The sequence below is a fragment of the Rhodococcus sp. T9N genome, assembly GCF_024436645.1.
Lineage (GTDB): Bacteria > Actinomycetota > Actinomycetes > Mycobacteriales > Mycobacteriaceae > Rhodococcus_F > Rhodococcus_F qingshengii.
Window position 1 is genome coordinate 173015 of sequence record NZ_JAMSKS010000008.1, and the last position, 57671, is coordinate 230685.

Consider the following 57671-nt stretch of genomic DNA (forward strand, 5'->3'; position numbering starts at 1 on the left):
ACAGCCAGAAGACAACCAGCACCAGATAGATCACAGAGAGAAGCGCGTCCACACCCTCACTCTGCCTGACTTCTGCGGTGTGTCCAAAACAGACACACCGCAGCAATTCCGGAACCGGTCCGCATCGAGTCCGTCTTGTAACGGCCGGCGATGGGTCCGAATGCGACGTCCGCCGAGGCGGGCCGCCGTTCGAATGTGCTCACGTCACCCCTGCTCAGGGGCCGGACTGCGGTCGAGACCATCATTTCTGGCTGTAGAAACCCGTCTCGGCGATCCGACGGCGCTCCTCGGCGGAAACGTCGATGTCGGCCGGTGAGAGAAGAAACACTTTGGTGGCTACCTTGTCGAAAGAACCACGCAATGCGAATGCCAGGCCGGCCGCGAAATCGACCAGACGCTTCGCGTCGGCGTTGCTCATGTCGACCAGATCCATGATGACGGGAGTGCCGTCCCGGAACCGCTCACCGATCGTGCGGGCCTCTGCGTAGCTCTGCGGACGCAGTGTCGTGATCTTGGCGAGCGGGCCGCCGTCGTCGACAACCGGCGCACGTCGCGCTTCGGGTCGCTCTGCGCGCGCGTCGACCGCGAGGTTGCCACGGCTTGCCGGGCGCGGCGCCATCGCCGGGCGGCTGCTGCGGCTGGGAACGGTGTCGACGCGGGGCCGGGAATCGTAGCGATCGAACTCCGCGTCCTCTTCGTCACGACGACTGGGCGCGTAGCTCGCCTTCGAGAAGGCAGGTTCGACGAACTCGCGGTCGTCGCGCTCGGCATAGCCGTCGTGACTACGACGGGGTGCGCGGCGAGCCTGATCGGGCTCCTCCACGTATTCGTCCTCGTAGTCATCGAGGGGAACCATGCCGAAGTAAGCCTTGAACTTATGCAGGTTGCTCATTGATCGACCTTCCTTGGCGCGGCGGAATCAATCCGACTGCGACCGGTCGCAGCGGTGTGGACGGGTTGGGCGATCACCTGAGCGATCACCTCGAGATTACTGGTCGTGAGCCGAGCAGTGCGGTTCCGACACGCACGCAGGTTGATCCGTGGCGCACTGCAGCCTCCAGATCGCCGGTCATACCGGCCGAGAGTTCGGTTGCCCGGGGATGCGATTCGAGGATCAAAAGATGTGCCCTGCGGAGGATTTCGAACTGCTCGTCCGGATCTGATCCAAGCGGCGGGACGGCCATCAGTCCCGCGAATTCGAGACCTTCGGCTGATTCGATCCGCTCGGCGAGAGGCGTTAGCTCGCCCGTCGGAACTCCGCCACGCGCGGGGTCTCCGTCGAGACTTACCTGGATGAGCGCCCGGAGCGGCTTCGTGCGCTCACCGTCCGACAAAGCACTCAGCGCAGCCCGATCGAGTGCATCGGCCAGTCGCGCACTGTCCACCGAGTGAATTGCATAGGCCCACTTCGCTACCGACCGAGCTTTGTTGCGCTGCAACTGTCCGATCATGTGCCAGCGAACCGGATCATCGATCGCGCCCGTCTGTGCAGCGCCGTCGAAGTCCGCGACCTTCTCCACTGCTTCCTGCTCACGCGACTCACCGAATTCACGGCAACCCAGTTCGTACAGAATTCGAGCGTCGGACGCCGGAAAGAATTTGGTCACCGGCAGCAGTGCTACGTCGGAAACCTCGCGACCGGCGGCAAGGCAGGCGGCCGCCAATCGCGCCCTCACCGAGTCGAGTGCCGTCGATATTTCTGTCAGCCGCATTTCCGTCTCGCGCATTTCTGCCTAGACGGTTTCCTGCGCTGCGGGCGCTTCCATCCAGATCACTGCAGCTTGACGCCCGGTCAGAGATTCTCGGCGATGACTGAACAACGCGCGATCCTCGATCGTGCACCGCGGGTCCTCGGCGACACCGGACACACCCGCGGCGAGCAACTGCTTACGCAGTCCCGCACGCAGATCGAGCCCCGGCGTGCCCTTCTCGGTGCGAGTTGCACTGCCCGGCAAGTGCTTTTCCACGTCCGCTCGCATCGCAGCGGGAACCTCGTACTGGCGTCCGCTCGCAGCCGGACCGAGGAAGGCGCCGATACGCGAAACGTCCGCGCCCTGACGCACCATCTCCGCGAGGACGCGCGGGACGATACCGATGCGGGCACCGATCCGTCCGGCATGAACGGCCGCGATCACACCGGCCTCCTCGTCGGAGAGCAGAACGGGAACACAATCTGCACTGAGGGTGGCGAGCGCCAGGCCGGGAACAGTGGTGACCAGAGCATCCGTCACCGGAATCACCTCGTCGGTCGGTTCCGTCACGACAGTGACGTTGCGCGAATGGATTTGTTCCATCCACACGAGATGGTCAGGCTCGACGCCTATTTCGCGTGCCAGACGTCGGCGATTCGCATCGACGGCTGCCGGATCGTCTCCGACGTGATCGCCCAGATTGAACGACTCGTACGGTGACGCGGAAACACCACCGGCTCGGCTGGTCACGACGCGGCGAATGCGGGTGCGGGTGGTCGACTTCTCGGTACTCAAGATAAGTGTGCTCACAAACGTCGAAAGTTGTCGTCCGGCTCAGACGTGACCGGACATCCAGTCAAGAACAGGGTACCCAGAAATTCCGGGCACCCTGTTCTCGAAACTGTTTGTAGCCCTACGTCAGCGACGCATGAAGACCGGCACGTCGACGTCGTCGTCGCCCTCGTCTTCCTGGACCGGCGCATGGCGGGGGCCACCGATCGGAGGCAAGCTGCCCGAACCGGTGGTCTCGCGCGCTGCGGAAATCGGCTGCTCGCCAGCAGGTTCGGCGGCCACCGGTGACCGGCCGACCTCACCCGCGCGCCCGGCGCCGATAGCTCCACGTCCCTGCGCGGTCGACTCCACGGGACGACGAGCCGGAGCTCCTCCGTCGAATCCCGCAGCGATGACCGTCACACGAACCTCGTCACCGAGTGAATCGTCGATGACCGTTCCGAAGATGATGTTGGCGTCGATGTGGGCAGCTTCCTGCACCAGCGAAGCCGCCTCGTTGATCTCGAACAGACCCAGATCGCTACCGCCGGCGATCGACAGAAGCACGCCGCGGGCGCCTTCCATCGAAGCTTCGAGGAGCGGGGAATTGATCGCGGATTCCGCCGCCTTGATCGCGCGTCCCTCACCCCGCGAGGAACCGATTCCCATCAACGCACTACCGGCACCGGACATGACACCCTTGACGTCCGCGAAGTCGACGTTGATCAGACCCGGAGTGGTGATGAGGTCGGTGATGCCCTGGACGCCGTTGAGGAGAACCTCGTCCGCGCTGCGGAACGCGTCCATCAGGCTGACGGCCGCGTCACCCAGCTGGAGCAGGCGATCGTTGGGAATGACGATCAGCGTGTCGCAGGACTCGCGGAGCGCCTGGATTCCGGTATCCGCCTGTCCCCCACGACGCTTGCCCTCGAAAGAGAACGGTCGCGTCACGACACCGACGGTGAGTGCGCCCAGCTTCCGGGCGATGCTTGCCACGACAGGGGCACCACCGGTTCCGGTGCCACCACCCTCGCCTGCGGTCACGAACACCATGTCGGCGCCCTTGATGACCTCTTCGATCTCGTCCTTGTGATCTTCGGCTGCCTTGCGACCCACTTCCGGGTCGGCACCGGCGCCGAGGCCACGGGTCAATTCACGACCGACGTCGAGCTTGACGTCGGCGTCACTCATCAGAAGGGCTTGCGCGTCCGTGTTGACCGCGATGAACTCGACTCCCTTGAGTCCCTGTTCGATCATGCGGTTGACTGCGTTCACGCCGCCGCCGCCGATGCCGACGACCTTGATTACGGCGAGGTAGTTGTGCGGGGGCGTCATCGGCTCTCGCCTTCCGTGTCGTGTTTCACGCTGCTTGTCAGTGCTGCTGTCTTTGTTACTGCTGTTTTTGTAGCTTCATGCTTTTCGAGAACAACCCTAAACCTCAACCACAGGGTTAGAGTTATGTCAAGTATTCGATCTGAAACGAAACGCTATGCACCGTCGTCGCGTTCCGCCATTAGGCGCGCCGAGACACACCGAAGTATTTGCTGCGCACTGACGCACGGCTGCACCGTGCGCTATCGGACCGTCGGCAGATCAGGACTGGACACGTCGTACGTCTGCCCCGGTTGGGTCAACAGCGGAAGCGTCACAGCAGCCTTACGATCCGAGTGCTCGACACCGCCCCAGTTTACGACCCGACCGTCGAGCAGAGTCAGCGTGACACTCGAAATCGACCGAGCGGCAACCTCTCCCACCTGAAATCTCAGATCCGGCGGCAACACCGACAACACCTCGAGCGCGGCAAGCGTCGGCTCGTCGTTCCACCCGGGCGTCGGTGTCACCAGACGCGGAACCCCGGGCGGCGGGACGCCCATCTCGAAGTCGACGCCCTTCTCGTCCAGCAGGTGTGCACCCTCAGGTGAGTCGACGAAGACGACCGGTACCCGTTCGGTGACGGTGACGCGGATAGTCGACGGATACATCCGCTGCACACGAGCCGAGGCCACCTTCGGAATCGTCGCCACACGTGCGGCGGCGGCGCCGGTGTCTACCCGCATCAACGGCTGACCGGTCGGTACGGCCAGGAGCGAAAGGATCTGTTCCTCACTGACGGTCGTCGCACCGAGAACTTCGGTGCCCCGGACCGAGAGCACCGGAGACAACCAAGCCGTCAACGCAATTCCCACCACCAGCACGATTGCCAGCGGTGCCACGATCAGCGGTCGCTTGAACCACTTACGAGTCGGTGTGGGTTCGGGAGCCGGCTCCGTCGACCGCGTCGAGTATCGCGATTCGGTGCGAGTACTGCGCCGACGCGTACTGGTGGCTTGTCTGGCTCGAGGATCTCGACGCCCGCGCCGACTTCGTGCGTCGGGTGTCATCGCGGCGCGGGATGCGGCGCCGAACGCAAAGCATCGAGGATCTGTTTGCCGAGCATGGTCACGTCACCGGCACCCATCGTGATGACGATGTCGCCGGGGTGAGCCAACGCCGCCACCTGCTTCGGCGCCTGTGACAGATCCGGTTGATAGTGAACAGGTTTCGTGACCGACTGAGCGACCAGCGCACCACTGACGCCCGGCATCGGCTCTTCGCGAGCGCCGTAGACATCGAGAACGACAACCTCGTCGGCCAAGTCCAGCGCCTGCGCGAACTCCTCGGCAAACGCGGCGGTGCGTGAATAGAGATGAGGTTGGAAGACCACGATCACGCGTCCGGCTGCCGAATTGGTCGACGACGAATCGTCCTCCGGTCGAACCAGATCCGCCGCCGCGCCGAGAACCGCACGAACTTCGGTCGGATGGTGGGCGTAGTCGTCGAACACCCGGACACCACGCTCGCGGCCGGTGAACTGGAACCGGCGGTGTACGCCACCGAATCCGGCGAGCCCCTCGACGATCTCCTCCGTCTCGGCGCCGGCGTCACGGGCAGCCAGTAGAGCCGCAAGTGCGTTGAGCGCCATGTGACGACCCGGCACTGCCATCCGCACGGTTCGCGCGGCGCTCTCGCCCGCCAGGTGGAACTGCAGGACTCCCCCGACGTCGTGCGCATGGAAGCCCAGTAGTCGGACTCCGACCTCGACACCGTCGACAGGCTCGAAGGCGGTGCCCGCCTCCACTTCCTGCGCGTCTGCCGATCCGTAACCGAGTACCCGGATGTCCGAACGGCCCGAGGCCACGATTCGCTTCGCGAGATCCGCCGATCCCGGGTCGTCGAGGCAAGCAATCAAGAGCCCACCCGGACGCAACTTGTCGACAAAATCGTCGAACACCTTCACATACGCTTCGACACTCCCGAAATAGTCGAGGTGATCGGCCTCGATGTTGGTCACGACGATCACGTTGGGGTCGTACTGCAGCAGCGACCCGTCACTCTCGTCCGCCTCCGCGACAAAGACGTCACCGCTGCCGTGATGGGCATTCGTTCCCGCTTCGTTGAGTTCGCCGCCAACGGCGAACGAAGGGTCGAAACCACAGTGCTGCAGGGCGACCACGAGCATCGACGTTGTCGACGTCTTGCCGTGTGTACCCGAAACCAGGAACGTGCGATTGCCCTGCATCAGTGATGCAAGGACAGCCGGACGAAGAATCACCGGGATTCCGCGGCGAGCGGCCTCGACGAGTTCCGGGTTGTCCTTCGGGATAGCCGCGTGCGTCGTGACGACGACGGTCGGACCACCCGGCAGCAGGTCGAGAGCATCGGCGTCGTGGCCGATCCGGACCTGCGCCCCGCGTGCACGGAGCGCCAGGACTCCTCGGCTCTCCTTGGCGTCCGAACCCGAGACGAGGCCCCCGCGGGAAAGCAGAATTCGAGCGATGCCGGACATACCGGCACCGCCGATTCCGACCATGTGTACTCGCTCGAGGTGGGCGGGCAGCGCGGTCATCGGTTTCCCCTTGCGTTTTCCTGGACGGCGTTTTCCTTTGCCGCGATGTCGAGCACGATCCGTGCGATCTCGGTTGCCGCGGTGCGGTGCCCGACGTTGGCAGCGCCACTGCTCATCTTGTCGAGGCGCGCGCTGTCGCTCAGCATCGGGACGACGGTACCGGCGACGAACGTCGGCGTGAGCTCGTTGTCGGAGACGATGATCGCACCGCCCGCTGCGACAACGGGTTTCGCGTTGAGTTCCTGCTCACCATTGCCGTGCGGCAACGGAACGTAGACGGCCGGTAGCCCGACCGCCGAGACCTCGGCGACCGTCATCGCGCCCGAACGACAGATCGTCGCGTCGGCTGCGGCATACGCGAGATCCATCCGCGAAAGATAAGGAACAGCCACATACGGCGCCGTCTCCGAGTACTGCGTGACCTCGAGGGAGTTCTTGGGTCCGTGTGCGTGAAGGACCGAGATCCCGGCCTTCGCCAGTTCTTCCGCTGCTCCGGACACCGCGTCGTTGAGCGACTTCGCGCCTTGCGATCCGCCGAAGACGAGCAGAACGGGACCGTCCTGAGGTAGTCCGAAGTACTCGCGAGCTTGCGAGCGGAGTCCCGCTCGATCGAAATTGGCGATCGACGCGCGAACCGGGATGCCGACGATCTCGGCGTCCTGATCGCCGCGGTTCTTCACTCCGGAACCCGGAACAGCGGCAAGCACCCGCGTCGCCAGGCGAGCACCGATCTTGTTCGCGATACCGGCACTGGCGTTCGCCTCGTGGATGACGATCGGAATCTTGCGGCGGCGCCGAAGAACACCGCCACGTGCGGCAAGATACGCCGGAAGCGCGACGTAACCACCGAAACCGACGATCACGTCGGCGTCGACGGAATCGAGTACCTCACGGGTCTTGCGCACCGAGGCGAGGATGCGTGTCGGCAGTTTGACGAGATCCATCGTGGGCTTACGAGGAAGCGGAACCGGGGGAATGAGCTCGAGCGTGTACCCGCGAGCCGGCACCAAGGTGGTTTCGAGACCACGCGCCGTCCCGAGCGCAGTGATTCTGGTGTCGGGCGCAGCGGCCTTGACCGCGTCCGCGACAGCAAGTGCGGGTTCGATGTGACCAGCCGTGCCTCCCCCTGCCACCACTACCGACAGAGCCGATTTGTTGCCGCTCACCTACGAATTCCTCGCTCTCGAACTTCTCGTGGATCTTGTGCCCTACGTGTCGGCGCCTGCCGACGCTGACCATTCTGCCCTCCCGCGGTGCGCTTCCGTGACCCAGCGGCCGCACCTCGGTTGGAATCCGAGGAAGGGCGAGCACCTTGATCTGCCCGCTTGCGTCGATCGCCCGTCTCGATCGCGCGCCGGCCGTCGCGTCCGCGTGCCGGTTCGATCTGCCGTGCGGGCTTCGGTCGACGGATCGGCCGGCCCCCTGACGGCGGGTGGTACAGCACGGGCTTCGGCAGTCTGAGCAACTTCGAGATCTTGCCGTCCTGCCCGGAGTTCAGAGCGGCAACTGCTTCGGGCTCGTGGCGCGCTGCATTGGCGATGACACCGAACATGAACAATGTGATCGCCAAGGACGAACCGCCGGCGGAGACCAAGGGCAACTGGAGTCCGGTCACCGGCAGCAGTCCGATGACGTAACCGATGTTGATCATTGCCTGGCCGACGATCCAGGTAGTTGCAGTGGCCGACAGGAGCCGCCAGAACGGATCGATGCTGCGGGCTGCGATCCGCAATCCCGTGTAGACGAATACAGCGAACAAACCGATCACCACTGCGCAGCCGACAAATCCCAACTCTTCGCCGATGATCGCGAAGATGAAGTCGTTGTGCGCGTTGGGTAGGTAGTTCCACTTGGCGACGCTCTGACCGAGTCCGCGTCCGAAAAGGCCCCCGTCGGCGAGCGAATACAAAGCCTGCTTGGCCTGATAGTTGTTGCCCTGCAGGTCGTCGCTCTTGTTGAAGAAGGCTTGAACTCGATCGGAACGATAACCGGCCGTCATCGCCAGCACGCCCGCCACGACGACGCCCGTCACCGCGATCGAGCCGAAGAGCTTCAGTGGCAGCCCACCGAACCACAGCAGGGCCCCGACGATGATTCCCAATGCGATGGTCGTACTGAGGTTCGGTTGCGCGACGACCAGCGCGAAGACCAGCATTGCTGCGGGCACGAGCGGAATCAGGATCGACTTCACGGATCGGTCGTCCGGCCGCCGCGAAGCCAACAGATGGGCGCCCCAGATCGCCAACGCGACCTTCATGATTTCCGAGGGCTGCACCGAGAACCCGCCGACGTTGAACCAGCGACGCGCGCCCTGCGCTTCTGTGCCGATTCCCGGAATCAGGACGAGTACCAGCATGATCAGCACGACGACGAACAGCGGAAACGAATACTGCCGGAGCACTCTCGCCGGGATCCGCAGCGCGACGTAGAAGAGCACAGCTCCGAGAATCGCGAAGATCAACTGCTGGGTGAACAACGAATACGCCGAGCCACCGGACACGTACTGCTCGACGCTCGACGCCGACAGAACCATCACGAGCCCCAAGACAGTCAACATCGTGGCAATCGTCACCACCAGGTGGAACGACGCCAACGGCCGCGCCAACCAGGCACCGATTCGGGTCTTGGGACCCTTGGTCATAGCAAGTTCCCGGCTTGGCCAGGCGAATCGGTGAACGGATCGGGTAATGCGGCTACGGCGGCGGCGAAGCTGTCACCACGATGTCCGTAGCTGGCGAACATGTCCAAGGACGCGGCGGCCGGGGCGAGTACAACTGCATCACCAGGGGACGCCAACTCGGCAGCTTCGACTACCACTGCGGCCATGACGGCATCCGCGTCGGCACCCGACGGCAGCCGGATGGTGAGAGTCGAGTTGCTGCTGTTTTCGCTCACAACTGCATCGTCCCCCGACATCACGTGCACCACGGGAACATCGGGCGCGTGTCGCGCGAGCGCGTCCTCGATCACACCAGCGTCACGCCCGAGAAGGACAGCGCCGGAGAGTCGAGGGCCGACTTCGCTCACCAATTGGTCGACGCTGGCTCCCTTGAGCAGACCGCCTGCAACCCAGACGACGCGATCGTGCGCGAGTATCGACGGTCTGGCTGCGTGCGGATTGGTGGCCTTGGAGTCGTCGATGTACACAACGGACCCGACACGGCCGACCAGCGCCCCTCGGTGTGGGCCGACCTTGTGTGCGGCCAGACCGCGTTCGACGACGTCTGCCTCGAATCCGAGTGCCCGCGCCAAGGCGGCGGCGGCCAGCGCGTCCATGACGCCTGCCGGGCCGGCGGGATCTATCGACGCTGCTTCGGCCAAGCGGACGTGATCGCCGAATGCGTTGTCCACGAGGTGTCCCGCTTCGACACCCAGTTCTCCTTCGCCCGGTTCACCCAATCTGAACCCGGTGACAATGTCTGCAGTTGCGCGAGTTCCCAGTTCGGAAGCGATCGCGTCATCGAGGCCGACCACCGCGACCTTTCCGCTCAGCGCCCGCGACTTGGCCTCGGCGTACGCGCTCATTCCGCCGTGCCAGTCGAGGTGATCCTCGGCGACGTTGAGGACCACGCCGGCATCCGGACGCACCGAAGGCGCCCAGTGCAATTGGAAGGACGACAGTTCGACAGCGAGGTACTCCACGCGCGGCGACGTCTCGGCGAGTGCGTCGAGTATCGGCAGCCCGATGTTTCCGCAGGCTCGGCCGACAACTCCGGCGGCGTCGAGAATCGAGGCCAGCATCGACGTCGTCGTGGTCTTTCCGTTCGTCCCCGTCACGACGAGCCATTTACGGGGTGTGCCGAAGTGCCCGCTGTGGTCGACGCGCCAGGAGAACTCGACGTCTCCCCAGATGGGAATCCCGTGACCGGCGGCGGCTGCAAGGATCGGTGCATCCGGCCGAAAGCCCGGACTGGTGACTACGAGCCCGTACTCGGTGATCGAATCCGGGGCATCCTCGATCGAGGTGGTGGTCACCATGTCCGCGCCGAGCTCCGCGCAGCGCTCCGCGAAGTCCAAGGTCGAATCGGCAACCGTCACGACAGCACCGAGGGCGACGAGAGGTTCGATGGTCGCTTGACCGGACACCCGCCCACCGGCGACCAGCACTCGCGTACCGCGGAGCCAGGACAGGTCGTTCTCGGAATCCGCTGAGCTGGTCATGGTTTTCAGCCTCCGAGCGCTGCGAGGTATTCGCTGTAGAAGAGTGCCAATCCGATAGCCGACGCAATAGCCGCCAGCAACCAGAATCTGATGATGACTGTGGTTTCAGCCCACCCGGCGAGTTCGAAGTGGTGATGGAACGGCGCCATTCGGAACACCCGCCGTCGGCTGGACCGGAACACCGCTACCTGGATCACCACCGACGCGGCCTCCGCGACGAACAGTGCACCGATGACAACCATCAACAGTTCCGTGCTGGTGGTGATCGACAATCCGGCGAGCATGCCGCCGAGGGCAAGTGAACCGGTGTCGCCCATGAAGATCTTGGCGGGTGCGGCATTCCACCAGAGGAATCCGATGCACGCGCCGGCGCCGGCCGCGCAGAGCACCGCGAGGTCGAGTGGGTCTCGGACGTCGTAGCAACCCTTGCCGGGATTCGTCTCGCACGAGTAGCGGAACTGCCAGAACGTGATGATGACGTAGGCGCCGAGAACGAAACTCATCGCACCGGCGGCCAATCCGTCGAGGCCGTCGGTCAGGTTGACGGCATTGGACCAGGCGCTGACCAGTAGGTAGCAGAAGGCGATGAAGACCACGGACCCGAGTGAGACGGTGGCGATGTCGCGCACGTACGACAGATGAACACTGCCCGGAGTCAGCCCGTCGTCACCGCGGAACTGAAGGGCCAGGATTCCGAAGGCAATGGCAGCGACGAACTGGCCGACCAGCTTCGCTGTCTTGTTCAGTCCCAGATTGCGCTGCTTGCGGATCTTGATGAAGTCGTCGAGGAAACCGACTCCACCGAGCGCGGTGGTCAGACCGAGAACGAGTAGGCCGGACGCCGATGGCCCCTCCGCGTTGTCCATGCCGAGACCGATGAGGTGTGAGCCGAGATAGCCGGCCCAGATTCCGGTCAGGATCGCGACGCCGCCCATCGTGGGAGTGCCGCGCTTGGCCTGGTGACTGGCTGGACCTTCGGTTCGGATCTCCTGCCCGAAACCTTGTTTCGAGAACGCCTTGATCAGGATCGGCGTGAGCATGATGGAGACCGCCAGCGCGATGCCTGCGGCGAGAAGAATCTGGATCACTGCGAATCCCCGCCGTTCTCGCCATCGGTGTTCGCGTCACCGGTGTTCTCGCTGTCGGTGTTGGGCGTTGCAGCCAGTATCGCTTCGGCGACCGTCCACAGTTCAACCGACTTGGACGCCTTCACCAGGACGAGATCGCCCGGTTCGAGTTCCGCTTCGAGAATGGCGATTGCCGCAGCTGCGTCGGGCACGACGACGGACTCGTCACCCCACGACCCCTCCATCACCGCACCTTGATGCATCGCACGCGAGGTGCGGCCCGTTCCGACGACGATCAACTTGCTGACATCGAGTCTGACGGCCAGGCGACCGATCGCGTCGTGCTCGACAACTGATTCCGGTCCGAGCTCACCCATCTCTCCGAGCACAGCCCAGCTACGGCGACCGAAGTGCCGATCCGATCGCGCCATGGACACCAACGCTTTGAGGGCGGCGCGCATGGAATCGGGATTGGCGTTGTAACTGTCGTTGACGACGGTGACGCCGTCGGCGCGCTCGGTGACTTCCATCCGCCTCGCGGACGCTGCCTTCGTGCCCTCGAGGACACGTGCGATGTCTGCAACCGCGAGGCCGTTCTCGAGTGCGACGGCCGCCGCGGCCAGGGCGTTGCTCACGTGGTGTTCGCCGTGAACGGCCAGGCGAATACGTGCAGAACCCTGTGAACAGTTCAGTGTGAAGGAAGCCCTGGCCTGGTCGTCGACAACCACGTCGGTCGCCCGAACGTCGCAGTCTTCCGACTGGCCGACGAATACGATCCGGGCCTTGGTTCGACTCGCCATTGCGGCGACCATGCGGTCGTCGGCGTTGAGGACCGCAACTCCACCGTCGGCTGCCGACGGGAGTGCTTCCACCAGTTCACCTTTGGCGACCGCGATCGCTTCACGCGAACCGAACTCACCGAGATGGGCAGTGCCCACATTGAGAACTACGCCGATCTTCGGCGGCGCGATCTTCGTCAGTTCGCCGACATGACCGACCCCACGGGCCGACATCTCGAGAACGAGGAAGCGGGTCTTCTCGTCGGCGCGGAGCACTGTCCACGGCAGACCCAATTCGTTGTTGAACGACCCGGGGGGCGCAACCACCTCGCCGCACTCGCGCAGCAGCGCTGCTATCAGATCCTTGGTCGAGGTCTTGCCGGCAGAACCAGTGACACCGACCAGCGTCAGTCCACCATCGGCCGGTGTGCCATCAGTTGCCAGTTCGTCGACGACTGCTCGGGCCAGAAGGCCGAGGGCATGCAGGACCGCGGCTCCGGACCCGTCGGTGTCGTGTTCGAGCAGCATCACTGCACTGGGACCGTCGTTCGGCACCGATGGAACGACAATTGCCGGAACTCCGACCGGCCGCGCCGCGAGCACCGCCACAGCGCCCGCTGCCACCGCCGCTTCCGCGTGATCATGACCGTCGACACGCGCTCCGGGTAGGGCGAGGAAGAGCCCACCTGGAGCTACTTTGCGCGAATCGAATTCGACGGTTCCAGTCACCTGCGTCGACGAATCGTCGACGTCGTGCAGGGTTCCTCCGACGATCTCGGCGATCCGAGAGAGCGTCATCGGGATCATTGCTTGCCTCCATGTGCTGTGTTGATCGCGAATCGGCCGATCATTTCGCCCAACACCTCGCGGTCGTCAAACGGGTGTTTGACCCCGTCGATTTCTTGACCTACTTCGTGGCCTTTGCCTGCCACCAGGACGACATCTCCTGGCTGTGCCCACCGGACTGCTTGCTCGATCGCGGCGGCCCGGTCCCCCACTTCGCGAACCTCGCCGCGTTCGGATTCGGGCACGTCCATGGCGCCTTGCATCACCGAAGCGCGAATCTTCGCCGGATCCTCGGTGCGTGGGTTGTCGTCGGTGACGATCAGCAGGTCTGCGCCTCGCGCACCCGCTTCACCCATGAGTGCCCGTTTGCCGGCGTCGCGGTCACCGCCCGCACCGACCACCACGGCCACTCGGCCGGGAACCTGGTTGCGCAGCGTGGCGATCACGGCTTCGAGCGCTGCCGGCTTGTGGGCGTAGTCGACCACGGCGAGAAAGCTCTGCCCCCGGTCGATCCGCTGAACTCGCCCCGGGACGTCCACGGTCCCGAGCGCTCGAACAGCCGCGTCCGGGTCGAGTCCCGCAGCAAAACTGACGGTCAACGCCAGCGCAGCGTTGGCCACGTTGTATCGCCCGGGGAGACGAAGTGAGACTGGCCACGACTGTCCGTCCGGCCCGACCAACTCGAAGGTCTGCGAGCCGTCCTCGGCAACCTCGACTGCGCCGACCGTCCACTCGGCCTCGGCCGTCGAGGTCGAGACCGTGGTCACCGCGTCGCTCTCGTCGGTCGCGGCCAACTCGGCCATCCGTCGACCCCACACGTCGTCGACGCAGACGACGGCATGCTCGGCTCGCACCGTCGACTCGGGATCGAACAACCGCGCCTTGGCCTGGAAGTACTCCTCGAAGTCGCGATGGAAATCCAGGTGGTCCTGCGAAAGATTGGTGAACGCGCCGATGTCGAAGCGGATGCCGTCGACGCGTCCGAGAGCAAGAGCGTGACTGGAGACCTCCATGACGACGGTATCGATCCCCTGCTCTGCCATCACGGCGAACAGAGCATGCAGTTGCGGAGCTTCCGGCGTGGTCAGAGCGCTGGGCACCCGGCGGCCGTCGATTCGAGTCTCGATGGTCCCGACCAGGCCGGGCTTGCGGCCGGCTCCGGCAATCGCAGCTTCGAGCAAGTACGACGTCGTGGTCTTGCCCGATGTACCGGTAATGCCGACGACCTGCATCTTCTCCGAGGGCCGGCCGTAGATTTCCGCGGAGATCTCACCGAGCACATCCCGCGGGTTCGGATGAACGAGAACTGGGACGGACCGGTCAGGCGCCTTGTCCGCGGCCTCGATCAGTTCGAGGCCGGCCTCGTCGGTCAAGATCGCGGTCGCACCACGCCCCAGAGCGTCGACGGCGAACTGAGCGCCATGGGTCCGTGCACCGGGCAGAGCGGCGAAGAGGTCATCGGTCACGATTCCCTGCGCACGCAGGTCGACGCCCTTGACGACGACCTCCGAGGACTGTGATCCCGGTTGCCCCACCCATTCGAGGCGAGCCCCGGACAGTTCGGAGAGCGCCGTGATCGCGGTAGCAACCGGTTGTGTCGGACGCGTCCCGGGAGCGCCGTCCGAGTTCGACGATTGCAAACGATTCGGCACTGTCACTCGACTCCTGGCAATTGTCGTTGTTCTATCGCGGTCGTTGTCTATGGCGGTCGTTGTCTATGGCGGTCGTTGTCTATGGCGGTCGCAACGCAAGCAAAGTTCGGCGCACTGCGATGAATGAGGTTACTGCGACGTTTGAGATTACCGTGTCCGGGATTCACCCGAAGACCGTGTCGAAACCGACACACCGCAATCAGTCCGCCTGCAACACCAACTTGCGACCGGGGTCCGGCGACATCGGGACACTGTCACGCTGGAGCATCCACGACGCGATGTTGTGGAACAACGGTGCCGCCGACTGACCGCCGCCGCCGTCCACGCCGCGAACCGGTGCGTCGAGCATGATTCCGATCACGAATCGAGGATTGTCCGCAGGCGCGATTCCCGCGAAGGTGATCCAGTAGTTGGAGTTGGAGTAGCACTTGCACGCGGGATCCACCTGCTGCGCGGTCCCGGTCTTTCCACTGACCTGGTATCCCTCGACGCCCGCGGCAACACCGGTTCCTCGTTGGTTGCCGGTGTCTTCCTGAGTGACCGACCGGAACATGTCCCGAACAGTCGCCGCTGTCTGGGCGCTGACCACCTCGACGCCCTCGGGCTGCGGCGTCTCGGTCCGCGTGCCGGAAGAGTCGACAGTCGACTTCACGATCCGCGGAGGAATTCGCACGCCGTCGTTGGCAATGGCCTGGTACATCCCGGTCATCTGCAAGGTTGTCATCGAGAGACCCTGCCCGATCGGCAGGTTCGCGAAGGTTCCGCCGGACCACTGGTCGCGACTCGGAACGCTGCCCGCGCTCTCGCCGGGAAGTCCGACGTCGGTGCGTTGTCCGAGGCCGAACCTGTTCAGCATGTCTGCGTAGCGATCCTCGCCCACTCGCTGAGCGAGCATCAAGGTGCCGACGTTCGAGGACTTTCCGAATACACCGGTAGAGGTGTACGGGGCCACACCGTGATCCCACGCGTCCTTGACTGTGGCACCGGACATCGTGATGCTGCCCGGGACCTGCAGAACTTCGTCCGGAGTTGTCTTACCGTCCTCGATGGCCGCTGCTGCGGTGACGATCTTGTTCACCGATCCGGGCTCGAACGGCGTACTGACCGACGGATTGCCCATTTCGGCTGTCGGCGCGTTCTTGTCGATGCCGATTGCGGGGTTGAAGGTGCTGTCGTTGGACATGGCCAACACCTGTCCCGTCTTGGAGTCCATGACCACAACCGAAGCGTTCTTCGCGCCCGACTTGTCCTTGGCGATCTGGACCTGCTGCTGAACGTAGAACTGGAGGTCCGAATCGATGGTCAGCTCGACACCCGAACCGTTGACTGCCGGTTGCTTGTCACGCCAGCTACCGGGGATCACAGCGCCGTCGGAACCGCGGTCATACGTTTCGGATCCATCGGTTCCGGCGAGCGTGGAGTCCATCGAATCTTCGAGACCGAGCAAACCGTGCCCGTCCCAGCCGGTCGCGCCGACGAGATTCGCGGCCAGAGAGCCACCGGGGTACTCGCGGATGTCCTGACGCTCGAGGCCGACCTCCCGGAACTTGTCCGAGATCTCGGCAGCAACCGCCGGATCCACGCTGCGCGCGAGGTACGTGAAAGTCTCGTTGCTGTTCATCTTCTGAAGCAGATCTTTTTCCGGAACGGTATCGCCGAGCTTGGCGTGGATTCCGGCGGCGATCTCGGCGAGGCGATCGCTCACTTCCGGCGCCTGCTTGTCACCCTCGGCGCCCTGCTCGATGCTCTTGGCGCGCGCTTCCTCGAGTTCCTTGCGTACCCGCACCGGCTGGAAAGTCAGCGCCTTGGCTTCCATGGTGAAGGCGAGGGGGTTTCCGTTGCGATCGGTTATCGAGCCACGTACAGCCGGATCGACCTGGGTCGTGGTTCGTTGATTGGCAGATTCCGCAGCCAGACTCGGCGCGTCGATTCCCTGAATCCACAAGAGCTGCAATGCCGCAACGGCGAGCGCACCACACATGGTGATACGACCGACTCGCTGACGAAACGGAAATGAGGCGGTGGCCGAGCGGCGCGGACGCCGACCGGGGTTGTTACGGGAGTTCTGACTCACCGACGTTCCTCAGGCGGAGCAGGCACCGCCGTCGTGGTGGCGGGTGCTGTCGTCGTGGGGATCACAGGAACCAATTGTTCACTCTGCGCGAGGTTTCGCGTGTTATTCGGAACGCTCGGCGTGGCTCCGGGAGCAACCGGCGTTGTGGTGCGCGGGGGTGTCGCAGTCGGTGCGGGCACCGATGTGGGCGCATCGAGCGGCGGCATAGCTCCGGCAGTCGCGGGAGTCGGCGTTCCGACGACCTCGACCGAACCGTCCGGATGAACTACCAGTCGTGCTGGGTCCTTGGCGGGGACCATGCCGAGAGCGCTTGCCTGATTTGCCAACTCCGGAGCCGAGTTACGCGACTGGAAGTCACGTTCGAGCGCTGCTTTCTGCTCGACCAAAGACTGGTTGTATGCACGTGCATCACTGAGTTGGTACGAATCCTCGGCAGCGCGAGTGGTCAGCAGCAGAGTCACCGCGAGACCGATGGACAGAAGTCCGATGACGGAGGCCACGAACGGCACTCTCCCCTTGAGCATCGCCCGAGGAGAGATAGACGGGCCGGCAGCAGCGACAGTTCCGGTCCGGCCTGCCGCCCGTGCGGTGCGCTTGTCGTATGCACGTTGCGCTGCACCGGATTTGCCCTGACGACTCATGCCCGCCTCCTGGAAATGCGTTCTGCGGCACGCAAACGCACCGGAGCTGATCGTGGGTTCTCTTCGATTTCCTGCTCTGACGCACGTTCTGCGCCACGGGTGAGAATGCGGAACTCCGGTCCCATACCCGGCAACTCGACCGGTAGTCCTTCAGGACTGGTGGACTTCGAGCGGGGAACCAACTCCGCCTTCACAACTCGATCCTCGAGCGACTGGTAGGACATGAACACCACTCGCCCACCGACTGCCAGTGCGTCGAGCCCGGCAGGAACGGCTGCACGAAGCGAATCCAACTCGGCATTGACTTCGATCCGCAGCGCTTGGAAGGTGCGCTTGGCCGGGTGTCCCCCCGTACGCCGCGTGGCTGCCGGGATTGTTCGGTACAGCAATTCGACCAGAGCTGCACTGGTGGTGAAGGGTTCACGCTCACGCTGCCGAAGGATCTCGGACGCAATCTTTCCCGCGAACCGTTCTTCGCCGTACGTGCTCAGAATGCGAGCAAGGTCGCCGTGACTGTAAGTGTTCAGGACCTCTGCCGCGGTCAGCCCGACCGTCTGATCCATCCGCATGTCGAGAGGAGCGTCGATCGAGTACGCAAAACCTCGGTCGGCTTCGTCCAACTGCATCGACGACACACCCAGATCGAAAAGGATCGCGTGAACCGACTCCGTCGACGGCAGACCTGCCTGTTCGAGCGCGTCCTCGATCCCGTCATACGTGGTGTGCACGAACGTCGTTCGGTCCGCGAATGGCGCCAGACGCTCGGAAGCGATCCGGAGTGCGTTGGTGTCGCGATCGAGACCGATGAGGTGAAGGCCCGGGTACTTGCCCAGGAAGAATTCGGAGTGGCCACCGAGCCCCAACGTCGCATCGATCATGTATGCGCCCGCTCCACCGTCACCGACGGCGGTGATGGCAGGGCCGAGAAGATCGTCGGCGCGGTGCAGAAGTACAGGGACGTGCGCGAAGCCATCGGCATCCGAGGGTTCGTTCACCTCGTGATCCACCATGATTGCTCCGGCTCCTACTTTCATGATTTCCGATGACTTTTCGAAAAGGTGCTGACTTTCCGAGAAGGCGATGACTGTTCGAGAAGGCGAATGCTTCGAGGTCCCTGCCCGAAGGAGAACCTGGCGCTGGGGAAGTGCGTCAGGGTCTTTCCGGGCAGAGGCCTCGCGGCATTCGCCGGGGGCTCTTCGCCTAGACGATCTCGCTGAGAGATTCGCCTGTTGCCTGCGAATAGTCCTCTTCGTTGTCTCCGAGATACCTCTCCCAGGCTGCTAGATCCCAGATCTCGAGGTAATCGACGGAGCCGGTCACTACGCATTCCTTGGACAGGTTTGCGTAACGCCGATGATCAGCCGAGAGGGTGATTCGCCCCTGGGCATCGGCGTGCTGTTCATCTGTGCCGGCGGCCAGAGCACGGACATACGCCCGAGCTGCCGGATCATTGCGTGGAGCTGCCGCTGCCTTTCGAGCAAGCTTGACGAACTCGTCCCGGGGGTAGATGGCGAGGCTGTGATCCTGACTCTTGGTGATCATCAATCCTCCTGCCAGTTCGTCTCGGAACTTTGCCGGCAACGTGAGCCGACCTTTGTCGTCGAGCTTCGGCGTGAAGGTACCGAGGAACACTCGACACCTCCTGCGAGCTTGCGCTGAAACCCTCCCTATCGAGCGGATCGTGCTTCAGCTCTCCGCCCGAACCCACAGTACCCCACTTTCCCCCACAAACAAGGAGCACATGGTCCCTATTCAGCATCATTTGCTGATAAATAGCAGGTCAGCGCAGGTGGGGAGACGTGGGGGAAATTTGTAACCGTGTCCCGGCCCACACCGCCGTCAGATCGACCCTTTACGCCACGATCTGTTGCTCCCCCACACAAAATCGCAGTACAAGCGCGGTTTTCGAATAGACATGAGCGGGACGAGGTCTGGTCGTGCGCTGCAGCTCGACCAGGGTGGAGGAAAGTGGAGGGCCGAGTGGAGCGAAGTGGAGGAAGCCCGCGGGCATGCCCTGAGGCAGCAGGAGTGGCGAGTGATTCGCTCGCACGTCACTGATTCACTCGATGGATTGCCGGCGCACACGTACAACACCCACAGCAACGGCGTGTGGCGGTCGGCAACCTTGGTCGCCGACCGCCACACGTGTGGTCGTCCGTGCCCTGAAGAGGGCGTCACGTCCGAACTGCATCACTCTCGAAGTACGCCCGTAGAAGGGCGGGAGAGCTAGTCCTGCTCGAACCTGCGTTTGAATCGATCTTCCATCCGCGACGAGAATCCGCCGCCGGACTTCCGGCCGCGTCCCCGCCCGGATCCGCCGGCACTACCCCTACCCGGCGGACCGGAGGGATGATTGCCACCTTCGGAAGCGGAGTCGGCGGCCGGCGCAGACTTACGTCCACCACCCCAGAGGAACAACACCCCTGCGCCGAACATGAACAAGAAACCGAACAGGCTGATGATCGGAAAACCGCCCGGCTTGAGCGGGAGTGCAACCCCCGCGATCAGCAGGACCAGACCCAGCACGAATAGAGCCGCTGCTTGGAACCGCCGTCTACTCGACGGCGCCCGCATATGGCCGCCCCTCACATTGGAGGCGAACTTGGGGTCTTCGGCATAGAGAGCGCTCTCGATCTGATCGAGCATGCGCTGCTCGTGCTCGGAGAGTGGCACGGTACCTCCCCCGGCACTGGAAGTTTGGCAACCACCCCACGGTGTGAGGCGGCGGGTAATCAAGTTGGACGATTACCTGTTTTCATAATACGAGCAGTTTAGGTCTCGGACCACCAACTCCGGGTACGAGTTCCGCCACAAGCGTACGTATTCGTGCCGAAGGGCCCCGATTCGGCTCCATTTGCCTGTGCGGACCAGGAAATTCCCCGGAAACAACTGCCGACACGGACCATTTGTTCACGACGCTCGCAAATGCTCGGACGCGTCCTGACCGATGAAATCTTCGACCGCCGTGAGAAAACGGCCGACCTCGGCGAAGAATGCGTCGGAATCGGAGTCCGTGATCACGATCGACACGCCGGTTTCCACGGCCGCACGCGTAGCGGACCACCCTGCGAAGAACTTCGACCACGCTCCGAACGCGGGCGCTGCGGCGTCCATCAGAACCCACGCGTTTCCGCTTCGCTTGCGCTTCGAGCCGGCACCGGCAGGAGCTGCGGCCAACACTGCCCCGGCACCACGTAGGGCCGCCAGGTAGGCACACCGGAACCGGTCGGCAGGATCGCCCGCCCCAATCGCTTCCTCTAAAAGCGCATCCGCCTTCCGGAGCAGCCCCCACGCCACACCGGACTTTCCCACTCGAGCAGTGCGGTGGCTGGCGTCCGTCGCGCCGAAGGACCGCCTCGCCGACATCGGCAATCGAGAAATTGCGGCATCCGACGGACTCGACAACTCGGCAGGAAGAGTTCGTTGGCACTTCACACGTTCAGGCTTCACACGCTCGGACATCGGGGCACCTCCTGCACCGTGAGGATCCAAGACCAGGTGGGCCGGAGATGCCCGCTTCCCTTCGGGCATCTCCGGATCACCCACATCGAACATCTGTTCGACCTATTCAATATAACTGCACCCACCGACACGCCGTCAAGAGAAGAGGTGAGACCGGTCGACCCGCAGATCGCCTGGACACCACATACGGTCGACCTCGATCGCGCAGAATTCGCGAGTCGACTCCACGAGGCACTGGCCGTGTACGTCACCGCGATGGACTATCCGCGAGGAACCGAGTTCCATCGCGCACCGATGTGGCAGGAGCACGCGAACCGGCCTGGCTGGAAGGCAGTCGGCGCTTTGGCGGTTCCTCAGCAACCGTCACACGAAAATCTGCCGCTGGTGGGGATCGCTTACGGGTATCGCGGGAGCCCGGACCAGTGGTGGCATCAACAGGTACTGCACGGGCTTCGGCGCTCGGGTCGTCCCCAGAGCGAGATCGACGCGATTCTGAGCGACTACTTCGAACTCACCGAACTCCACGTGCATCCGAGCGGACAAGGTCACCGGTTGGGCGAATCGCTCTTGCGTCACCTCCTCGTCGATCGACCCGAACGTAGTGTTCTGTTGTCGACACCCGAGGTGTACGACGAGGACAACCGAGCCTGGCGGCTGTACCGTCGCCTCGGCTTTCGTGACGTGCTCCGCAGATTTCGTTTTGCCGGCGACAACCGGCCGTTCGCAGTCCTCGGCCGTGGACTGCCGCTGTGAGCGCGCTTCTCGACGCCGTCGTCGTCGGCTCCGGACACAACGCGCTCGTATCGGCCGCCTACCTCGCACGCGAGGGTTGGTCGGTCGAGGTTCTGGAGAAGGACACGGTTCTCGGCGGCGCCGTCTCGACCGTCGAGCGATTTCCCGGATACAAGGTGGACCGGGGGTCGTCGGCACACCTCATGATCCGACACAGCGGCATCATCGAGGAACTCGGACTCGGCGCGCACGGACTGCGCTACATCGACTGTGACCCGTGGGCGTTCGCGCCGCCCGCCCCGGGCACCGACGGGCCGGGCATCGTGTTTCACCGCGACCTCGACGCAACCTGCTGGTCCATCGAACGAGCATGCGGGACAAAGGACGCCGACTCCTACCGGCGATTCGTCGCGGTCTGGTCGGAGCGCAGTCGACATGTCATGAAAGCGTTTTCCGCACCGCCCACCGGATCGAACCTGATCGGTGCGTTCGGAGGTCTCGCCACCGCACGCGGCAACAGCGAACTGTCTCGGCAGTTCCTCGCGCCTGGCGACGCACTGCTCGACGAGTATTTCGACAGTGAGGCACTCAAAGCAGCGCTTGCGTGGTTCGGCGCCCAGTCCGGGCCTGCGATGTCGGAACCGGGAACCGCTCCGATGGTCGGCTTCGCGGCCCTCATGCACGTCTTGCCGCCAGGGCGAGCAGTCGGTGGAAGCGGCGCACTGAGTGCTGCGCTGGCCTCCCGGATGGCTGTCGACGGCGCCACCGTCGCGCTCGGTGACGGCGTGACGTCTATCCGCCGAAACTCGAGTCACTGGACCGCCACAACCGAGAGCGGTCGAGAAGTTCACGCTCGCAAGGTAATCGCCGGGTGCCACATCCTGACCACGCTCGACCTCCTGGGCCGAGGGGGCTTCGACCGAACCACGCTCGATCACTGGCGGCGGAAAATCAGGGTCGGCCCCGGCATCGGCGCGGTACTTCGACTGGCGACATCCGCGCTTCCGTCGTACCGCGGCGACGCCACGACACGGGAAAGTACCTCGGGATTGCAATTACTCGTCTCCGATCGCGCACACTTGCGCACTGCACACGGCGCAGCACTGGCGGGGGAACTTCCTCCTCGCCCTGCGGTTCTCGGAATGAGTTTCAGCGGAATCGATCCCACGATCGCCCCGGCCGGTCGGCATCAGGTGACACTGTGGTCGCAGTGGCAACCGTATCGCCTCAGCGGACATCGCGATTGGGCATCGGTCGCCGAGGCGGAGGCCGACCGGATCGTCGGCGAGATGGAGGCTTTCGCACCCGGGTTCGCCGATTCCGTCCTCGACCGGTTCATTCAGACTCCCCGGGACATCGAGTCGGAATTGGGGATGATCGGCGGAAATGTCATGCACGTCGAGATGTCACTCGATCAGATGATGTTGTGGCGACCGCTTCCGGAACTGTCCGGCCATCGTGTTCCGGGAGCAGACGGGTTGTATCTGACCGGAGCATCGACTCATCCCGGTGGCGGTGTGTCCGGAGCCAGCGGTCGCAGTGCGGCTCGAATCGCACTGTCGGACAGCCGCCGGGGCGCGACTCGTCGTTGGATGCGTCGTTCGAGCAGGTCGTGAAGGTCACCCGCCGAACTTCACCCGCCGACACGCCCCCGCCTCGATGACTGGCTACGCCACGGCTGGCACGATGACCACTGTGCAACAGTCCACCGATCCCGCCGCCAAGCCGACCAGTCGGAAACGTTTCCTGACGGTTGCCGCGCTCGCCCTCATGCTTGTTCCCTTGCTGGCCGGGTGCATCCGCGTGCAGGTGTCGATGGGAGTGTCCGCGAACGATCGTGTGACCGGACAGGTGGTAGCTGCCGCTATTCCGGCGAACGAGGCGGACAAGGGTCCGCAGCTGACCCCACCTTCGTCGCTGGAGGACAAGATACGGGTTCAGGAGTACAAGAAGGACGGGTACGTCGGCAGCCAAGCGTTCTTCAGCGACTTGTCCTTCGGTGACGTCGCCCAACTGGGCTCCATGTACGCCGAGGGGTCCGGGTCGTTCCAGATCACCCTCAAGCGATCCGGGGACACCGTCACGCTCGACGGCAAGGCAGACCTGAAGACGGTTCCGACTCAGGGCGCCGACGTCCAGGTCAGCATCGCCTTCCCGGCACGGGTCGGCACGACCAACGGAACACGAGACGGCGATTCCCGGGTGTCGTGGACCTTGCCCGCCGGCGAGGTGTCCACGATGCGCGCCGAGGTCAACTACGCGGACCCAAGCACCCGAAGCTTCGCCGGGTGGGCAGGAATCATGGCCGGGCTGGCGCTCGGTGTCGCGATTGTCGTCGGTGCAATGGCCTGGATGGCGCGCAATCGAGCACCGATCAAGCGCGCGCCGGCCGCGAAAGCAACGGTCATGAAGACGCCTGTCACGAAATCACCTGCCAGCAAGCAAGCTGACAACAGGAATCCGAAAAACACCACGAAGTAGCGCCTGGCGATTGCCCCCCTCGATTGGTGTCGAGCGGGGCAACGGGATCAGACGGCTTGTGCTGTCCCGACAGAGGTGTCGGGGGTGAGACCGAGTCGCTCGAGGACCTCACTGGTGGCGCGCGCAAAGTTCAAAGTGATGAAGTGCAGGCACGGAGCGCCTTCAGCGATCAACCGCTCACCCATCTCGGTGGCCAGATCGATGCCGAGTTCGCGGACCGCTGCACGGTTCTCGTCCGGACCGCTTCCGGCCGCGGCGTCGAATCGACGCTCGAGAGCGGGGGGCAATGACGAGCCCGAGAGCTCGAGCATGCGCCGCACCGAGCGTAGCGACGTCACCGGCATGATCTCCGGGATGATCGGCTTGGCGCCCTGTTCTGCGTCGTACGCACTCACCCGGTCACGAAGACGCAGGTAGTCCTCCACGTCGAAGAACATCTGTGTGATCGAGTACTCGGCGCCGGCACGCAACTTCGACACCAGGTACTTCGTGTCGTACGCCAAGTCCGGAGCGCGATAGTGCCCCTCGGGGAACGACGCGACGCCGACGTGGAAGTCGCCCAGGTCACGGACCATCCGTACGAGTTCCTCGGCGTACTCGACGCCTTCGGGATGCTTCTTCCATTCGCCGAGCGGATCGCCGGGCGGATCGCCGCGCAATACGAGGATGTTGCTGATCCCACGATCGGCGTAGGCACCGACCATGGCGCGAAGCTCTTCGGTGCTGTGTGAGACAGCAGTCAGGTGAGCAACCGGCAGCAGGGTCGTCTCTTCGGCAAGTTCGCCGGTGACACGCACCGTACGATCGCGCGTCGAGCCACCTGCGCCGTAGGTCATCGAGACGAACGCCGGTCCGAGCCGCTCGAAGGTACGCACCGCACGCCACAGGCGCGCTTCGGCGTCCGCGTCACGCGGCGGCGAAAACTCGACCGAGAACGGAATACGGCTACCTGTCGAGGAAGCGATCCGATCGACGATCGACGGTGTTCGGGTGGCCCACCCCTCGCTGGAGCGGCCCCTGACTGGATCGAATGTCACCGGTCAAGCATATGTTTTCCAGCTGCAAACAAGCTCATCGCCCAGTACTGCGTATCCCGAATGTCAGGATCGCGCAGTTCACGGCCCGACCCGCCGTTGATTCCAACCCCTACTAAGCTGGGCCCCAAGCTCGCTTCCGTGTAACCATCCGGCGCGAGAACATACCGATCTTGGAGGCCACCCTGTCCGCAGGAACCGCGCGCGTTGGACAGAGTTCGACCAACACCGCACCGCATCCGACCTCACTCGAACTGCCAGGTCTGTTCGAAGCAGCGCTCCGCGACTTCTTCGCTTCACGCCGCGAACTCGTCTCGAACATAGGCGGTGGATACGAGGAGGCCGTCAGCACCCTCGAGGCCTTCGTCCTGCGCGGAGGAAAGCGCGTCCGACCGTCGTTCGCCTGGACGGGATGGCTCGGCGCCGGAGGCGACCCGAACGGTAAGGGCGCAGACGCGGTGATTCGTGCGTGCGCCGCCCTCGAACTGGTGCAGGCCTGCGCGCTCGTCCACGACGACATCATCGACGCATCCACGACCAGGCGCGGCTTCCCGACCGTTCATGTCGAATTCGAGGACCAGCACCGAGACGAGGAGTGGAGCGGCGATTCCGCGCACTTCGGCGAGGCCGTCGCCATTCTTCTCGGCGACCTGGCCTTGGCCTGGGCGGACGACATGATCCGAGAATCCGGGATCAGCCCCGAGGCGGCCGCACGTGTCAGCCCGGTCTGGTCGGCAATGCGCAACGAGGTGCTCGGTGGCCAATTCCTCGACATCAGCAATGAAGCCCGAGGCGACGAGACCGTCGAGGCAGCCATGCGGGTCAACCGCTACAAGACCGCCGCGTACACGATCGAACGCCCACTGCACCTCGGCGCCGCGCTGTTCGGTGCGGACGCCGAGTTGGTCGACGCCTACCGGACCTTCGGCACGGACATCGGTATCGCCTTCCAACTTCGCGACGACCTGCTCGGTGTCTTCGGAGATCCGTCCGTCACGGGCAAACCGTCGGGCGACGATCTCATCGCCGGTAAGCGAACTGTCCTGTTCGCGATGGCGCTTGCCCGCGCCGACGCCGCAGATCCGGCGGCAGCAGAACTGCTCCGCAACGGAATCGGCACGCAGCTGACCGACACCGAGGTCGACACTCTGCGCCAGGTGATCACCGATCTGGGCGCCGTCACCGACGTCGAAACGCAGATCGACACCCTCGTCGAGGCAGCTGCGAACGCCCTCGACTCGAGCACGGCAACGGCAGAGTCCAAGGCTCGCCTGACCGACATGGCGATCGCGGCCACGAAGCGAAGCTACTGACCGTGGCACACGTGCACCGCACTCGAACCGTCAGCTCGCCGACCGATCGAGTCGTGATCGTCGGCGCGGGACTTGCCGGACTGTCTGCGGGGTTGTATCTGCGTGGCGCCGGCCGCGACGTCACGATTCTCGAGAGCAACAGCTCGGTCGGTGGGCGAGTCGGTGTCTACCAGGGCAATGACTACAGCATCGACAACGGCGCAACGGTGCTCACGATGCCCGAACTCGTCGAAGACGCCCTTGCGGCCGTCGGCGCCGACCCAGCCTCGACAAACCCCAAATTCGTTGTGCACAAGCTCGATCCGACGTACCACGCGCGATTCGCAGACGGCACCGCTCTCGATGTCCACGCCGACCCAGAAGACATGGCTGCCGAAGTCTCCCGTGTCTGCGGGCCGGAAGAAGCGCAGCGATACCGTGCGTTGCGGCGATGGCTGAACCGGATCTTCGACGCGGAATTCGACCGCTTCATGGACGCCGACTTCGATTCTCCCCTCGGACTGGTCAATTCGCGTGACGCAGTCAAAGATCTGAGCCGGCTCGTCGCACTGGGAGGATTCGGGAAACTGGGCGGGCAGGTGGATCGCAAGATCCGCGACCCTCGCCTCCGGCGGATCTTCACCTTCCAAGCGCTGTATGCGGGCGTTGCTCCGTCTCGGGCCCTCGCGGTGTACGGGGCGATCGCTCACATGGACACCTCACTCGGCGTCTACTTCCCCGAGGGCGGGATGCGCACGATCGCCGAGTCGATGGCCGACGCCTTCACCGAGGCCGGCGGAATTCTGCATCTCGGCCGCACTGTCGAACGCCTCGAGGTGAGCGGACGGCGCGTGCACACCGTTCACACACGCGACGGCGAGCGCTTCGACTGTGACGCCGCCGTCCTCACTCCCGACATGGCCGTCACGGACTCGCTCTTGCGCCCGCATACGCGATTGCGTCCGCGCCCGGTGCGTACATCGCCGTCCGCCGTCGTGATTCACGGCACTGTTTCCTCCGCGGTCGCCGACGAATGGCCCGCGCAGCGACACCACATGATCGACTTCGGCGAGGCGTGGAAGCGCACCTTCGCCGAGATCACGGCACGCCGCGGCCGCGGGCGGCTGATGAGTGATCCGTCACTGCTCGTCACCCGACCGGCGCAGACCGACCCGAGCCTGGTCTTCTCGCGAGACGGCCGGATCCGTGAACCGCTGTCAGTCCTCGCGCCGTGCCCGAATCTGGACAGTGCGCCGCTCGACTGGGAAGTTCTCGGCCCGGCCTACGTGCGTGAAATCATCCTCACGCTGCAAGAACGTGGCTACACGGGACTGGTCGAAGGGTTCGAGATCGATCACGTCGACACCCCGCAGACCTGGCTCGAAAAGGGCATGGCCGCGGGTAGCCCGTTCGCGGCGTCACACACCTTCACCCAGACGGGGCCGTTCCGACGCAAGAACCTCGCCCGCGGCTTCGACAACGTCGTTCTCGCCGGATCGGGAACCGTTCCGGGGGTGGGAGTACCGACCGTTCTGCTGTCCGGACGGCTCGCCGCCGAACGTATTACCGGTACACGCGAGCGAGCCAGCGCGGTGGGCACTCGTGCGAGCAACTAAACTAGCCCCTCGTAACCGACCATTCATCCACGATTCACCGACTCGGGCGCTGCATGCGCCGATCGACACCGATCTCCTCGGGGGAGGAACCTGCACCGATGACGTCCTCTGCCGCAGCCACTGAAAGACCGTGGCACCTAAGGGCCGCCAATTTCCTTCGGACTCCCGAAGGTCACAGTGCACTGCTCGGTTTCTTCGGCGCAGTCATGATCACTTTCGGCGGATTCGGTGCCGGTAGCGTCCGGCGCCAAGATCCGCTGCTCGAGTCGATGCATCTGTCCTGGCTCCGTTTCGGACACGGATCGATTCTGTCGGCGGCCATCGTCTGGATCGGTGTCCTGTGCATGATCGCCGCCTGGGTTCGACTGGGCCGCTCGACTCTGCGCGGTGATGTCTCGTTGCGCGGCCTGCGCTACGTCGTCCCGGTCTGGACGTTTCCGCTGCTGTTCGCGGTGCCCATGTTCAGCCGTGACGCCTACTCCTACCTGGCGCAAGGCGCGTTGTTGCGCAACGGCTTCGACCCGTATGCCGTCGGCCCCGTCGTCAATCCGGGAATCCTGCTCGACAACGTCTCCAACGTGTGGACGACGACAACTACCCCGTACGGTCCGGTTCACCTTCTCCTTGCCGACGCCATCGTTCGGCTGACCGGCGAGAACGTCATCGCCGGCACGATGCTGTTGCGGATCACGATGCTCCCCGGACTCGCCCTGATGATGTGGGCCGTTCCCCATCTCGCGACGAAGCTCGGCGGAAACACCTCGATCGCCCTGTGGCTCGCAGTACTCAATCCCCTCGTCCTGATCCACCTGATCGGCGGCGTTCACAACGAGATGCTCATGGTCGGCCTCATGGCCGCAGGCATTGCGCTCGCTCTCGAACGCAAGCACCTCTTCGGGATCGGGCTGATCGCGCTCGCCGTCGCGATCAAGGCAACCGCAGGCGTCGCACTTCCCTTCATAGTCTGGATCTGGATGATCCACGAGCGGGAGGACGCCGCAGCCGCCGGGCGAGAACCGGCGTCACCGATCCGATCGTTCGTCAAAACGGCCGGCGCAGGTTTCGCGGTGTTCGTGGCGGTACTCGGATCCACCTCACTGATCGCCGGAGTCGGCCTCGGCTGGACGACGGCACTCTCCGGTTCGGCAAAGATCATCAACTGGCTCTCGCTGCCCACGATCGTGGCGCACATCGGAACCATGGCAACCTCCTGGTTCGCCGGCGACCATTTCAACGACATCCTCGAAGTCTCCCGGACCATCTCGGCGGTTGTGTTGATCGCGATCATCGCCGTCGTGTGGTGGCGCTACCGCAAGACCGAGCGCGACGCCGTCATGGGCATCGTGATCGTGATGGTCGCCATCGTCGTTCTGTCCCCCGCAGCACTCCCCTGGTACTACTCCTGGCCGCTGGCAGTAGCTGCCGGTTTCGCAATGTCGCCGACGACTCTCGCCGTACTGACCGGGCTGTCCACCTGGCTGATGCTGGTGTTCCAGCCGGACGGATCGATCGGCCTGTACACCTTCCCGCACGTTGCTCTGGCCATCGTCGCTGCCGTGATCGCGGCGATGTCCTTGCAGACGGAAGACCCACTGCGACTTCGTGGACGCAAACACGAGAAACCGATCGAAATGACGTCAGCCGCCTCGGCGCCCTCGACGTCAGGATCTGCGTGATCCGCGTGTCATGAACGCACTGCCTGCGTCCTATGAATTCTGCGAGAACGTGACGAGGGAACACGGCCGAACGTACTTTCTGGCCACCCGGTTGTTGCCCGAACCTCGACGCCGCGCAGTTCACGCGCTCTACGCATTTGCTCGCGTCGTCGACGACGTCGTGGACGAACCCTCGGGTCCGCATGAACGAGGCACGGTGCTCGCCGACGTCGAACGTGCAGCCGTCAACGCACTCGACAACCCCACTGTGACAGGTGACGTTCCGTCGACGGTTCCCCTCGACCTGACACGCGTACTCCCGGCCTTCGCGGATGCTGTGAAGACGTTCGACATCCCGCGCGCATATTTCGACGCCTTCTTCGAGTCCATGCGGATGGACGCCCCCGACACGGCGAAGTTTCGACCCGTCTACGACACGATGGACGAGCTTGCCGAGTACATGTACGGCTCCGCCGTCGTCATCGGTTTGCAGATGCTCCCGATTCTCGGAGTGAGCGTTCCGCAGCAGGAAGCGGTAGTGCCCGCGTCGAATCTCGGTGAGGCGTTTCAGCTGACCAACTTCATCCGCGACGTCGGTGAAGACCTCGACCGGGGACGTCTGTATCTCCCGGCAGGCGAGTTCGCCGCATTCGGGGTCGACATCGAGATGCTCGAACATGGGCGAAGAACCGAAACGGTGGACGTTCGGGTCAAGCGCGCGCTGGCACACTTCATCGCCGTGACGCGGGGGCGGTATCGGACCGCCGAATCCGGCATCCCGATGCTCGATCGGCGGGTCCAGCCGTCGATCCGCACGGCTTTCGTGTTGTACGGAGCAATTCTCGACCAGGTCGAGCGCGCCGACTTCCGGATACTGCATCGACGTGTGTCCGTTCCCGGACGCACGCGACTTCGAGTCGCTGCGCCGGGTCTGGTCCGGTCGGCAACCTACGCGGCGAAAAACCGCATGCGGTGAGTTGTCAGAAGGCCGGCAGCTCAGAAAGCCATGGCCTGTGCGCGGCGGATGACCTCACGCGCGAGATCACCATGCAGTGCGTCCACCGGGCGCCCCGGCAGGGAATCGTCGGCCAGGAACAACCAGCGGAGGATTTCGACATCGGTGTAGCCGCCGTCGTGCAGCACCGCCAGCAGACCGGGCAGCCACTTGACGATCTGGCCGTCCTCGCCGAAGAACACTTCGGGGACACCGAGAACGCCATGCCGCTTGACTGCGATGATCTTGTGATCGCGAAGCAACTGGTGAACCTTGCTCACCGGCAACCCGACGTTCTTCGCCACATCCACAAGCTGGAACAGGGAAACCGAAGAATCCAGGACATCATCACAATAAGGAATCGCGCTCACCGCGAGAAGTTTATCCGGTCCGGCGAGCCCGCTGTGTACCGCCCGGTGCAGTGCTCGAAACTGCCGCTCCGCTCAGGTCACAACGCTCTGTGACGTTCTCGAGACTTCCGCGTCGGTATCGCTGGCTACGATGGACGGGATGCGGCGTATCAGTAACCGGGATTTCGCGGTGGATGTAAATGGGTGCCCTCACTGCGGGAACCGGTACGCGGTATACAACCACCCACATTGCTGACAGCTACCACCCAGACCGCAAGCAGACAGATCACAAGCACGCAGATCACAAGCACGCAGATCGCAAGCACGGAGGAACAGTCATTACGGAGGTCGAGGGTTGATCGGCGAAATGCTCGAGCGCCGCTATCGAGTGGACGCACCGATCGCGCGCGGCGGTATGTCGACCGTGTATCGAGGCCTCGATACACGGTTGGATCGACCTGTCGCGATCAAGGTGATGGACCCGCAATTCGCCGGCGATCCAGCGTTCCTGACTCGTTTCGAGTTCGAGGCCCGGGCCGTGGCCCGACTCAAGCATCCGGCCCTTGTGGCCGTCTACGACCAAGGCAGCGATCGCAATCACGTGTTCCTCGTGATGGAACTCGTCGACGGTGGAACCTTGCGTGAACTCCTTCGTGAGCGCGGACCGATGCCGCCACACGCAGTCGCTGCAGTCGTGGCACCTGTCCTGGACGCGTTGGCGGTGGCGCATCGAGCGGGACTGGTTCACCGTGACGTCAAACCCGAGAACATCTTGATCTCGGACACCGGCGAAGTGAAGATCGCCGACTTCGGATTGGTGCGTGCAGCTGCGGCAGCAACCACCACCTCCAACAGCGTGATCCTCGGCACCGCGGCCTATCTGTCGCCGGAACAGGTGACGTCAGGAATTGCCGACACTCGAAGCGACGTCTACTCGACCGGCGTGTTGATGTTCGAACTTCTCACCGGTACAACACCGTTCACCGGCGATACGTCACTCTCCATCGCCTACCAACGCATCCACGACGATGTCCCGCGCCCAGGTTCACGTATCCCCGGTGTACCGGCGCAGTTCGATCGTCTGGTTGCCGAAGCCACTCACCGCGAGCCCGCACATCGTTTCGCCGACGCCGGTGAGATGGCAGCTGCACTTCGCAGTGTGAGCGAGCAACTGGAACTTCCGTCATACCGCGTTCCCGCTCCGCGTCGAAGCGCCCAGCACCAGAGCGCGCAAGTTGCCCCGGCCCGGCCACAACCGGCGCCTGCGCCTCCCACGGAGGTACATCCGAACTCTGCCGCGCGACCGAACCCCGCTGCCACGACGGTATTGGCGTCCGGCGTGGCCCCGGCTGTGGCAGCCACCACGGCGCTCGGCACGGGCTCTCCTCCCCCTGGCGGTATCCAGCACACTCGCGCGGTCACCACACAAACTGCTCGTCCGGCGACGGTCGACGGTGACTCGGATTTCGACGACGGTTCCGATTTCGGCGACGACCACCCGGGGCACGACGATCCGCATGCTCATTTTGTCGAGGCACGTCGTAAATCGCGACGAGCCACCCTGATCTGGCTGCTCGTCATCGCGGTCCTCGCGCTCGCGTTGGGCTTCGGCGGATGGTGGATGGGCTCGGGCCGCTATACAGCTGTTCCCTCGATCGACGGGCTGACCAAGGACACTGCGGTCACCGCTCTGCAGGACGCCGGGCTCTCCCCCGACGTCCAGGGTCAATACTCCGACGCCCAACCCATCGACACGGTGATCGGGACAGACCCGGCCTCCGGCTCGAGGGTTACCAAAGGCTCGACCGTCGCGCTGCTGACTTCGCTCGGGCGTCCGACTGTCCCGCCCATTCCGGCCGGCGGCGACGTCTCGGCCCTGGGCGCACAACTCGCCGACCGCACTCTCGTCGCGGTCGACGGCGGGGACACATTCAGCTCCAAGATCCCGATCGGCGGCGTGGCCGCGCTCGACCCGGCACCGGGAACCGAAGTTGCCGTGGGCTCCTCGGTCAAGGTCATCACATCCAAAGGGTCACCGCCCGTGGACATTCCCGATGTGAAGGGCATGTCCGAGAACGCTGCGCGCGCCGCCCTCGACAAGGTAGGCATCTCAGTCAGCACCACCAGAACAACGTTCGACGACGCCGTCGAGGGCGGTAGCGTAATCGGCACCGATCCCGCTGTCGGGTCCTCCGTCAACGCCGGCACCTCCGTGGTTCTCCTCATCTCCGACTCCGTCAAGGTTCCCTCGCTGATCGGCCGCTCCGTCTCCTCAGCACGCGAAGAACTCGGCCGCCTCGGCCTCGAGATCACCGTGCGTCAGCTCACCCAGAACGACAGCTCGGTCATCATCAGCCAGAGCGTCAAGAACGACCTCGTTGCCAAGGGCACCGACATCAGCGTCGTCGCAATTCCCTGACAGTCCGCTTCGGCCTAATCTGAATTCATGGCCACGTGGGAACCCGAGAGCATTGGGATACTCGACTTGCCGTCGGGGAGATCGATTCGGGGTCGAGGACTCCGCAATCCACTTCCTTCCGGACCTCTCCCCACCTTCGGCGTCTATCTGACCGGCAAAGAACCTCCCGACACCGAGTGGGAGTCGGAGTGGGTCCGCTGGCGAGATTTCTGGTTGCCGAGCGATCCCGATGCGCTGCGCAGGGCCCTGCACGAAGTGTGGGTGCGCTCGGAAACCGAAAGAGTCGAGATCGCGTGCGGTGGTGGATACGGCCGCACCGGAACAGCGTTGGCCGCTCTTGCCGTCATGGACGGAGTGCCCAGTGAGGACGCCACCGCGTACGTTCGCGCACGTTACTCACCTCGCGCCGTCGAAATGCCCTGGCAGCGCCGATTCGTCACACGATTCACGCAATAGCGAACGCCCCCACCTGCGCGAGCGGGTGAGGGCGTTTGCCGGAAATCAATGCCGGGCGCGAATCAGCTTCGGCGAAGGAAGGTTTCAGCCTCGCAGCATCTCGGCCACGAGGAACGCGAGCTCCAACGACTGTTGGGTGTTCAATCGGGGGTCGCACGCCGTCTCGTAGCGACCGCCGAGATCGAGGTCGGAGATGTCCTGCGCGCCGCCGAGGCACTCGGTGACGTTCTCACCGGTCAGCTCGACGTGGATGCCACCCGGATGCGTGCCGAGACCGTTGTGGACCTCGAAGAATCCCTGAACCTCGTCGACGATGCGGTCGAAGTGGCGCGTCTTGTACCCGGTGGAGGCTTCGTGGGTGTTGCCGTGCATCGGATCGCACTGCCAGATGACCTGGTGACCGGTGGCTTGGACCTTCTCGATGATCGCCGGCAGCAGGTCGCGGACCTTGCCGTTGCCCATGCGCGAGATCAGAGTCAGACGACCTGGCTTGTTGGTGGGGTCGAGACGCTCGACGTATTCCACCGCCATTTCCGGCGTCGTGCTCGGGCCGATCTTGAGGCCGATCGGGTTGGACACCAACTCGGCGAAGGCGATGTGCGCGCCGTCGAGCTGACGAGTGCGGTCACCGATCCAGAGGAAGTGAGCCGACAGGTCGTAGAGCTTGGGGTGATCGCTGTCGTTGTCGAGACGCAGCATCGCGCGCTCGTAGTCGAGAACCAGGGCCTCGTGGCTGGCAAAGATCTGTGCCTGGTGCAGGCTCGGATCGGTGACGCCACACGCGTTCATGAACTGCAGGCCGCGGTCGATCTCGGCTGCCAGTTGCTCGTAGCGTGCGCCCGCGGGAGACGCTGCGACGAATTCGCGGTTCCAATCGTGCACCTTGTGCAGGTCGGCCATGCCGGCGCCGGTGAGTGCGCGAACCAGGTTCATCGCGGCGCTGGCGTTGGCGTATGCACGCACCAGTCGCGAAGGATCGTGGGCGCGGACTGCCTCGTCGGCGACGAGCGAGTTGATCATGTCGCCGCGGTAGGACTTCAGACCCAACGAGTCGATGTCGGCAGAGCGCGGTTTGGCGTACTGGCCGGCGATGCGAGCGACCTTGACGACCGGCATCGAGGAACCGTAGGTGAGCACGACGGCCATCTGCAGCAACGTGCGGATGTTTCCCTTGATGTGCGGCTCGGTGTTGTCCGCGAAGGTCTCGGCGCAGTCACCGCCCTGGAGCAGAAATGCCTCACCACGCGCGACCTGCGCGAGACGCTCTTGCAGCGCCTCGACTTCGCTGGCCACCGTGATGGGAGGCACGCTCTCGAGCACAGTCCGCATGGCGGCCGCCTGGTCAGCGGGCCACGAGGGCTGCTGAGCAGCGGGCTTCGCGAGCGCCTCGTCGAGCTGCTTACGCAGTCCGGCAGGCAGCGGCGGGAGTTCGGGCAAGCGGTCGATCGGCACGTCGACAGTCCAGTTCACCTCTACAGGATATTCGCTCGCTCGTCGGCGCGTCACACAGGCTCTCGATCGCAGCCCAATCGGAACACTTCCCGCGCACCGAAACCTGGGTCAGCGAAGTGACCGTGCAGCCGAAATGGCGTCGAACTTCACGAGGTTGTGCCTGGCGTCGGCAAGTGCGTCGTGTGCGTCGGCGGGCGCCGACGGGAGGGCAGGACTGCCGTTGTCTTCCCAGAACTGTCGGAGTTCGCGGGTGTACCGCGGCATCGACTGCGGTAGTTCCGTCATGTCGCCCCACAACTGGCACAGCGCGACGTGGTCGTAGGCGGCGACCCACGCCCAGAGCTCCGGAACCACCATCGGCCGCGGAACGAAGAATTTCAGAAGATCGTCGCGGATCTTCTCGCGTGATTTCCACAGCGGCGACGAAGGCTGCGGCAACTTCGGCAGCACGTTCTTGCGCACCCAACTACCTGCACGGGCGGGATCGAACTCCGTCGAAACCGCGTAGTACTCTCGGCCGTCCTCACAGACAACGCCGATGGACACGAGATCGATGGTTCGACCGTCTTCGATGAATTCACAGTCGTAGAAGTAGCGCACGTCCGAAAACTATGCCGCACGCGCAGGCTCTGGAGCCAATGCGCGTGCGGCCGGTGTGGGAAATCTCTAGCTGGCTTGTGCGTCCGGGAGCGAATCCTTGTCGGTCTTCGCGGATTCCTTCGACTCGGCCGAGGCCACGAGATCGACAACCGACTCGCTGCCTTCCGCCGGAACGTCGACGGCAGCTTCGGGTTTCGTGGGCGCCTGGTTCTTGAGGCTCGCCGCGTAGATGTCCACGTACTCCTGGCCGGAGAGTTTCATCAACTTGTACATCACCTCGTCGGTCACAGCGCGCTCGACGAAGCGGTTTCCGCCCATGCCTTCGAAGCGGGAGAAATCGATGGGTTCGCCGACGATCACGGTGACCTTGGCGGGACGCCACATCCGTGAGCCGATCGGATTCATCTTGTCGGTGCCGACCATCGCTACCGGGATCACCTTGACGCCCGATTCAAGTGCGAGGCGCGCCATTCCGGTCTTGCCTTTGTAGAGGCGACCGTCAGGCGAGCGCGTCCCCTCGGGGTAGATACCCAGCAGGCTGCCCGAACCGAGGACCTTGAGACCGGCGTTGAGTGCATCCTGCGCCGCGTCTGCACCGGTTCGGTCGATGGGGACCTGACCGACCGCGGTGAAGAACCACTTCTGGAAAGCGCCCTTCAGACCGGAACCGGTGAAGTACTCACTCTTGGCAAGGAACGTGATGCGGCGGTTGACGCGAAGCGGAAGGTAGAACGAGTCCAGAACCGCCTGGTGATTGCTGGCCAGAATGGCCGCCCCGTCAGTCGGAATGTTCTCGTGACCCTTGACCGTCGGACGCCCGAGCAGCCAGAGAATCGGCCCCAGCAACACATACTTGAAGAGCCAATACCACACGGCGTCCCTCCCATTCACAGCTGAATTTCGCTGAGTACGACCTTACTGCCGACCGGTAACCCCCGCTACACACGCCCCTGCAGGATCGACCCGATCACAGTCCGGCAGACGTGGTTCCAGCGCCGTCGACCCCACCGAGATCCTGAGGCACTACCGATCGGGCCAATGCGGCGGCGCCGACCATGCCCGCAGCTTCGCCCAGCTGAGCGGAACGGATGCGGGCCAGTGGGCGGTGCTTCGCCCCGGTCAACAATGTCGCGTACTGCTCGCGGGCGTCGTCGAGAAACAGTGGGGCAGAACTCGCGACGCCGCCGGCGATCACGACCAGATCGGGATCGTAGACGTCACCGACCATGGCCAGACCCACGGCCAGCCAACGGGTGAACTCGGCGATCGTTGCCAGCGCGAGTGGGTCACCGTCCTGCGCGGCGTTGGCGATCCGGCGACCGGTGAGCGAACCAGGATCCACCGCAACCTCACGCGCCAGGACCGTCGACGCGGCCGGGTCGGCGGCAAGCAGTTCGATTGCCGTGTCGACGAGCGCCGTTCCGCTGCAATAGCGCTCCCAACACCCACGTTTGCCACACGCGCACTGACGCCCGCCCGGAACGACCTGGATGTGGCCCAGTTCGGGGGCGACGCCGTGACTCCCCCGGTACAGCTCACCGTTGATCAGCAGCGCACCACCGATGCCGGTCCCGATTGCCACCATCACGACATTGCGGCCACCTGCGGCCGCGCCGAATCGGTGCTCCGCGAACGCCGCTGCATTGGCGTCGTGTTCGAGAACGACCGGCAAGCCGAGCCGCTTGCTCAAGTCACTTCCGACCGGCGCGTCCACCCACGGCAAGTGCGGAGCGAACCGAACCGAGCTTCGATCGGAGGTGATGAAGCCGGCGACCGCCAACCCCACGGCCGATACCTCGTGCCTGGTGACCAATTCGCGCACGACGCGATCGAGACCGTCTTCGAGTGCCCTGGCCGACTGCGGGGTCGGGGCTTGAATCATCTCGAGCACTTGTCCGTCGACGTCCACGACGGAGGCCCTGATACTCGTCCCGCCGACGTCGATGCCGACCGTCAATATGTCGTCCATTGTGGAGTTGGAGACCGCTTTCAAGCGGCGCGCGCTCATCGCGACGATTCCCGCGCGAGCGGCGTCCGCTGGAGTGCGCACCCTGAATCGGTGCCTCGTGCGTCGGTGACCATTGTGTCGATTGTGCTCATCTCGGGCCGTTCGCTCTACCCGGGGTACTGAGTCAGTCCTTGACCGTCACGTTGATCGGGACAAATGCCGCCGTGCGAGTTCGCTCCGCACCTGGCGTCGTCGGACCGCCGTCCGGTCCACGATCGGGACCTGACGGCCCCCCGAGAAACTCGTCGAGAATCTCACGAAGCAACGCAAGGAATGCTGCTGCTTGACCCGCGAGGAATGCCAACAGTTCGTGGTGCTCACCGCGAACCAGTGCGGCGAGGGCGCACACCGGGCACCAGCTGCAGCCGGTGAACACCGGCTGCGTGTCCGTGGACGCCGAGTCACTCGCAACGTCTGCCGTCGCTGCTGCGGCCTTCTGCAGCACCGGTTCCAGGCGCGTCAGAACGGTTTCCGCCAGCGCGCGAAACTCCGCGACGAGGCGCTCGTGCTCTTCGCTCATACCGGCCACACCGCGGGATCCGGGCTGAACCGGATGATCAGGTAACTGCCGTCCAACTCCGCCCCGTTCACGACACAACGACGCAGCACCGACGCCAAACGAACTCTGCGTCGTACGCCGTCTGCTCCCACCAGCACATCGTCCTCCACCCGGCCCAACGACAACGACGACGGATCCGCGAGCGGAAGGTACATCCGCATCACGTACACCGAATCGACTCCGGTCCCGGACTCCAACGACACCACGATGTTGTCCGCGGTACCGACGGTGCCCGAATCCGTGCCCGTTCCACCCTCGAACGTGGCCGCGATCTCGCCCAGAGCGGCCAACCCTACCGGTTCGGCGCAAGCGCGTTCGACCGTTGTGACGGACATTCCATCGGTTGATCCACGCAGTTCGTCCACGACGAGTGCCTGAGCCGCCCGAATCGACGCGAGCCACTGCGCCGCCGGTGAATCGTCGACACCCTTCCCGGCGGACGAGTTGAACTGCGGGACAAGGTTGTTGACCACAATCCCGTCAACTCGCAACCCGGCCAGAGCCAGCCCGGACAACGTCCGACGAGTCGCCGCGACCGACACGCCGTCGGCCGACGTCACCACACGCACGCCGGTGTTCTCCCGATCCGAGAGGTGAACCGCGATCCGATCCACCGACGCGAGCACGCGTTCGACGACGGACACGAGCAGGAGCAGCCGCATGTCCGTACCTGTCACAGCGACCATCCGCCTGTGCCGCGGCCACAATCGCTCGAGATACTCCGACACCATCGACGGCGAGCCGAGTATCCGCAGCGCTTCGGCGGCGGCCGGACAGTCCACGATCACGAGGTCGTAGTCGCCGCTGTCCGAGAGGTCGACGATCTCGGCGAGCCCGAGCATGTCTTGGATGCCCAGGGATCCCGTCAACTCTTCCGGTTCCAAGCCCTCGAACGACGAACCGTGTTCGTGATCTCCCGCTCCGAAAGTTCCTGCAGCGTCGAGCAACCCCGACAATCCTCGGAACTTGTCCTCGAGGAGCGCTGACGTGTCGAGTTGCCGGACGTCGAGACGCTCGGTGAGAGATGTGGTCGTTCGCGGATTCGGCACGCCCAGGACGTCTGCAAGAGAACCTGCCTGATCGATCGACACGAGCAGCACTCTCGCCCCATCGGTCGCAGCCGACACAGCAGTCGCTGCGGCAAGCGTCGTCGTGCCTACTCCGCCTTTACCGACGAACAGTTGGACGCGCGATCGTTGCTCCGGCACTCAGCCCTCGACTCGCTTCTTCAGTTCCTTCAGAGCTGTGTCGGTGATGATCTTCTCGGCCTTGCGCTTGAACAGTCCGATCATCGGAATCGTCAGGTCGACCGTCAACTCGTAGGTGACCGACGTGGTGCCGTTCGGGCCGGGCTCGAGTGTGTACGAACCGAATTGGGACTTCTGAATCTCGCCCGAGATCAGCTCCCAACTCACCGCCATACCGTCCGGTGCCCACGAATACTGCAGTTCGTAGGTGTCCTTCACCATCCCCGCGTCGAGGACGAAACGTACTCGGTCCGCGCGGCCGCCCTGTCCCGGCGCCGTCACCTCGACGGACTTCGCCGCGGCCACCCACTCGGGGTACCGCTCGAAATCGGCGATGACGTCCATCACGGCGTCGGCAGGAGCGTCGATGCTGATCAACCCCTTGGTCTTCTCGGCCATACGACTGCGCTACCTTCCTTCGTCAAAAGTCCAGAACCTGCACAACGTGCAGTGCTTCGATTATCAGTCCGGTGCTACTCCGGCGGCACGTCCCGCTTCGAGTTCGCGCTTGAGCTGGAACGACATGACCTTGCCGTCGACCCGACGCTTGCGGTTCATCCCGGCGAGGTCGAGGGTCGCCAGATCGGACGGCGATACGCCGACCGGCTCACAGTGCAGGAAGTAGTGCGCGATCGTCCCGTCCATGACCGGTTCGAGCCACACCTCCATGGTGCCGACCAGCTGACCGGACACTCCCCAACGGAATCCTGCGGGACCGCGATCTTCCCGGACTTCGAGCTCGAGATCACTGAACCAGCGACGCCACTGCGCGCGCGAGGACAACAGTTCGGCGACCCGCTCGGGCGGGGCGGCGATGAAAGTCTGGTCTGCGACCTGAATGCTGCTCACCGAAGTAGCTTCACATATCGCGTCCGCGAAGCGTCGAGGGGTGTCGCAACACTACATACCGGACAGACTGTAAGCCTGGCCACAACTGCGTCGGACATGCGACTACAGTAGGAGACGAAAACCCTACTCGTCAGTATTTCGCAGTGTCGGAGGTATTTCGTGCCTGAGTTCAGCGCACCCCAGACGTTCACCATTCCCGAGGATGCCTCCGCGGTCGACTCGGTCTTCGCCTTCGCGAAGACGAAGCCGGCGGCGGTTGTCTACAAGCGCAAAGTCGGAAATGCATGGGTCGATGTCACTGCAGGCGATTTCGCCGCTCAGGTGACTGCCGTCGCCAAGGGCCTGATCGCGATCGGAGTCGAGCAGGGCGATCGCGTCGGCCTCATGTCGGCGACGCGTTTCGAATGGCCGCTCGTCGACTACGCCATCTGGGCAGCCGGCGGCGTGACGGTTCCGATCTACGAAACCTCCGCAGCCGAGCAGGTTCGTTGGATTCTCGAGGACTCCGAAGCAATCGACCTCATCGTCGAGAACGACACTCACGCCGCGACCGTGAAGGACGTCGCTGCAGCCGCACCCGCGCTGCGCACGGTCTACCAGATCGATGCCGCGGCGGGCGGTAAGGGTGTCGTCGAGGAATTGACCGCACTGGGCGCCGACATCTCCGACGACGACGTCCACGCCCGCGTCGCGGCACTGAAGGCATCCGATCCCGCGACCCTGATCTACACGTCGGGCACCACGGGCCGACCCAAGGGCTGCCAGCTGACGCACTCCAACCTGATTGCCGAGTCGAAGGGCATCCTCGACTCCAACCTCGGCACGCTGCTCAAGACTCCTGGCGTCCGCACGCTGATGTTCTTGCCGCTCGCGCACGTTCTCGCTCGCGCAGTCAGCATCGCGTCGTTCGACGCCGGTGCAGCGCTGGGGCACACGAGTGACATCCCGAACCTCGTTCCGACGTTCGGCGAGTTCAAGCCCGACTTCATCCTCTCGGTGCCGCGCGTGTTCGAGAAGGTCTACAACAGCGCACGCGCCAAGGCGCACGGCGACGGCAAGGGAAAGATCTTCGACGCGGCCGCAGACACCGCCGTCGCGTGGAGCGAGGCGCAGGACAAGGGCGGCGCCGGCATCGTTCTCAAGGCCAAGCACGCTCTCTTCGACAAGCTCGTGTACTCGAAGCTGCGCGCAGCGCTCGGCGGGCAGTGCCAGCTGGCCATTTCCGGTGGTGCACCTCTGGGCGCTCGACTCGGCCACTTCTTCCGCGGTATCGGCGTCACGATCTACGAGGGCTACGGACTGACCGAGACCACCGCGGCCTTCGCCGTCAACACCATCGGCGCACAGAAGGTCGGTTCTGTCGGAAAGCCGTTGGCCGGCAACTCCGTTCGTATCGCAGAAGACGGCGAAATCCTCCTCTCGGGACCGGTGGTCTTCACCGGCTACTGGCGCAACGAGAAGGCGACCGCCGAGTCGATCGAGAACGGCTGGTTCCACACCGGCGACCTCGGCACCGTCGACAAGGACGGCTACATCACCATCACCGGCCGCAAGAAGGAAATCATCGTCACGGCAGGCGGCAAGAACGTCTCCCCCGCTCAGCTCGAGGATTCCCTTCGTGCGCACCCGCTGATCAGCCAGGCCATCGTGGTCGGCGACCAGAAGCCTTTCATCGGCGCCCTCATCACCATCGACGCCGAAGCTCTCCCCGCCTGGAACGAGCGCAACAACAAGGCCGCAGGAACCACAGCGGCCGACCTGGTTTCGGACGGCGAACTGGTCGGCGAAATCCAGGACGCCATCGACGAGGCCAACAAGCTCGTCTCACACGCCGAGGCGATCAAGAAGTTCCGCATTCTTCCGGTCGACTTCTCCGAGGACACAGGCGAACTCACGCCCACGATGAAGCTCAAGCGCAACGTCGTGCACGAGAGCTTTGCCGCCGACATCGAAAAGATCTACGCCAAGTAGTCTTTCGCCGATCAGTCCTCTGCCGACACGAACGTGCCGACATGAACGGCCCGCACCGAATTCGGTGCGGGCCGTTCGCGTTCGAGTCCCGTTTGCTCAGCCGAGGAGATTACGCAGTTTCGAAGCGAGCGTGTCCCACTTCCAGTCTTCGGCAACCCATGCCCGGCCGGCTGCTCCCATCGCGGCCGCGCGATCACGATCGGACAGCACCTCGATCACGGATTCGGCGACGTCGCGAACAGAGGTGCCGTCGACCACGAGCCCGGTCTTGTTCTGCTGCACCGTTTCCGGAGCGCCACCACTGCGCCCGGCGATGACCGGCACACCGGTAGCCGAGGCCTCGAGGTAGACGATTCCCAGTCCTTCGACGTCCAATCCGGCGCCTCGGGTACGGCACGGCATGGCGAACACGTCGGCGATCGTGTGGTGCGCCGCCAACTCTGCGGCGGGCACCGTGCCCGTGAAGACGACGTGATCGTCCATCCCGGTCTTACGCGCCAATTGGCGGAGATGGTCCTCGTACGGCCCACCTCCGACAATCACCAGTACCGCCCCGTCAATGCTCTTGCGTACGGTCGGCAGCGCCTTGATGAGCATGTCCTGCCCCTTGCGTGGCACGAGCCGCGACAGGCACAGGATCGTGGGCCGCTCGCCCAGCCCGTATCGCTTACGCAGTTCCGCGCGGGCGACCGAGTCCGGGTGGAACACTGACGTGTCCACTCCGGAAGGAAGGTGCTCGAGCGCCGCTTGCGGGCCGAAGGCCGCCGAGAACCGCCCACGGGTGTATTTGCTGACGAACGTCACCGCATCGGTGTGGTCACCGATCACACGCAACGACTGCCGCGCACCGGGAATCATCGACCATCCGACCTCGTGGCCGTGAGTACTCGCGATCACTCGGCTCGCTCCGGCACGTCGAACAACCGGCGCCAACAACGCCAACGGCGCTGCCGCACCGAACCAGACCGACTCGCAGTCGTGCTTCTTGACCAACTTCGCGGCTCGACGAGCGACAAAAGGCGACGGCAGCATCAGCGTCGTCGGGTGCCGAACGACCTCGAAAGGCTGTGCCGCATCGAACTTCTTGTGCGAGTCGCCCCGCCACCGCGGTGCGTACACCACCAACTTGTCCGGCGGCAGATGCCCGGCGAACGTGTGGAGATAGGACTGGATACCTCCGGGGCGAGGAGGAAAATCGTTGGTCACCAAGAGGGTCCGGCGCATCCGTCCACCGTAGGGCACTCGGTGCTTCAAACGTGCGAAGGGCACCTCGCCGCTGCAATCGACCCAGCCGCGAACCGCTCAGCCCAGATGGCTGTTGGTCCAGTCGACCCATCCGGCTCGCAGTTCCTCGGTTCCGACGCCAACGACCGCTCGGATCCGCGAATCGAGGTCTTCGGCAGTCATCTTTCCGGAGGCGAGAGCGCGAAAGAGGTCGGTCAGCTTTGCTTCTCCGAATCGATCGGCGATATACGCGTTGATCGACCACGCCGATTCGTACGCCAGTGAACTCACGACCGGTACACCGCTGAACTGCGTGTCGTCCGGAAACTCGGTCGGAGTATCGCCGGAGCGTACCGCTGCCGCCAGAGTCGGCGCGATCTCACCCCAGGCCCGCGAGGATCCACGGTTTCCCGCGTATTCGGCAAACCCTTCCAATACCCACATCGGCGACCCGTCACGGGTTTTCGATCGGGCGGCTATGTGCATCAGTTCGTGGCGCAACACCGTTCGCCTGGTGATGTCGGTCAACCTCGAAGCCGCGGCAGGCGAGAAGACCACCCGCTGGCCGCTCACGTCGGAAGACCCGTCCGCCGTCGCATCCGCGACCGACACTGCGGCAATCGAAGCGCCGTCGTGATGGGAGCCGACCAGTGCGGTGAATTCCTCAGCGGACCCCGCCACCATGAGCACCGCGCGCTCGGACCACCACGGCCCCCACAACTGCGTCGTGTTCTCGATGGCTGAGTCCACATCGGCAGCCAAAGCGTCGACGAACGCCTGCTGACCCGGGTGGCCGATCACCAGCGCGTTACCCGCAGAATTCTCGGCGACGGCAAGCGGGCCGAAGTCCCAGGGGCCGTTCCAGGATTCGCCCGCCGTTCGGGCGCCGTCCAGTCCGACGATCGACCCGTCCGCAAGAACCGACCACTGATCGCCGCGTTTCGCGAGTGTCATGGACACTGCCTTGCGCGTGGGCAATGCGTCGACGCCGTCGAGGGCGTACCGCAACAGAACTTGCGCATTCCATACTTCGACGTCTCCGCCCGGCGCACCGGTTCGCGGCGCCGGAGTCAGGCCGCCGCTGGGAATCTCGTATCCCCAGTCGGAGAATTCGAGCGCTCCCGCTGCAGTGGCTCGTCGAACTTCCGCCTCGAGCACACCGGGTGCGGCGGAACTGTCGACGAACTTCGCCAGCCCCGACGGATCGTCGGACATCTGAGCCGCGGCCCATGCATCGAGAAAGCTCTGGACTTGAGCGCTGCGTTCCGCGTCCTGTTCGGCGGCGGCGTTTTCGTCGGAATCGGACCTGTTCGTCAGGAAGATCGTCAGGCCCAGAACGAGCACCACGGCTACACCGAGCGCCACGAGGGCCGGATACTCCCAACGGCGTGGTCGATCTGCGCCGACGTCGGGCGTCGTCATCGGTTCAGTCGGCACGGTGCCGAGTGTAGGAGAACTCGACTCGACGCTTCACGGCGGCTGGCCACACGCCACTCAGGCGCAGCAAGCCGTCAGTAACGACGCGCAGTGGAGAACTCCATGCCTGCCATCGACTGGACCTTCACCGGTACGCCGAACGTCGACGCATGCAGAATGTTTCCGTCGCCGGCGTAGATGCCGACATGCGAGTTGTCGCTGTAGAACGTCACGACGTCGCCGGGCTGTAGTTGGTCCCTCGACACCGGTACACCGCCCTGCGCCTGCGCTTGGCTCGATCGCGGCAGAGTCTTTCCGATCTGCTTGTAGGCCCACACCACCAGACCTGAGCAGTCGAACTCGTTCGGGCCGGTCGCGCCCCAGACGTACGGGTCACCGATCCGCGTGAGGCCTGCCTGCAGAGCAGCAGCACCCGAGCCAGGGGTCAAGTTAGCCAGAATTTTGCTGAGATCGACGTCCGGCGGGAAAGGCGTACCGCTCAGTTGGTTACGTTCGTCGTCGGTGAGATTCTGGAAGGCTTTGGTCACGTCGGCGATCTGCGTCTGCAGTTCACTCTGCTTGCGCTGCAAATCGTCACTGAGCGCGCGGGCTTGATCGGCGGCGGTTCGCGCTTCTTCGGCCGATCGCTTCGACGCTTCCGAGGCGGCACGCGCATCGGCAGTGGCTTGGTTGAACTGAGAGACCTGTACTGCCGCGTCGTTGGAAATCACGTCGAGCGCAGACATCTGGTCGAGCAACTGCTGCGGCGAGTCGCTCACCATCAACGCAAAGAGGCGATTGGTTCGCGCACCCTGGTAATTCGCTGTGGCAATACGGTTTACCGCCGGAGCGAACTCGGCGACGCGCGCCGAAGCCGCGTCGAGAAGACCCTGATCGGCTGCCGATCGCACGTCCGCATCATTCGCGACTGCCAGCTTCGCGTCGAGGTCGATCTGCGCGTTGTGCAGCGCTTCGTTGGTCTGCTCGGAAACCCGGGAGAGTTCACCGAGCTTGTCGAGCGCCTCGGTGGGGTTGGTGATGACGGGGTCGGCACCGGCCTGCATCGAAGGCCCTGCAACGAGTCCGAACGCCAGCACTCCCACTGTCAATGCGGCCCGTACTCGACTGTTGTTTTTCGATGAAACCACGGAATGCAACTCTCCGTCTCGGTGAAGCGACGCCGACCGGGACCGGTCGACGATCTGTTAGCTGGCTGTCAACTATCCACAGTACCTGTCTCGGCCGCGCAATGTCTCGATAAGGTTACGGAACGGCATACGTTTGTGTCTACTCGCCGGTAGGCGTGTCGGGGTGAAGTACCGGGCGAATTGTCGCGAAACGAAAATGTGGGCCCCGAATCGAAGATTCGAGGCCCACATTCGAAGATCCGGAGCTCCCCCGAGCTCCGCCGCATCACAGCGGCGGATCGTTCCGACTGCCTACCGGAGACAGCCGTCGAGCGTGTTCAGAAATCAGTAACGGCGAGCGCCGTCGTACGGCATCGAGGACACCGGAGCGAGCTTCACGGGCTGACCAGCGGTCGACGCGTGGATGACATTGCCGTTACCGGCGTAGATGCCCGAATGCGATCCGCCGTAGAAGGAGATCACGTCGCCGACCTGAAGATCGGACTGTGCGACGGCAACGCCGGCTGCAGCCTGGTCGTAGCTCGTGCGAGGCAGGTTGAGACCGGCCTGCTTGTATGCCCACTGAACGAGACCGGAGCAGTCGAATGCGTCCGGGCCGGCTGCGCCGTACACGTACGGGGAGCCCAGCTTGCTCTCTGCGGCGCGAACTGCCTGCTCACCAACACTGGAGATGGGAGCGGCCGGTGCAGCCGGTGCGATGTCGGTGATGCCCGGAATGACCGGCAACTGAGGAATAGAAACGCCCGGAACCTCGAACGTGCCGACGCCGGGGATGGTGATGGGGTCTGCCGAGGCAGGTGCAGCGGTTGCAGCGAATGCTCCGACTGCGAGCGCGCCGGCTACTGCCAACTGCGCTGAACGCTTGAAACTCTGTGACGCCACTTAAGGGGTGCTCCATTTCTTCCATTCATCCGCCGACCGAGTTAGCTGACGGGTTCGGGCTGGGAAGATCAGCCCTACCCGCGTGGTCTGCAGCGATCCTGCGTGCTGCACCCCAGGCGGGATTCACCCCAGTGGAAACTTGGGTTCCCGGTTCGGGTTCCTCGCGGAGATCCCGATTAGGCGGTTCCTGACGATGCCGGTCCTGTTTGGTCCGGCAAGACTTCGTTAGGTCTCAGGAAGGTTACGAAATGATCGCGACGATGTCGACCGCTTCGTGACAATCGCGCCCGATTCGCCGGAAATCGTGGTGCCGCGCCCGCGATACGCCCGGCGGGTCACGGGGAGATAACAACAGGTCGGTTCGGCGACCCACTCCAGGCCGTCAAACCCGCACCCGCTACCCACTGCCAAGGCTCACCAAACCCGACAATCCGATCTTCCATGCAGTTCAACGATGATTACTTGAAACTAGAACTTGTTCCGGTCACGGACGCGGTTTCAGCCGTCGACAGACGCACCGAAGACCCCCTCGACTCGCCCTACTCACAAGTAGGCGCGCGTCCACATTCGCGAGTTCCCACCGCCAGTGTGATCCTCGTCTCTCCTACTTTTGTCGGGCGTTCATCGACCGATTTCGCAACGGAAGTCCGTGCGGGTCGGATTCCGTGTCTGCACTCTCGAATTCGTGTCGGGGGGTACTTCTACTGTCTGCGGTGTGAGTCCCGCCTCGGCCCGAGAATTTCCGTCTCCGCCCCCGTTCTCCGACGGGGAGAAGTTCGACGTCGGGCGGCAACTGAGCTTCGACGAACTGGACACACCGCTGAGCGAGACAACATTTGTCGTGGTCGACCTCGAGACCACAGGGGGCAGCGCCGACCAGGACTCCATCACCGAGATCGGCGCCGTCAAGATCCGCGGCGGCGAGGTACTGGGCGAAATGGCAACACTCGTCGACCCCGGCCGGTCGATTCCGCCGTACATAGTCGAACTGACCGGAATCACCACAGCCATGCTGATCGGCGCACCTCCCATCGAACGTGTCCTGCCTGCATTTCTCGAGTTCGCCGAGGGCGCGGTGCTGGTGGCACACAACGCGCCGTTCGACATCGGTTTCCTCAAAGCAGCGGCGTCACGCAGCGCGCGCCCGTGGCCTGCGTTCCGTGTCCTGTGCACCGTCAAACTCGCCCGGCGCGTACTCACACGCGACGAAGCACCTTCGGTGAAGCTCTCCGCACTCGCCCATCTCTTCCAAGTGACCACCCAGCCGACGCACCGGGCTCTCGACGACGCGCGTGCGACCGTCGACGTCCTCCACGGACTGATCGACAGGGTCGGAAACCAGGGTGTCCACAGTTACAGCGAACTAGTCGACTACCTGCCCAACATTTCCTCGCATCAACGGGCCAAACGGTCCTTCGCCGCAAACCTGCCGCGAAGCCCCGGTGTCTACCTTTTCCGCGGTCCTTCCGACGAAGCCCTCTACATAGGAACTGCTACCGACCTTCGACGCCGCGTCCGCAACTACTTCACCGGTTCGGAGACCCGCGGCCGGATGAAGGAAATGGTCGCGCTGGCCACCCGCGTGGACCATGTCGAGTGCGCGCACTCTCTCGAGGCCGGGGTGCGTGAACTACGACTGCTGAGCGCGCATGCGCCGCCGTACAACCGTCGCTCCAAGTTTCCCAAGCGAGGTTGGTGGATCACCCTCACCGACGAGGCGTTTCCGAGACTGTCCGTGGTTCGCACGCCCACGGCCGATTCGATCGGCCCGTTCACCTCTCGCGGCGACGCAGTCGACGTCGCCGACACCGTCGCAGAGTTCAGTCGTCTGCGCACGTGTACCAAGCGTCTCGGACGCGGCGCCGTTCACGGCCCTGACTGCCCCGCTCGCGAACTGGGGGCGTGTCCAGCCTCCTGGACCCCGGAAATCAACGCAGAGGACTACGCGGCCGCCCCTGAGGCCGTGCGTGGATTCTTCCGAGGAACCAACGACGCTCCCCTCCAACAGATGCAGGCCCGGATCGACGAGCTGTCCGCACACGCGTTGTTCGAGAATGCTGCTCGTCTGCGTGACCGAACGGTCGCAGTCGCCACCGCAGTGCGGCGCACTCAGCGACTCGCTGCAATCGCGGCGATCGAACAACTCGTTCTCGCCCGCCCCACCGGAGACGGCGGCTGGGAGCTGTCGGTGATCCGGTCCGGGCGTCTCGCGTCCGCCGGGCTCGCCAGACGTGGGACTCACCCGATGCCCGTCGTCGACGCCATCACCGCGGCGGCCGAAACCGTCCTACCGGACGACGCCCCGTTCCGCGGCGCGTCACCCGAAGAACTGGGACTGATCGCAAGGTGGCTCTCGTCGGACGGTGTCCGAATCGTGTCGGCGACATCCGGATACGTCGAACCTGTGAGCGGCGCCGGCAAGTGGGAAGCCTGGTGCCGACTCGCCCGAGCCGGAACCGAATCCGAACATCGATGACGTAACGGCGGGGCGGCACCCCTAAGCTCGATCGAAACCACCGGGTCATCACAACCCGCAGGGAAATCGAGGAGAGAAATGATCAACGCCATCGTCATGATTCACGCCGAGTCCGCTCGGATCCCGGAAACCGCGCAGGCCGTCGCCGACCTGTCCGGAGTGACCGAGGTCTACTCGTGCGCAGGTGACGTCGATTTGATCGCCATCGTAAAAGTGCGTGACCACGCCCAGATCGCCGACGTGGTCACCGGAGGAATCAACAAGGTGCCCGGCGTTCTCCGAACCGCCACACACATTGCGTTCCAGTCATTCTCCAGCGCAGACGTCGAGGCCGGTTTCTCGCTGGGTGAATAGCCCCTCGATCAGGCTTGGTCGGCCAGCTCGGCGGTGAGCGCCGCCCACTTGTGAAGCAGTTCAGCGCCCGCGCCGCTGTCGATCGCGGCAGCGGCTGCAGTCATCCCGGCAGAGATCGCACTCTCGAGATCGTCGCCGACACCGTTGAATGCCGCGATGGCTGCTCCCGCGTTCAGCAGGACCGCGTCCCGGACCGGCCCCTTCTGCCCGGAAAGCAGCGTTCTGGCGACGGTGGCGTTGATTTCGGCGTCGCCTCCACGCAACTCTTCGAGAGGAACGCGGTCGATTCCGAGGTCACGCGGATCCAGCGTGACAGTTCGCACACTTCCACCGCCGACGATGTGAACCGTCGACGTCGTCGATGTGGTCAGTTCGTCCAGTCCGTCGTCTCCCCGTACCACCAACGCCGAATTGCCGCGCTGCGCAAGGACTCCCGCGACGACCGAGATCAGTTTCGGAAATGCGCACCCGATCAGCCCGGCACGCGGACGAGCCGGATTGGTCAGTGGACCGAGCACGTTGAATGCCGTCGGAATGCCGATTTCCTTGCGAGGCACCGCCGCAAAGCGCAGTGCGGGATGGAAGACCGGCGCGAAACAAAAGCCGATGCCGACCTCTTCGACGCACCTCGCAACCTGCTCCGGCCCGAGGTTGATGCGAACGCCGAGCGCCTCGAGCACGTCGGCGCCACCGCTCTTGGACGAAGCAGCGCGGTTGCCGTGCTTGACAACTCGCACACCGGACGCGGCAACCACGATCGAGGCCATCGTCGAGATGTTCACCGTGTTGGAGCGGTCACCACCCGTGCCGACGATGTCGACGACGTCGGAATCGACCGGCACGCGCCTGGAGTGTTCGAGCATCGCGGCGGCGAGCCCTTCCAACTCCGCGGGGGTTTCTCCCTTCATCTTCAGACCGACCCCGAAAGCAGCGATCTGAGCGGAGGTGGCGTTGTCCGACATGATCTCGCCCATAGCCCAGCGACTGTCGGCTTCCGACAAGTCACTGCCGTCCGTGAGCAAACCGAGAATCATCGGCCAGGACCGCACCACTGCACTCGAATCGACGTTCACGGCGTTGGATGCGTCGGTGCCGGCCATAGTGCCTTGGTCCCCTGTCGTTCAAGTGGGCTGGATTTCGAGCTGTCGTTTCGAGCTGTCGTTTCGCGCTGCCATTTTGTGCTGCCGATGACCCTCGCAGCCTAGTCAGTGAGGTAACGAGGAAACCGAATAGGGCCGCTCAGGACTTTCTGCGACCGCGTTTGGGCGGCGCCTCCGCAAGTATCGGGGGCTGGAGCGCGTCCCACCCGGCGACCGAACCACCGAGTCGCTGCGCCAGACCAGCCATTCGTGACCGCTCCTGGGAGCAATGCAGGGCGTCAAGCACCTGGACACGCTCGAAGACGACGCGAACCGAATTCTCGACCACCGGAGTCACGTCCTCGGGCCGACCCACGCCTCGCACATATCCGTCCTGGGCGACGATGCTCTCGGCATCGGCTACCGAGCCCTCCGGGAGGTCGAGATGATGCCGCAGAACCACTTCGGACTCCGCCCTGAACTCCGGCTCGGTGGAGGCGGCACGTTCGAGAGCCGTCGAGCTCGCCTCGGCGTCGTCGAAGCCTTCGGCAACGACGACCAGATCCGACCGCCCTGCATCGAGCGGTGTCGGAATCTTCGTGCCGAAAATTCTCAGGAACCACGGTCTACTCTTGTGTGTAGCTGCCATCGCGCCAGCATATTCCGACCACGCCACCAGCGCGTTCGCCGCCCGATCCCGCGAACTCGAGCCGAGCGACGCGCCGATGGTGGACCCGAGTGGTCGTCTCTTACGACGAAGCGTCATACTTCTGTCTGTGACGAGCGCAGTAGGGACTTCAGGATCGGCAATCACCCAACGCGTGCACTCGCTGAACCGGCCGAATATGGTCAGCGTTGGCACCATCGTGTGGTTGTCAAGTGAGCTCATGTTCTTCGCAGGGCTCTTTGCCATGTACTTCGTGGCACGAGCTCAGGCGAACGGAAATTGGCCGCCGGAGCCAACCGAATTGAACCTTTATCTGGCCGTGCCGGTGACCTTGGTGCTTATCGCATCTTCGTTCACCTGCCAGATGGGTGTCTTCGCGGCCGAGCGTGGCGACGTCTTCGGACTTCGTCGCTGGTACACCATCACCTTGGTCATGGGGGCGTTCTTCGTCGCCGGCCAGGGTTACGAGTACTACCACCTCGTGCACGAGGGCACCACGATTTCGAGCAGCGTGTACGGCTCGGTGTTCTACATGACCACCGGCTTCCACGGTCTGCACGTCATCGGCGGTCTCATCGCCTTCGTCTTCTTGATCGCACGTACCCGGGTCAGCAAGTTCACGCCCGCCCAGGCCACCGCCGCGATCGTTGTTTCGTACTACTGGCACTTTGTCGACATCGTGTGGATCGCGCTGTTTGCCACGATTTATTTCATCCGTTAATCAGCTGTACGCCCCAGGCAGCCCCTGACGTCCAGTTCCGTCCCGACATACCAAAGGGATACAGATGAGTTCATCCCCCCCTCCCGCATCCGATAACTCAGCGAATGCCGCGAAGTCGCGTCGCCAGCGGAAAATCCGCCGGCGCGTCACTGGCGCGCTCGTATTGATGATGGGATTGATCAGCGCAGGTTTCCTCGCTTCGGCGTTGACACCAGCTCCGCAGGTTGCGACCGCCAGTGACGATTCAGCAGCCCTGATTCGTGAAGGCAAGCAGCTGTACGACACGTCATGCATCACGTGCCACGGCGCGAACTTGCAGGGCGTGCAGGACCGCGGTCCCAGCCTCATCGGCGTCGGCGAAGCAGCCGTGTACTTCCAGGTCTCCTCTGGTCGTATGCCGGCAGCTCGCAACGAGGCCCAGGCTGCACGCAAGGACCCCAAGTTCGATGCTGCGCAGACCGACGCCCTCGGCGCTTTCATCCAGGCCAACGGCGGCGGCCCGACGCTCATCCGCGACGAGAACGGCGAAATCGCCCAGTCCTCGCTGCGCGGTGGCGACGTCGGACGCGGCAGTGAGCTCTTCCGGCTCAACTGCGCGTCGTGCCATAACTTCACCGGCCGCGGTGGCGCACTGTCCTCGGGCAAGTACGCCCCGGTCCTGGATCCGGCCAGCGAGCAGCAGATCTACGCTGCCATGGTTACCGGTCCCCAGAACATGCCGAAGTTCTCGGATCGTCAGCTGACGATCGAGGAGAAGAAGGACATCATCGCCTACGTCAAGTCGTCGGGCGAGTCGAAGGACCCCGGTGGGTACGGGCTCGGTGGCCTCGGTCCGGCCTCTGAGGGTCTCGCCATGTGGGCCGTCGGAATCATCGCTGTCGTCGGTGCAGCATTGTGGATCGGAGCAAGGTCATGAGCGACGCTGGCCAGCATGGCGGCGATACGCCTAAGAAGTACACAGATGAAGAGCTCGACGCGATGTCACGCGACGACCTGGTCAAGCTGGGTACCAATCTCGATGGCGTCGATGTCGTCTACCGCCGTGATCGTTGGTCGGTAAAGGGCACCAGGGCGGAAAAGCGCGCCGAGCGCAACGTCGCCTTCTGGTTCGGCCTCGCCGGCGTTTCGGCGATCGCGTTCATCGCGATCTACCTGTTCTGGCCCTGGGAGTACGCAGGCGCCGGTGACGAGAACTACGGCAAGTACAGCCTGTACACCCCGCTGATCGGCTTGACCATGGGTCTGGCGATCCTCGGCGTCGGCATCGGTGCCGTTCAGTTCACGAAGAAGTTCATCCCCGAAGAGGTCTCGATCCAGGACCGCCACGACGGTGGTTCCACCGAGGTCGATCGTCGCACGATCGTCGCCGAGCTCGGCGACACCCTCGAGACGTCCACCCTCCCCCGCCGCAAGGCCATCAAGCGCAGCTTGATGTTCGGCGGCGGCGCACTCGGCGTCATGATGGTCATGCCCCTCGGCGGACTCATCAAGAACCCGTGGGCCAAGGGCGACGACTCACCTCTGTGGGTGTCCGGCTGGACCCCGAACTACCCGGGCGAGACCATCTACCTGCGTCGTGACACCGGCCGTCCCGAGGACATCGTCCTCGTTCGCCCGGAAGATCTCGATGCCGGTTCGATGGAAACGGTCTTCCCGTTCCGCGAGTCCGACCGTGGCGACGAGCACGCTCTGCTCGCAGCACTACGCGGCATTCGTAACTCGGTGATGCTCATCCGCCTCCGCACGGAAGACACCGCGCGTGTCACCAAGCGTAAGGGCCAGGAAAGCTTCAACTACGGCGATTACTTCGCCTACTCGAAGATCTGCACCCACCTGGGTTGCCCCACCTCGCTCTACGAACAGCAGAGCAACCGTATTCTGTGCCCCTGCCACCAGTCGCAGTTCGACGCACTGACCTACGGCAAGCCGATCTTCGGTCCCGCTGCTCGCGCACTTCCGCAGTTGCCTATTACAGTGAACGAAGAGGGCTTCCTGGTCGCCGACGGTGACTTCATCGAAGCACTCGGCCCGGCATTTTGGGAGCGTCGACCGTGACCACAACAACAACCAAACCGTCCAAGATCAGCGCGGCAGCGGCTGGACAAGCGGAGGCTATGGACTCCCGCTACCACCTCGCCGCAGGCATGCGCCGGCAGATCAACAAGGTCTTCCCGACGCACTGGTCCTTCATGCTCGGCGAGATCGCGCTCTACAGCTTCGTGATCCTGCTGATCTCCGGTGTGTTCCTGACGCTGTTCTTCGATCCGTCGATGGCACACGTCGTCTACCAGGGCGCATACCAGCCGCTTCGCGGTGTCACGATGTCTCGCGCCTACGAGACGACCCTGAACATCTCCTTCGAGGTGCGCGGCGGTCTCTTCGTTCGCCAGATTCACCACTGGGCTGCACTGATGTTCGCGGCGTCGATCATCGTTCACCTCGCTCGCATCTTCTTCACCGGCGCCTTCCGTCGCCCACGTGAAGCGAACTGGGTCATCGGCTGCCTGCTGCTCATCCTGGCGATGTTCGAAGGCTTCTTCGGTTACACCATCCCCGACGACCTGCTCTCGGGCACCGGCCTCCGCGCCGCCTTCGGTGGTATCACGATGAGTATCCCGATCGTCGGTACCTGGATGCACTGGCTGATCTTCGACGGCGACTTCCCCGGCGACCTCATCATCCCGCGTCTCTACGTCGCTCACGTGCTGCTGTTCCCGGGCATCATCCTGGCTCTGATCGCCGGCCACCTCGCGTTGGTCTGGTACCAGAAGCACACGCAGTTCCCCGGCCCCGGCCGTACGGAACAGAACGTCGTCGGCGTCCGCATCCTCCCGGTCTTCGCGATGAAGGGTGGCGCGTTCTTCGCCATGACCTTCGGCGTGCTCGCACTGCTCGGTGGTCTGTTCCAGATCAACCCCGTGTGGAACATCGGTCCGTACAACCCGTCACAGGTCTCGGCAGGTTCCCAGCCCGATATCTACATGATGTGGACGGACGGCCTTGCTCGACTGTGGCCGGCGTGGGAGATCTACCTGTTCAACCGGTACACGATCCCTGCAGTGTTCGCCGTCGCCCTGATCATGGGCCTCGTCTTCGCACTGTTGATCGCGTACCCGTGGATCGAGAAGCGTCTCACCGGAGACGACGCTCACCACAACATCCTGCAGCGCCCGCGCGACGTGCCGGTCCGTACCGCTATCGGTGCGATGTCCATCGCGTTCTACCTGGTGCTCACGATCTCCTGCATCAACGACATCATCGCGTACCACCTGCACATCTCGCTGAACGCAATGACGTGGATCGGCCGTATCGGCATGGTCATCCTTCCGCCCATCGCGTACTTCGTGACGTACCGGTTCTGCATCGGCCTGCAGCGCAGTGACCGTGCAGTCCTCGAACACGGCATCGAGACCGGCATCATCAAGCGGATGCCGAACGGCCAGTACATCGAGATCCACCAGCCGCTCGGCCCCGTCGACGAGCACGGACACCCGATCCCGCTCGAGTACCAGGGTGCTGCTGTCCCGAAGAAGATGAACAAGCTCGGCCTCGCCGGCAAGCCCGGTAGCGGTAGCCTGATCACCGCTGACCCAGTCGAGGAGAGCGAGGCTCTCGAAGCCGCTCATCACGAAGCTGAGCACGAGCAGCTTCAGATCCTTCTGGACTACCAGAACCGAACCAACGGCAAGTCCGATGGTTCCAGTGGAGAACTCCACTAAGAACGTTAGTTGACCAGTGAGGCCCCGAACCGGATTCCGGTTCGGGGCCTCACTCGTTCTCTGAGCGATTCAGTATGGACAACCTCCAAGTGGGCACCACTCCCCCGGTTCGTCGTCTGAGCGCCGACAACAGCAGGCACTACGCTTTGCTAGACCTCGAGCACAGTCGAATAGTGCTCCACCGTCGGGAACGGCTCGTAGAAGTGATGGAGAAGTTCTCGCCACTTCTCGTATCCTGGCGACTTACGGAACCCGATGGTGTGTGACTCCACGTCTTCCCACTCGACCAGCAGGAGATATCGCTCCGGTGATTCCTGGCAGTGCGAGAGCCGCAGCCTGATGAATCCGGGAACCTCGGAGATGATGGTTCGGGCCACGTCGAATGCGGCCTCGAAACGCGCTGACTGCGACGGATCGACCTGCAGGACGGCATGTTCGAGAATCATCTACCGAGTGTTGCACGTTCTCGGGAGTCCCCTCGAGGCGTTGTCGCCTGGTGAGATACTCGGACCATGACATCCCATGCACGCGGCACCTTCGAGATCGATCTTCGCCCCGCCGATCCTGAGCTCTCCGGACGCGTCGGACGCTTCGAGTTCGACAAGACGTTCATCGGCGGCGTCGAGGGCACGTCGTCCGGCCTGATGCTGTCCGCGGGCGATCCGACAGCCGGTGCAGCGGGCTATGTCGCTTTGGAGTTTGTCACGGGGCAGGTCGACGAAGCTGTGGGATCGTTCGCCCTGCAGCAGTTCGGTCAGATGATCGACGGAACGCAGAAGCTTCTGTACGAGATCGTGCCGGGGTCCGGAACCGGCGAGTTGAAGGGCATCGCAGGCACTCTCGAGCTGGAGGTCGTCGACGGTCTGCACCGCTACGACCTCGAATACTCGCTCCACGATTGACAGAGAGCGGTTGTTGACAGGCACCCTCCTACCACCGAAACTCACATAAACGACAACAGAGGCGCCGTACCCGGGTGGGTGCGGCGCCTCTGTTCGAGTGCGGGTGAAACTAGTGCTTCTCGGGTCCGGTGTAGTACTCGAACACCAGGCCTGCGGCTGCGGCGAGCACACAGACAACTGCGACTGCGATGAGCCACGGCTGGAAGTACGCCAGCGACACTGCCGCGAGTGCAGCAGCAGCGGCAAGCAGGATCGGCCAGAAGCTACCCGGGCTGAAGAAGCCCAGTTCTCCTGCACCATCCGAGATTTCAGCGTCGTCGTAGTCCTCGGGACGGGTGTCCAGACGACGGGCGACGAAGCGGAAGTAGGTACCCACGATGAGCGTCAGACCTGCAGAC

General features: G+C 63.9%; 54 protein-coding genes and 1 riboswitch (2 of these 55 running past the window's edge). Of the genes, 17 read left to right on the forward strand and 37 right to left on the reverse strand.

Going from position 1 to position 57671, the window contains the following annotated elements; genetic code table 11:
• The 19 genes from M1L53_RS15750 to M1L53_RS15840 form a co-directional block, all read right to left on the reverse strand.
• Positions 1-52 carry the 5' end (the start) of a YggT family protein gene (locus M1L53_RS15750; RefSeq protein ID WP_003941780.1) on the reverse strand. The gene continues 227 nt to the left of window position 1, outside the view, so the window shows 52 of its 279 coding nt (coding positions 1-52); its start codon is at positions 50-52; its stop codon lies beyond the left edge, outside the window.
• 189 nt (positions 53-241) lie between these two features.
• On the reverse strand, positions 242-892 hold the full coding sequence (locus tag M1L53_RS15755) for a cell division protein SepF (protein WP_003941752.1): 651 nt from the start codon (positions 890-892) through the stop codon (positions 242-244).
• A gap of 85 nt (positions 893-977) precedes the next feature.
• Entirely contained in the window at positions 978-1727 is a 750-nt protein-coding gene (locus M1L53_RS15760; RefSeq protein WP_047270104.1) for a YggS family pyridoxal phosphate-dependent enzyme, read from the reverse strand.
• Between the two features lie 6 nt (positions 1728-1733).
• On the reverse strand, positions 1734-2501 hold the full coding sequence (pgeF, locus tag M1L53_RS15765) for a peptidoglycan editing factor PgeF (RefSeq protein ID WP_007733207.1): 768 nt from the start codon (positions 2499-2501) through the stop codon (positions 1734-1736).
• A 108-nt stretch (positions 2502-2609) separates the two neighbouring features.
• A complete protein-coding gene (gene ftsZ / locus M1L53_RS15770; RefSeq protein WP_003941788.1) occupies positions 2610-3797 on the reverse strand; it encodes a cell division protein FtsZ in 1188 nt (395 codons plus the stop codon).
• 239 nt (positions 3798-4036) lie between these two features.
• Positions 4037-4675, reverse strand: a complete 639-nt coding sequence (locus M1L53_RS15775; protein WP_007733212.1) for a cell division protein FtsQ/DivIB — start codon at positions 4673-4675, stop codon at positions 4037-4039.
• Between the two features lie 164 nt (positions 4676-4839).
• Complete coding sequence (murC, locus tag M1L53_RS15780; RefSeq protein WP_030537033.1) at positions 4840-6348, reverse strand: UDP-N-acetylmuramate--L-alanine ligase; 1509 nt, start codon at positions 6346-6348, stop codon at positions 4840-4842.
• The gene (murG, locus tag M1L53_RS15785) at positions 6345-7514 is read right to left on the reverse strand and encodes an undecaprenyldiphospho-muramoylpentapeptide beta-N-acetylglucosaminyltransferase (RefSeq protein WP_003941767.1); all 1170 of its coding nucleotides are present in this window, start codon (positions 7512-7514) and stop codon (positions 6345-6347) included. Before murG ends, murC begins: the two co-directional genes overlap by 4 nt.
• A complete protein-coding gene (gene ftsW, locus M1L53_RS15790) occupies positions 7511-8989 on the reverse strand; it encodes a putative lipid II flippase FtsW (protein WP_007730088.1) in 1479 nt (492 codons plus the stop codon). Before ftsW ends, murG begins: the two co-directional genes overlap by 4 nt.
• Entirely contained in the window at positions 8986-10509 is a 1524-nt protein-coding gene (murD, locus tag M1L53_RS15795; protein WP_047270101.1) for a UDP-N-acetylmuramoyl-L-alanine--D-glutamate ligase, read from the reverse strand. The genes ftsW and murD overlap by 4 nt, the downstream gene beginning before the upstream one ends.
• Positions 10510-10514: 5 nt before the next feature.
• Positions 10515-11597: a phospho-N-acetylmuramoyl-pentapeptide-transferase gene (gene mraY, locus M1L53_RS15800; protein WP_003941699.1), complete on the reverse strand. Its 1083-nt coding sequence runs from the start codon at positions 11595-11597 to the stop codon at positions 10515-10517.
• On the reverse strand, positions 11594-13162 hold the full coding sequence (gene murF / locus M1L53_RS15805; protein ID WP_054187274.1) for a UDP-N-acetylmuramoyl-tripeptide--D-alanyl-D-alanine ligase: 1569 nt from the start codon (positions 13160-13162) through the stop codon (positions 11594-11596). Before murF ends, mraY begins: the two co-directional genes overlap by 4 nt.
• Positions 13159-14793 (reverse strand): UDP-N-acetylmuramoyl-L-alanyl-D-glutamate--2,6-diaminopimelate ligase, encoded by a 1635-nt coding sequence (locus M1L53_RS15810; protein ID WP_042921840.1) that lies wholly within the window; start codon positions 14791-14793, stop codon positions 13159-13161. Before M1L53_RS15810 ends, murF begins: the two co-directional genes overlap by 4 nt.
• Positions 14794-14992: 199 nt before the next feature.
• The gene (locus M1L53_RS15815; RefSeq protein ID WP_003941764.1) at positions 14993-16867 is read right to left on the reverse strand and encodes a penicillin-binding protein 2; all 1875 of its coding nucleotides are present in this window, start codon (positions 16865-16867) and stop codon (positions 14993-14995) included.
• Entirely contained in the window at positions 16864-17508 is a 645-nt protein-coding gene (locus M1L53_RS15820; RefSeq protein WP_003941715.1) for a hypothetical protein, read from the reverse strand. Before M1L53_RS15820 ends, M1L53_RS15815 begins: the two co-directional genes overlap by 4 nt.
• On the reverse strand, positions 17505-18518 hold the full coding sequence (gene rsmH / locus M1L53_RS15825) for a 16S rRNA (cytosine(1402)-N(4))-methyltransferase RsmH (protein WP_007730079.1): 1014 nt from the start codon (positions 18516-18518) through the stop codon (positions 17505-17507). The genes M1L53_RS15820 and rsmH overlap by 4 nt, the downstream gene beginning before the upstream one ends.
• 190 nt (positions 18519-18708) lie before the next feature.
• Positions 18709-19140 (reverse strand): division/cell wall cluster transcriptional repressor MraZ, encoded by a 432-nt coding sequence (mraZ, locus tag M1L53_RS15830; RefSeq protein WP_003941779.1) that lies wholly within the window; start codon positions 19138-19140, stop codon positions 18709-18711.
• Positions 19141-19734: 594 nt separating this feature from the next.
• The gene (locus M1L53_RS15835; RefSeq protein WP_054187275.1) at positions 19735-20181 is read right to left on the reverse strand and encodes a DUF3040 domain-containing protein; all 447 of its coding nucleotides are present in this window, start codon (positions 20179-20181) and stop codon (positions 19735-19737) included.
• A gap of 237 nt (positions 20182-20418) precedes the next feature.
• The gene (locus M1L53_RS15840) at positions 20419-20970 is read right to left on the reverse strand and encodes an SAV_6107 family HEPN domain-containing protein (RefSeq protein WP_231783463.1); all 552 of its coding nucleotides are present in this window, start codon (positions 20968-20970) and stop codon (positions 20419-20421) included.
• Positions 20971-21117: 147 nt separating this feature from the next.
• Here M1L53_RS15840 and M1L53_RS15845 point away from each other — a divergent pair, with 147 nt between their 5' ends.
• The 3 genes from M1L53_RS15845 to M1L53_RS15855 all read left to right on the forward strand — a co-directional run bounded on the left by M1L53_RS15845 (position 21118) and on the right by M1L53_RS15855 (position 24183).
• Positions 21118-21723 (forward strand): N-acetyltransferase, encoded by a 606-nt coding sequence (locus tag M1L53_RS15845; RefSeq protein ID WP_042921844.1) that lies wholly within the window; start codon positions 21118-21120, stop codon positions 21721-21723.
• Entirely contained in the window at positions 21720-23318 is a 1599-nt protein-coding gene (locus M1L53_RS15850; protein WP_042452826.1) for an NAD(P)/FAD-dependent oxidoreductase, read from the forward strand. Before M1L53_RS15845 ends, M1L53_RS15850 begins: the two co-directional genes overlap by 4 nt.
• 70 nt (positions 23319-23388) lie before the next feature.
• Entirely contained in the window at positions 23389-24183 is a 795-nt protein-coding gene (locus M1L53_RS15855) for an LppM family (lipo)protein (RefSeq protein ID WP_232319011.1), read from the forward strand.
• 47 nt (positions 24184-24230) lie between these two features.
• Here the strand turns inward: M1L53_RS15855 and M1L53_RS15860 are convergent, their stop codons facing one another.
• On the reverse strand, positions 24231-25220 hold the full coding sequence (locus tag M1L53_RS15860) for a methylenetetrahydrofolate reductase (RefSeq protein ID WP_003941803.1): 990 nt from the start codon (positions 25218-25220) through the stop codon (positions 24231-24233).
• Positions 25221-25390: 170 nt separating this feature from the next.
• Here M1L53_RS15860 and M1L53_RS15865 point away from each other — a divergent pair, with 170 nt between their 5' ends.
• The 4 genes from M1L53_RS15865 (at position 25391) to M1L53_RS15880 (ending at position 30756) form a co-directional block, all read left to right on the forward strand.
• Entirely contained in the window at positions 25391-26530 is a 1140-nt protein-coding gene (locus tag M1L53_RS15865) for a polyprenyl synthetase family protein (protein ID WP_083471158.1), read from the forward strand.
• A 2-nt stretch (positions 26531-26532) separates the two neighbouring features.
• Entirely contained in the window at positions 26533-28125 is a 1593-nt protein-coding gene (crtI, locus tag M1L53_RS15870; protein ID WP_054187277.1) for a phytoene desaturase family protein, read from the forward strand.
• Positions 28126-28223: 98 nt separating this feature from the next.
• Entirely contained in the window at positions 28224-29801 is a 1578-nt protein-coding gene (locus M1L53_RS15875) for an alpha-(1->6)-mannopyranosyltransferase A (RefSeq protein ID WP_003941737.1), read from the forward strand.
• A 10-nt stretch (positions 29802-29811) separates the two neighbouring features.
• Positions 29812-30756 carry a phytoene/squalene synthase family protein gene (locus M1L53_RS15880; RefSeq protein ID WP_050655812.1) on the forward strand — a complete coding sequence of 315 codons (945 nt, stop codon included), beginning with the start codon at positions 29812-29814 and terminating at the stop codon, positions 30754-30756.
• Positions 30757-30776: 20 nt separating this feature from the next.
• On the opposite strand, the gene M1L53_RS15885 is transcribed toward M1L53_RS15880, so the two are convergent.
• Positions 30777-31145, reverse strand: coding sequence for an Rv2175c family DNA-binding protein (locus tag M1L53_RS15885; protein ID WP_003941747.1), 369 nt, complete (start codon positions 31143-31145; stop codon positions 30777-30779).
• Between the two features lie 334 nt (positions 31146-31479).
• Between M1L53_RS15885 and pknB the strand changes: the two genes are divergently transcribed.
• Together pknB and M1L53_RS15895 are read left to right on the forward strand one after the other, a co-directional pair.
• Positions 31480-33543, forward strand: coding sequence for a Stk1 family PASTA domain-containing Ser/Thr kinase (gene pknB, locus M1L53_RS15890; RefSeq protein WP_082654851.1), 2064 nt, complete (start codon positions 31480-31482; stop codon positions 33541-33543).
• Between the two features lie 27 nt (positions 33544-33570).
• Positions 33571-33999, forward strand: coding sequence for a protein-tyrosine phosphatase family protein (locus M1L53_RS15895; protein WP_054187279.1), 429 nt, complete (start codon positions 33571-33573; stop codon positions 33997-33999).
• 84 nt (positions 34000-34083) lie between these two features.
• Here the strand turns inward: M1L53_RS15895 and M1L53_RS15900 are convergent, their stop codons facing one another.
• The 8 genes from M1L53_RS15900 to M1L53_RS15935 all read right to left on the reverse strand — a co-directional run bounded on the left by M1L53_RS15900 (position 34084) and on the right by M1L53_RS15935 (position 40714).
• A complete protein-coding gene (locus tag M1L53_RS15900) occupies positions 34084-35469 on the reverse strand; it encodes a class II 3-deoxy-7-phosphoheptulonate synthase (protein ID WP_007730070.1) in 1386 nt (461 codons plus the stop codon).
• A gap of 90 nt (positions 35470-35559) precedes the next feature.
• Positions 35560-36051 (reverse strand): polyadenylate-specific 3'-exoribonuclease AS, encoded by a 492-nt coding sequence (locus tag M1L53_RS15905; RefSeq protein ID WP_003941683.1) that lies wholly within the window; start codon positions 36049-36051, stop codon positions 35560-35562.
• A 66-nt stretch (positions 36052-36117) separates the two neighbouring features.
• Positions 36118-36924, reverse strand: a complete 807-nt coding sequence (locus M1L53_RS15910) for a 1-acyl-sn-glycerol-3-phosphate acyltransferase (protein ID WP_047270098.1) — start codon at positions 36922-36924, stop codon at positions 36118-36120.
• A 94-nt stretch (positions 36925-37018) separates the two neighbouring features.
• Positions 37019-38059 carry an ROK family protein gene (locus M1L53_RS15915; protein ID WP_054187292.1) on the reverse strand — a complete coding sequence of 347 codons (1041 nt, stop codon included), beginning with the start codon at positions 38057-38059 and terminating at the stop codon, positions 37019-37021.
• A gap of 124 nt (positions 38060-38183) precedes the next feature.
• Positions 38184-38579 (reverse strand): hypothetical protein, encoded by a 396-nt coding sequence (locus tag M1L53_RS15920; RefSeq protein ID WP_042453569.1) that lies wholly within the window; start codon positions 38577-38579, stop codon positions 38184-38186.
• Complete coding sequence (locus M1L53_RS15925) at positions 38576-39826, reverse strand: ArsA family ATPase (RefSeq protein ID WP_054187280.1); 1251 nt, start codon at positions 39824-39826, stop codon at positions 38576-38578. Before M1L53_RS15925 ends, M1L53_RS15920 begins: the two co-directional genes overlap by 4 nt.
• The gene (locus M1L53_RS15930; protein WP_003941701.1) at positions 39827-40264 is read right to left on the reverse strand and encodes an SRPBCC family protein; all 438 of its coding nucleotides are present in this window, start codon (positions 40262-40264) and stop codon (positions 39827-39829) included. It abuts the gene before it with no gap.
• Between the two features lie 63 nt (positions 40265-40327).
• Entirely contained in the window at positions 40328-40714 is a 387-nt protein-coding gene (locus M1L53_RS15935; RefSeq protein WP_003941776.1) for a hypothetical protein, read from the reverse strand.
• 159 nt (positions 40715-40873) lie between these two features.
• Between M1L53_RS15935 and M1L53_RS15940 the strand changes: the two genes are divergently transcribed.
• The gene (locus M1L53_RS15940; RefSeq protein ID WP_007730067.1) at positions 40874-42685 is read left to right on the forward strand and encodes a long-chain fatty acid--CoA ligase; all 1812 of its coding nucleotides are present in this window, start codon (positions 40874-40876) and stop codon (positions 42683-42685) included.
• 96 nt (positions 42686-42781) lie between these two features.
• Here M1L53_RS15940 and M1L53_RS15945 read toward each other — a convergent pair whose 3' ends face one another.
• The 4 genes from M1L53_RS15945 to M1L53_RS15960 all read right to left on the reverse strand — a co-directional run bounded on the left by M1L53_RS15945 (position 42782) and on the right by M1L53_RS15960 (position 47355).
• Positions 42782-43909, reverse strand: coding sequence for a glycosyltransferase family 4 protein (locus tag M1L53_RS15945; protein ID WP_003941734.1), 1128 nt, complete (start codon positions 43907-43909; stop codon positions 42782-42784).
• A 78-nt stretch (positions 43910-43987) separates the two neighbouring features.
• Positions 43988-45346, reverse strand: coding sequence for a peptidase MA family metallohydrolase (locus tag M1L53_RS15950; RefSeq protein WP_230691661.1), 1359 nt, complete (start codon positions 45344-45346; stop codon positions 43988-43990).
• A 74-nt stretch (positions 45347-45420) separates the two neighbouring features.
• Entirely contained in the window at positions 45421-46473 is a 1053-nt protein-coding gene (locus tag M1L53_RS15955) for a C40 family peptidase (RefSeq protein WP_003941704.1), read from the reverse strand.
• Positions 46474-46797: 324 nt separating this feature from the next.
• Positions 46798-47355: a C40 family peptidase gene (locus M1L53_RS15960; protein ID WP_003941754.1), complete on the reverse strand. Its 558-nt coding sequence runs from the start codon at positions 47353-47355 to the stop codon at positions 46798-46800.
• 14 nt (positions 47356-47369) lie between these two features.
• Positions 47370-47548: riboswitch (cyclic di-AMP (ydaO/yuaA leader) on the reverse strand.
• Between the two features lie 600 nt (positions 47549-48148).
• On the opposite strand from M1L53_RS15960, the gene M1L53_RS15965 reads away from it, so the two are divergent.
• Together M1L53_RS15965 and M1L53_RS15970 are read left to right on the forward strand one after the other, a co-directional pair.
• Complete coding sequence (locus M1L53_RS15965; protein WP_054187293.1) at positions 48149-49831, forward strand: DEDD exonuclease domain-containing protein; 1683 nt, start codon at positions 48149-48151, stop codon at positions 49829-49831.
• Between the two features lie 78 nt (positions 49832-49909).
• Positions 49910-50185 carry an Lrp/AsnC family transcriptional regulator gene (locus tag M1L53_RS15970; RefSeq protein ID WP_003941677.1) on the forward strand — a complete coding sequence of 92 codons (276 nt, stop codon included), beginning with the start codon at positions 49910-49912 and terminating at the stop codon, positions 50183-50185.
• Between the two features lie 8 nt (positions 50186-50193).
• On the opposite strand, the gene trpD is transcribed toward M1L53_RS15970, so the two are convergent.
• Together trpD and M1L53_RS15980 are read right to left on the reverse strand one after the other, a co-directional pair.
• Positions 50194-51285 carry an anthranilate phosphoribosyltransferase gene (gene trpD, locus M1L53_RS15975; RefSeq protein ID WP_003941751.1) on the reverse strand — a complete coding sequence of 364 codons (1092 nt, stop codon included), beginning with the start codon at positions 51283-51285 and terminating at the stop codon, positions 50194-50196.
• A 139-nt stretch (positions 51286-51424) separates the two neighbouring features.
• The gene (locus M1L53_RS15980; RefSeq protein ID WP_030537046.1) at positions 51425-51913 is read right to left on the reverse strand and encodes a hypothetical protein; all 489 of its coding nucleotides are present in this window, start codon (positions 51911-51913) and stop codon (positions 51425-51427) included.
• Positions 51914-52040: 127 nt separating this feature from the next.
• Between M1L53_RS15980 and M1L53_RS15985 the strand changes: the two genes are divergently transcribed.
• The 4 genes from M1L53_RS15985 (at position 52041) to M1L53_RS16000 (ending at position 56371) form a co-directional block, all read left to right on the forward strand.
• Complete coding sequence (locus tag M1L53_RS15985) at positions 52041-52652, forward strand: heme-copper oxidase subunit III (protein ID WP_007730060.1); 612 nt, start codon at positions 52041-52043, stop codon at positions 52650-52652.
• 64 nt (positions 52653-52716) lie between these two features.
• A complete protein-coding gene (locus M1L53_RS15990; protein ID WP_003941682.1) occupies positions 52717-53568 on the forward strand; it encodes a cytochrome c in 852 nt (283 codons plus the stop codon).
• Positions 53565-54707, forward strand: a complete 1143-nt coding sequence (locus M1L53_RS15995) for a ubiquinol-cytochrome c reductase iron-sulfur subunit (RefSeq protein WP_007730058.1) — start codon at positions 53565-53567, stop codon at positions 54705-54707. Before M1L53_RS15990 ends, M1L53_RS15995 begins: the two co-directional genes overlap by 4 nt.
• A 59-nt stretch (positions 54708-54766) precedes the next feature.
• Complete coding sequence (locus M1L53_RS16000) at positions 54767-56371, forward strand: cytochrome bc complex cytochrome b subunit (protein ID WP_007730057.1); 1605 nt, start codon at positions 54767-54769, stop codon at positions 56369-56371.
• A 149-nt stretch (positions 56372-56520) separates the two neighbouring features.
• Here M1L53_RS16000 and M1L53_RS16005 read toward each other — a convergent pair whose 3' ends face one another.
• Entirely contained in the window at positions 56521-56817 is a 297-nt protein-coding gene (locus tag M1L53_RS16005; protein ID WP_054187281.1) for an antibiotic biosynthesis monooxygenase, read from the reverse strand.
• Between the two features lie 66 nt (positions 56818-56883).
• Between M1L53_RS16005 and M1L53_RS16010 the strand changes: the two genes are divergently transcribed.
• Complete coding sequence (locus M1L53_RS16010; RefSeq protein WP_030537047.1) at positions 56884-57273, forward strand: DUF3224 domain-containing protein; 390 nt, start codon at positions 56884-56886, stop codon at positions 57271-57273.
• A 109-nt stretch (positions 57274-57382) separates the two neighbouring features.
• On the opposite strand, the gene M1L53_RS16015 is transcribed toward M1L53_RS16010, so the two are convergent.
• Positions 57383-57671, reverse strand: the 3' portion of a protein-coding gene (locus M1L53_RS16015; protein WP_003941723.1) for a cytochrome c oxidase subunit 4. Its footprint extends 128 nt past the window's final position; the window shows 289 of its 417 coding nt (coding positions 129-417); the start codon falls outside the window, past its right edge — the gene reads right to left on this strand; its stop codon occupies positions 57383-57385.

Coding starts and splice junctions, on each gene's coding strand:
- M1L53_RS15755 (WP_003941752.1), bottom strand. CDS start 892: ATGAGCAACCTGCATAAGTTCAAGGCTTACTTCGGCATGGTTCCCCTC.
- M1L53_RS15760 (WP_047270104.1), bottom strand. CDS start 1,727: ATGCGCGAGACGGAAATGCGGCTGACAGAAATATCGACGGCACTCGAC.
- ftsZ (WP_003941788.1), bottom strand. CDS start 3,797: ATGACGCCCCCGCACAACTACCTCGCCGTAATCAAGGTCGTCGGCATC.
- murC (WP_030537033.1), bottom strand. CDS start 6,348: ATGACCGCGCTGCCCGCCCACCTCGAGCGAGTACACATGGTCGGAATC.
- ftsW (WP_007730088.1), bottom strand. CDS start 8,989: ATGACCAAGGGTCCCAAGACCCGAATCGGTGCCTGGTTGGCGCGGCCG.
- murD (WP_047270101.1), bottom strand. CDS start 10,509: ATGACCAGCTCAGCGGATTCCGAGAACGACCTGTCCTGGCTCCGCGGT.
- murF (WP_054187274.1), bottom strand. CDS start 13,162: ATGATCCCGATGACGCTCTCTCGGATCGCCGAGATCGTCGGAGGAACC.
- M1L53_RS15820 (WP_003941715.1), bottom strand. CDS start 17,508: ATGAGTCGTCAGGGCAAATCCGGTGCAGCGCAACGTGCATACGACAAG.
- rsmH (WP_007730079.1), bottom strand. CDS start 18,518: ATGGTGGATCACGAGGTGAACGAACCCTCGGATGCCGATGGCTTCGCG.
- M1L53_RS15840 (WP_231783463.1), bottom strand. CDS start 20,970: ATGTCCGAGCGTGTGAAGCCTGAACGTGTGAAGTGCCAACGAACTCTT.
- M1L53_RS15855 (WP_232319011.1), top strand. CDS start 23,389: ATGACCACTGTGCAACAGTCCACCGATCCCGCCGCCAAGCCGACCAGT.
- M1L53_RS15875 (WP_003941737.1), top strand. CDS start 28,224: ATGACGTCCTCTGCCGCAGCCACTGAAAGACCGTGGCACCTAAGGGCC.
- M1L53_RS15880 (WP_050655812.1), top strand. CDS start 29,812: ATGAACGCACTGCCTGCGTCCTATGAATTCTGCGAGAACGTGACGAGG.
- M1L53_RS15895 (WP_054187279.1), top strand. CDS start 33,571: ATGGCCACGTGGGAACCCGAGAGCATTGGGATACTCGACTTGCCGTCG.
- M1L53_RS15915 (WP_054187292.1), bottom strand. CDS start 38,059: ATGAGCGCGCGCCGCTTGAAAGCGGTCTCCAACTCCACAATGGACGAC.
- M1L53_RS15920 (WP_042453569.1), bottom strand. CDS start 38,579: ATGAGCGAAGAGCACGAGCGCCTCGTCGCGGAGTTTCGCGCGCTGGCG.
- M1L53_RS15930 (WP_003941701.1), bottom strand. CDS start 40,264: ATGGCCGAGAAGACCAAGGGGTTGATCAGCATCGACGCTCCTGCCGAC.
- M1L53_RS15945 (WP_003941734.1), bottom strand. CDS start 43,909: ATGCGCCGGACCCTCTTGGTGACCAACGATTTTCCTCCTCGCCCCGGA.
- M1L53_RS15970 (WP_003941677.1), top strand. CDS start 49,910: ATGATCAACGCCATCGTCATGATTCACGCCGAGTCCGCTCGGATCCCG.
- trpD (WP_003941751.1), bottom strand. CDS start 51,285: ATGGCCGGCACCGACGCATCCAACGCCGTGAACGTCGATTCGAGTGCA.
- M1L53_RS15980 (WP_030537046.1), bottom strand. CDS start 51,913: ATGGCAGCTACACACAAGAGTAGACCGTGGTTCCTGAGAATTTTCGGC.
- M1L53_RS15990 (WP_003941682.1), top strand. CDS start 52,717: ATGAGTTCATCCCCCCCTCCCGCATCCGATAACTCAGCGAATGCCGCG.
- M1L53_RS15995 (WP_007730058.1), top strand. CDS start 53,565: ATGAGCGACGCTGGCCAGCATGGCGGCGATACGCCTAAGAAGTACACA.
- M1L53_RS16000 (WP_007730057.1), top strand. CDS start 54,767: ATGGACTCCCGCTACCACCTCGCCGCAGGCATGCGCCGGCAGATCAAC.
- M1L53_RS16005 (WP_054187281.1), bottom strand. CDS start 56,817: ATGATTCTCGAACATGCCGTCCTGCAGGTCGATCCGTCGCAGTCAGCG.
- M1L53_RS16010 (WP_030537047.1), top strand. CDS start 56,884: ATGACATCCCATGCACGCGGCACCTTCGAGATCGATCTTCGCCCCGCC.